The 56,077-nt window shown below is 71.2% G+C and carries 54 protein-coding genes and 1 pseudogene (1 of these 55 cut by a window edge); 41 read left to right on the top strand and 14 right to left on the bottom strand.

From position 1 onward, the window contains the following. The 5 genes from O1W71_RS13320 to O1W71_RS13300 form a co-directional block, all read right to left on the bottom strand. A protein-coding gene (locus O1W71_RS13320) for a flagellar basal body rod protein FlgB (protein ID WP_023953676.1) crosses the window boundary here: on the bottom strand, nt 1–123 show its 5' portion. Its footprint begins 219 nt before the window's first position; only the first 123 of its 342 coding nucleotides appear in the window; its start codon is at nt 121–123; the stop codon falls past the left edge of the window. Between the two features lie 126 nt (nt 124–249). Beyond that, nucleotides 250–510: a hypothetical protein gene (locus O1W71_RS13315; RefSeq protein WP_269268322.1), complete on the bottom strand. Its 261-nt coding sequence runs from the start codon at nt 508–510 to the stop codon at nt 250–252. Continuing rightward, complete coding sequence (fliS, locus tag O1W71_RS13310) at nt 507–884, bottom strand: flagellar export chaperone FliS (protein WP_112615207.1); 378 nt, start codon at nt 882–884, stop codon at nt 507–509. The genes O1W71_RS13315 and fliS overlap by 4 nt, the downstream gene beginning before the upstream one ends. After that, complete coding sequence (fliD, locus tag O1W71_RS13305; RefSeq protein ID WP_269268321.1) at nt 881–2,260, bottom strand: flagellar filament capping protein FliD; 1,380 nt, start codon at nt 2,258–2,260, stop codon at nt 881–883. Before fliD ends, fliS begins: the two co-directional genes overlap by 4 nt. A gap of 93 nt (nt 2,261–2,353) precedes the next feature. After that, nucleotides 2,354–3,154: a sigma-70 family RNA polymerase sigma factor gene (locus O1W71_RS13300; RefSeq protein WP_442924498.1), complete on the bottom strand. Its 801-nt coding sequence runs from the start codon at nt 3,152–3,154 to the stop codon at nt 2,354–2,356. Nucleotides 3,155–3,395: 241 nt separating this feature from the next. On the opposite strand from O1W71_RS13300, the gene flgN reads away from it, so the two are divergent. From flgN to O1W71_RS13280, 4 genes are read left to right on the top strand one after another with little or no spacing between them, the layout of a single operon-like run. Continuing rightward, nucleotides 3,396–3,878, top strand: a complete 483-nt coding sequence (gene flgN, locus O1W71_RS13295) for a flagellar export chaperone FlgN (protein ID WP_036304750.1) — start codon at nt 3,396–3,398, stop codon at nt 3,876–3,878. An 8-nt stretch (nt 3,879–3,886) separates the two neighbouring features. After that, nucleotides 3,887–5,290: a flagellar hook-associated protein FlgK gene (gene flgK, locus O1W71_RS13290; RefSeq protein ID WP_269268319.1), complete on the top strand. Its 1,404-nt coding sequence runs from the start codon at nt 3,887–3,889 to the stop codon at nt 5,288–5,290. A gap of 13 nt (nt 5,291–5,303) precedes the next feature. Continuing rightward, a complete protein-coding gene (locus tag O1W71_RS13285; protein WP_269268318.1) occupies nt 5,304–6,185 on the top strand; it encodes a flagellin N-terminal helical domain-containing protein in 882 nt (293 codons plus the stop codon). Continuing rightward, nucleotides 6,182–6,550 carry a flagellar assembly protein FliW gene (locus tag O1W71_RS13280; RefSeq protein ID WP_112615199.1) on the top strand — a complete coding sequence of 123 codons (369 nt, stop codon included), beginning with the start codon at nt 6,182–6,184 and terminating at the stop codon, nt 6,548–6,550. The genes O1W71_RS13285 and O1W71_RS13280 overlap by 4 nt, the downstream gene beginning before the upstream one ends. 17 nt (nt 6,551–6,567) lie before the next feature. Here O1W71_RS13280 and O1W71_RS13275 read toward each other — a convergent pair whose 3' ends face one another. Together O1W71_RS13275 and O1W71_RS13270 are read right to left on the bottom strand one after the other, a co-directional pair. Next, complete coding sequence (locus O1W71_RS13275; protein WP_269268317.1) at nt 6,568–7,644, bottom strand: sugar-transfer associated ATP-grasp domain-containing protein; 1,077 nt, start codon at nt 7,642–7,644, stop codon at nt 6,568–6,570. 96 nt (nt 7,645–7,740) lie between these two features. Further along, nucleotides 7,741–8,616: a flagellin N-terminal helical domain-containing protein gene (locus O1W71_RS13270; RefSeq protein ID WP_269268316.1), complete on the bottom strand. Its 876-nt coding sequence runs from the start codon at nt 8,614–8,616 to the stop codon at nt 7,741–7,743. Nucleotides 8,617–8,688: 72 nt separating this feature from the next. On the opposite strand from O1W71_RS13270, the gene O1W71_RS13265 reads away from it, so the two are divergent. The 7 genes from O1W71_RS13265 to O1W71_RS13235 are packed head-to-tail and all read left to right on the top strand — an operon-like array spanning nt 8,689 to nt 14,867. Next, the gene (locus O1W71_RS13265; RefSeq protein WP_269268315.1) at nt 8,689–9,543 is read left to right on the top strand and encodes a metal ABC transporter ATP-binding protein; all 855 of its coding nucleotides are present in this window, start codon (nt 8,689–8,691) and stop codon (nt 9,541–9,543) included. After that, nucleotides 9,540–10,421, top strand: a complete 882-nt coding sequence (locus tag O1W71_RS13260; RefSeq protein WP_269268314.1) for a metal ABC transporter permease — start codon at nt 9,540–9,542, stop codon at nt 10,419–10,421. The genes O1W71_RS13265 and O1W71_RS13260 overlap by 4 nt, the downstream gene beginning before the upstream one ends. Before the next feature lie 10 nt (nt 10,422–10,431). After that, nucleotides 10,432–10,848, top strand: coding sequence for a Fur family transcriptional regulator (locus tag O1W71_RS13255; protein WP_023953689.1), 417 nt, complete (start codon nt 10,432–10,434; stop codon nt 10,846–10,848). Further along, a complete protein-coding gene (locus O1W71_RS13250) occupies nt 10,826–11,845 on the top strand; it encodes a permease (protein ID WP_269268311.1) in 1,020 nt (339 codons plus the stop codon). The genes O1W71_RS13255 and O1W71_RS13250 overlap by 23 nt, the downstream gene beginning before the upstream one ends. After that, nucleotides 11,838–12,761: a TIGR03943 family putative permease subunit gene (locus O1W71_RS13245; RefSeq protein ID WP_269268310.1), complete on the top strand. Its 924-nt coding sequence runs from the start codon at nt 11,838–11,840 to the stop codon at nt 12,759–12,761. Before O1W71_RS13250 ends, O1W71_RS13245 begins: the two co-directional genes overlap by 8 nt. Next, nucleotides 12,751–14,181, top strand: a complete 1,431-nt coding sequence (locus O1W71_RS13240; protein WP_269268309.1) for a hypothetical protein — start codon at nt 12,751–12,753, stop codon at nt 14,179–14,181. The genes O1W71_RS13245 and O1W71_RS13240 overlap by 11 nt, the downstream gene beginning before the upstream one ends. After that, on the top strand, nt 14,157–14,867 hold the full coding sequence (locus O1W71_RS13235; protein ID WP_269268308.1) for a DNA-3-methyladenine glycosylase: 711 nt from the start codon (nt 14,157–14,159) through the stop codon (nt 14,865–14,867). Before O1W71_RS13240 ends, O1W71_RS13235 begins: the two co-directional genes overlap by 25 nt. Nucleotides 14,868–15,018: 151 nt before the next feature. Here O1W71_RS13235 and O1W71_RS13230 read toward each other — a convergent pair whose 3' ends face one another. Together O1W71_RS13230 and O1W71_RS13225 are read right to left on the bottom strand one after the other, a co-directional pair. Continuing rightward, nucleotides 15,019–16,539 carry an HNH endonuclease signature motif containing protein gene (locus tag O1W71_RS13230; RefSeq protein ID WP_269268307.1) on the bottom strand — a complete coding sequence of 507 codons (1,521 nt, stop codon included), beginning with the start codon at nt 16,537–16,539 and terminating at the stop codon, nt 15,019–15,021. Nucleotides 16,540–16,690: 151 nt separating this feature from the next. After that, nucleotides 16,691–19,708: a DEAD/DEAH box helicase family protein gene (locus O1W71_RS13225; RefSeq protein WP_269268306.1), complete on the bottom strand. Its 3,018-nt coding sequence runs from the start codon at nt 19,706–19,708 to the stop codon at nt 16,691–16,693. A gap of 233 nt (nt 19,709–19,941) precedes the next feature. On the opposite strand from O1W71_RS13225, the gene rpmB reads away from it, so the two are divergent. The 7 genes from rpmB to O1W71_RS13190 all read left to right on the top strand — a co-directional run bounded on the left by rpmB (nt 19,942) and on the right by O1W71_RS13190 (nt 24,649). Continuing rightward, nucleotides 19,942–20,178, top strand: a complete 237-nt coding sequence (gene rpmB / locus O1W71_RS13220; RefSeq protein ID WP_005051771.1) for a 50S ribosomal protein L28 — start codon at nt 19,942–19,944, stop codon at nt 20,176–20,178. Next, nucleotides 20,178–20,348, top strand: coding sequence for a 50S ribosomal protein L33 (rpmG, locus tag O1W71_RS13215; protein ID WP_005051772.1), 171 nt, complete (start codon nt 20,178–20,180; stop codon nt 20,346–20,348). The genes rpmB and rpmG overlap by 1 nt, the downstream gene beginning before the upstream one ends. A 4-nt stretch (nt 20,349–20,352) precedes the next feature. After that, on the top strand, nt 20,353–20,658 hold the full coding sequence (rpsN, locus tag O1W71_RS13210) for a 30S ribosomal protein S14 (RefSeq protein WP_112617610.1): 306 nt from the start codon (nt 20,353–20,355) through the stop codon (nt 20,656–20,658). A gap of 171 nt (nt 20,659–20,829) precedes the next feature. After that, the gene (locus O1W71_RS13205) at nt 20,830–20,955 is read left to right on the top strand and encodes a hypothetical protein (RefSeq protein WP_269268305.1); all 126 of its coding nucleotides are present in this window, start codon (nt 20,830–20,832) and stop codon (nt 20,953–20,955) included. 2 nt (nt 20,956–20,957) lie between these two features. Then, nucleotides 20,958–22,052 carry an alpha/beta hydrolase gene (locus O1W71_RS13200; protein ID WP_269268304.1) on the top strand — a complete coding sequence of 365 codons (1,095 nt, stop codon included), beginning with the start codon at nt 20,958–20,960 and terminating at the stop codon, nt 22,050–22,052. A 211-nt stretch (nt 22,053–22,263) separates the two neighbouring features. Then, the gene (locus O1W71_RS13195) at nt 22,264–22,551 is read left to right on the top strand and encodes an HU family DNA-binding protein (protein ID WP_036304753.1); all 288 of its coding nucleotides are present in this window, start codon (nt 22,264–22,266) and stop codon (nt 22,549–22,551) included. 121 nt (nt 22,552–22,672) lie between these two features. Next, the gene (locus tag O1W71_RS13190) at nt 22,673–24,649 is read left to right on the top strand and encodes a cytochrome c oxidase assembly protein (protein WP_269268303.1); all 1,977 of its coding nucleotides are present in this window, start codon (nt 22,673–22,675) and stop codon (nt 24,647–24,649) included. Between the two features lie 6 nt (nt 24,650–24,655). Here the strand turns inward: O1W71_RS13190 and O1W71_RS13185 are convergent, their stop codons facing one another. Continuing rightward, entirely contained in the window at nt 24,656–25,783 is a 1,128-nt protein-coding gene (locus O1W71_RS13185) for a hypothetical protein (protein WP_269268302.1), read from the bottom strand. 42 nt (nt 25,784–25,825) lie between these two features. Here O1W71_RS13185 and O1W71_RS13180 point away from each other — a divergent pair, with 42 nt between their 5' ends. Next, complete coding sequence (locus O1W71_RS13180) at nt 25,826–27,205, top strand: ATP-dependent DNA helicase (protein ID WP_112617618.1); 1,380 nt, start codon at nt 25,826–25,828, stop codon at nt 27,203–27,205. A 9-nt stretch (nt 27,206–27,214) separates the two neighbouring features. Here the strand turns inward: O1W71_RS13180 and O1W71_RS13175 are convergent, their stop codons facing one another. Beyond that, nucleotides 27,215–27,892, bottom strand: a complete 678-nt coding sequence (locus O1W71_RS13175) for a biliverdin-producing heme oxygenase (protein ID WP_269268300.1) — start codon at nt 27,890–27,892, stop codon at nt 27,215–27,217. A 71-nt stretch (nt 27,893–27,963) separates the two neighbouring features. Then, the gene (locus O1W71_RS13170; protein ID WP_269268299.1) at nt 27,964–28,272 is read right to left on the bottom strand and encodes a DUF2470 domain-containing protein; all 309 of its coding nucleotides are present in this window, start codon (nt 28,270–28,272) and stop codon (nt 27,964–27,966) included. Nucleotides 28,273–28,452: 180 nt separating this feature from the next. Between O1W71_RS13170 and O1W71_RS13165 the strand changes: the two genes are divergently transcribed. The 17 genes from O1W71_RS13165 to O1W71_RS13085 all read left to right on the top strand — a co-directional run bounded on the left by O1W71_RS13165 (nt 28,453) and on the right by O1W71_RS13085 (nt 48,986). Next, nucleotides 28,453–29,598: a serine hydrolase domain-containing protein gene (locus O1W71_RS13165; protein WP_269268298.1), complete on the top strand. Its 1,146-nt coding sequence runs from the start codon at nt 28,453–28,455 to the stop codon at nt 29,596–29,598. A gap of 297 nt (nt 29,599–29,895) precedes the next feature. Further along, complete coding sequence (locus O1W71_RS13160; protein WP_269268297.1) at nt 29,896–31,593, top strand: ABC transporter substrate-binding protein; 1,698 nt, start codon at nt 29,896–29,898, stop codon at nt 31,591–31,593. Between the two features lies 1 nt (nt 31,594). Then, entirely contained in the window at nt 31,595–32,569 is a 975-nt protein-coding gene (locus tag O1W71_RS13155) for an ABC transporter permease (protein WP_269268296.1), read from the top strand. Continuing rightward, complete coding sequence (locus O1W71_RS13150) at nt 32,566–33,564, top strand: ABC transporter permease (protein WP_112617624.1); 999 nt, start codon at nt 32,566–32,568, stop codon at nt 33,562–33,564. Before O1W71_RS13155 ends, O1W71_RS13150 begins: the two co-directional genes overlap by 4 nt. Nucleotides 33,565–33,581: 17 nt before the next feature. After that, nucleotides 33,582–34,445: an ABC transporter ATP-binding protein gene (locus tag O1W71_RS13145; protein ID WP_269268295.1), complete on the top strand. Its 864-nt coding sequence runs from the start codon at nt 33,582–33,584 to the stop codon at nt 34,443–34,445. Then, the gene (locus O1W71_RS13140; RefSeq protein ID WP_269268294.1) at nt 34,442–35,332 is read left to right on the top strand and encodes an ATP-binding cassette domain-containing protein; all 891 of its coding nucleotides are present in this window, start codon (nt 34,442–34,444) and stop codon (nt 35,330–35,332) included. Before O1W71_RS13145 ends, O1W71_RS13140 begins: the two co-directional genes overlap by 4 nt. After that, nucleotides 35,329–36,618 (top strand): alpha/beta fold hydrolase, encoded by a 1,290-nt coding sequence (locus O1W71_RS13135; RefSeq protein ID WP_269268293.1) that lies wholly within the window; start codon nt 35,329–35,331, stop codon nt 36,616–36,618. Before O1W71_RS13140 ends, O1W71_RS13135 begins: the two co-directional genes overlap by 4 nt. Next, nucleotides 36,615–38,057, top strand: a complete 1,443-nt coding sequence (locus O1W71_RS13130) for an aminopeptidase P family protein (protein WP_269268292.1) — start codon at nt 36,615–36,617, stop codon at nt 38,055–38,057. The genes O1W71_RS13135 and O1W71_RS13130 overlap by 4 nt, the downstream gene beginning before the upstream one ends. Further along, entirely contained in the window at nt 38,024–40,807 is a 2,784-nt protein-coding gene (locus O1W71_RS13125; RefSeq protein ID WP_269268290.1) for a beta-L-arabinofuranosidase domain-containing protein, read from the top strand. Before O1W71_RS13130 ends, O1W71_RS13125 begins: the two co-directional genes overlap by 34 nt. After that, nucleotides 40,804–41,706 carry a dihydrodipicolinate synthase family protein gene (locus O1W71_RS13120; protein ID WP_269268289.1) on the top strand — a complete coding sequence of 301 codons (903 nt, stop codon included), beginning with the start codon at nt 40,804–40,806 and terminating at the stop codon, nt 41,704–41,706. Before O1W71_RS13125 ends, O1W71_RS13120 begins: the two co-directional genes overlap by 4 nt. A 53-nt stretch (nt 41,707–41,759) precedes the next feature. After that, complete coding sequence (locus O1W71_RS13115) at nt 41,760–42,761, top strand: proline racemase family protein (protein WP_269268288.1); 1,002 nt, start codon at nt 41,760–41,762, stop codon at nt 42,759–42,761. Further along, entirely contained in the window at nt 42,758–43,735 is a 978-nt protein-coding gene (locus tag O1W71_RS13110; protein ID WP_269268287.1) for an ornithine cyclodeaminase family protein, read from the top strand. The genes O1W71_RS13115 and O1W71_RS13110 overlap by 4 nt, the downstream gene beginning before the upstream one ends. Next, a complete protein-coding gene (locus tag O1W71_RS13105) occupies nt 43,732–44,442 on the top strand; it encodes a GntR family transcriptional regulator (protein WP_269268285.1) in 711 nt (236 codons plus the stop codon). The genes O1W71_RS13110 and O1W71_RS13105 overlap by 4 nt, the downstream gene beginning before the upstream one ends. Further along, complete coding sequence (locus O1W71_RS13100; RefSeq protein WP_269268283.1) at nt 44,439–45,605, top strand: NAD(P)/FAD-dependent oxidoreductase; 1,167 nt, start codon at nt 44,439–44,441, stop codon at nt 45,603–45,605. The genes O1W71_RS13105 and O1W71_RS13100 overlap by 4 nt, the downstream gene beginning before the upstream one ends. Then, on the top strand, nt 45,602–45,910 hold the full coding sequence (locus O1W71_RS13095) for a (2Fe-2S)-binding protein (protein WP_269268282.1): 309 nt from the start codon (nt 45,602–45,604) through the stop codon (nt 45,908–45,910). The genes O1W71_RS13100 and O1W71_RS13095 overlap by 4 nt, the downstream gene beginning before the upstream one ends. Further along, nucleotides 45,907–47,496 (top strand): FAD-dependent oxidoreductase, encoded by a 1,590-nt coding sequence (locus O1W71_RS13090; RefSeq protein WP_269268281.1) that lies wholly within the window; start codon nt 45,907–45,909, stop codon nt 47,494–47,496. Before O1W71_RS13095 ends, O1W71_RS13090 begins: the two co-directional genes overlap by 4 nt. Then, nucleotides 47,493–48,986, top strand: a complete 1,494-nt coding sequence (locus tag O1W71_RS13085; RefSeq protein ID WP_269268280.1) for an aldehyde dehydrogenase (NADP(+)) — start codon at nt 47,493–47,495, stop codon at nt 48,984–48,986. The genes O1W71_RS13090 and O1W71_RS13085 overlap by 4 nt, the downstream gene beginning before the upstream one ends. Nucleotides 48,987–49,082: 96 nt before the next feature. On the opposite strand, the gene O1W71_RS13080 is transcribed toward O1W71_RS13085, so the two are convergent. Beyond that, a complete protein-coding gene (locus O1W71_RS13080; protein ID WP_269268278.1) occupies nt 49,083–49,952 on the bottom strand; it encodes a MurR/RpiR family transcriptional regulator in 870 nt (289 codons plus the stop codon). 126 nt (nt 49,953–50,078) lie between these two features. Between O1W71_RS13080 and murQ the strand changes: the two genes are divergently transcribed. The 3 genes from murQ to O1W71_RS13065 all read left to right on the top strand — a co-directional run bounded on the left by murQ (nt 50,079) and on the right by O1W71_RS13065 (nt 53,647). Further along, the gene (gene murQ / locus O1W71_RS13075; protein ID WP_269268277.1) at nt 50,079–50,984 is read left to right on the top strand and encodes an N-acetylmuramic acid 6-phosphate etherase; all 906 of its coding nucleotides are present in this window, start codon (nt 50,079–50,081) and stop codon (nt 50,982–50,984) included. A gap of 68 nt (nt 50,985–51,052) precedes the next feature. Beyond that, nucleotides 51,053–52,588 (top strand): PTS transporter subunit EIIC, encoded by a 1,536-nt coding sequence (locus O1W71_RS13070; protein WP_114588747.1) that lies wholly within the window; start codon nt 51,053–51,055, stop codon nt 52,586–52,588. Between the two features lie 15 nt (nt 52,589–52,603). Further along, nucleotides 52,604–53,647, top strand: a complete 1,044-nt coding sequence (locus O1W71_RS13065; RefSeq protein ID WP_269268274.1) for a MupG family TIM beta-alpha barrel fold protein — start codon at nt 52,604–52,606, stop codon at nt 53,645–53,647. Between the two features lie 208 nt (nt 53,648–53,855). Here O1W71_RS13065 and O1W71_RS13055 read toward each other — a convergent pair. Then, a pseudogene (locus O1W71_RS13055) lies at nt 53,856–54,329 on the bottom strand (carbohydrate ABC transporter permease); the annotation flags it as partial. Between the two features lie 158 nt (nt 54,330–54,487). On the opposite strand from O1W71_RS13055, the gene O1W71_RS13050 reads away from it, so the two are divergent. Together O1W71_RS13050 and O1W71_RS13045 are read left to right on the top strand one after the other, a co-directional pair. Next, the gene (locus O1W71_RS13050) at nt 54,488–55,486 is read left to right on the top strand and encodes a LacI family DNA-binding transcriptional regulator (protein WP_269268273.1); all 999 of its coding nucleotides are present in this window, start codon (nt 54,488–54,490) and stop codon (nt 55,484–55,486) included. Nucleotides 55,487–55,586: 100 nt separating this feature from the next. Further along, nucleotides 55,587–55,988 (top strand): VOC family protein, encoded by a 402-nt coding sequence (locus O1W71_RS13045; RefSeq protein ID WP_269268272.1) that lies wholly within the window; start codon nt 55,587–55,589, stop codon nt 55,986–55,988. Nucleotides 55,989–56,077 lie beyond the last annotated feature (89 nt).

The raw sequence follows: 56,077 nt of genomic DNA, 5'->3' as shown, positions 1-56,077 counted from the left end.
GACGACCTTGGCCCGGTAGCCGGAGGTGTTGACGTTCGCGATGTTGTCCGCGATGGCGCGCTGGCGCTCGGCGAGGCCCGAGAGGGCGCTCGTGAGCGCGGTGGTGGTCACAGATTCGAGCACGAAGGCGTCTTCCGTCGAACGATGTGGCCGATCCCTGGCCGATGGATGAGCGATCCGTGCTCAGCATCCCCTATCGGCCGCCGCAGCGACGCCGTTAGACGGGCATCCGGCGATCCGCGCGCCCGGTCAGCCGTCGACGTCGAGGTAGACGGCGTCCGGCTGTGACTGCGGGATGCGATCGAGAGCGTCGAGGTGTCCGCGCAGGGCGTCCCGTTCGGCGCGCAACGCCCGCGCGCGATCGGCCTGCGCGCGCAGGATCGCCCGGGCCCGGTCTTCGAGGTGCGCCGGGATCGGGCCGAGATTCGCGGGCGCGTGCCACGGCTGAGCCGGGGAGGTGTCTGCAGCGAGCTCCGCCTCGAGCCCGTCGAGCAGGTCGGACCAGGTCACGCGGGCGCCGCTTCCGCCGCGCCGTGCCACGCCTCGCGCAGGGGGGCGATGAGATCGCGGCATTCACGGGTGCGCTCGGGATCGCGCCCGATGTTCGCCCCGATGAGCGTGCGGGTGATGTAGTCGTAGACGGCCCGGAGCGCCGCCGATCCGCTCCAGCTGTCGTCGAGCGAGCCGGTCAGCTCGACGAGGATCCGCTGCGCGTGCTGCAGCTGCTCGTTGGCCGTCTGCCAGTCTCCCGACCGCTGCGCCGCCTCGCCGCGTTCGACGTCGAGGAGCAGCCGGTCGAACAGGAGCGTGACGAGGCGCGACGGGCTTGCCGAGAGGATCGTCTCTTCGCGGTAGCGCTGCTGGGCGCGGAGGGCGGCGTTCACTTCTTCGCCGTTCCCGACAGGGCCGACAGCTGCGACTCGAGGTACGACGACTGGGTCTGCAGCCGCGAGAGCATCGTCTCCATCGAGGCGTAGGTCCGCTCGAGGGTCGCTCGCCGCTGCTCGAGCCGCAGGTCCCAGCGCGCCAGCTGCTCGCCGAGCATCTTCACCTCGGACTCCTGCCCCGTGATGCGGGCCGTGAGCAGGCCGTCGTACTTGTCGGAGTAACGCTCGGCGACGTCCTGGACCCGCGCCGCGACCCCCGCGAAGACCTGCTGCACGCCGGCGGGGTCGTCGGCGAGTGCTTTCGTGAACGCCTCCTGGTCGAAGGTCAGCGCGCCCCATCGGTCGACGCTCAGGCCCATCGTCGAGGGGGCGACCCCGTCGAGCGGCAGCTGCACGGCGCCGGTGAGCGCCTGGTGGAGCGCGCGCACGGTGCTGTCACCCGTGAACACGCCGAGGGTCGTCTGCTGGCCCGGGGTCGTGGCGGCCGTGGCGGTGGACCCGCGGGCGATGCCCGCCAGCAGCGTGCCGATCTGGGTGACGAACGCCTTCGCGGCGGCCGCGCTGCCATCGGCGTCCGCGGCCACGGTGACCGAGACCGGCGTGGCCGCGGCCCGGGTCACCGTCACGTCGACGCCGGCGAACAGGGACCTGAAGGTGTTGCTCGCCGAGGTCACGGTCTGCTCGGCGGCGGTTCCCGCCCACAGACGCACCTGCGCATCCGCGCCCACCGTCACGATCGCCGATCCGGGTTCCGTGGCGAGGTCGCTCGCCGTGCCTGCCGCGACCGCTGCCGCGTCGCCGCGGAACACCTGGAACGTGTTCTCGGCGCCCGTCTCGGTCGCGGTGATCTGCAGGCGCCACAGGGCCTGGCCGTCAGCATCGACGCCCGCCGACACCGCCGACGCGATGATGCCGGTGCCGGTCGCGCTCAGCGCGTGGGCGATGTCGGCTGCGGCGCCCGACGTCGGGCGGATCTCGACGGGCTCGCCGTCGGCGCCGAGCACCGTGAAGACGAGCGGATCGTCCGTTGCCGAGCCGAAGGCCCCCGTGACGACGCTGTGCGCGGTGGCGACGCGATCGACGACGACATCGGCGCGCAGGACCGGGGCCCCCGCGGATGCCGTCACCGTGAGGCTGTCGTCGGAGCTCGTCGCCGTCCGCTGCAGGAGCGCCGTCGGGCCGGCGGCATCCTTCGCCTTCGTCGCCAGGGACTGCAGCGACGCATTGAGCGACTGCAGCTGGGCGATGACGGCTTTGCGGTCGTCGGACTTGGCGCTGAGGATCGTCCGCGGCAAGCGCTCGACGTTCATGAGCGCGTCGATGATCGCCTTGGTGTCGAGTTTCGAGGCGAGGCCGTCGATCGAGATCGCCATGTGCCCGTCCTGTCGTTCGTCGGTGCGGCCGCGTGCGTGCCGTCCGTTCGCTCTATCGACCGTGCGGGCGGGATCGTTAGCCGGCGCGACGCGTCAGAGCGCGACGGATGCCGCCGGCGCCACGCCGCGGCCGCTGCGGGGCATCATCGCGGTGATGCGGGCGAAGTACGCCTCGCGCGTCTCGACCGAGACCCGTGAGATGGGTTCGGCCTGCTCCTCGGCCGCGAACCGTTCCAGGGCGTCGCGGAGCAGCCGGATGGCTTCGGCACGCTGCTGCGAGACGGCGGAGTGCGAGACGCCCAGCTCGGCCGCGATCTCCTTGACGGGGCGCTCGTCGATGTAGACAGCCTGGACGATGGCCCTCATACGCTCGGGGAGAGCCGCCACGGCGCGCTCGAGCACGTCGCGCCGTTCGCGGAGCACGGCGGCCTCGTCGGGCAGGACCATCGGGCTCGGCACCTCGAGCGCCGTCGCGTCGTCGATGCTCGTGACCGTGCGCGCCGCGTCGTCGAGGGCTTCGACGACCGCGGCACGCGGCAGGCCCATCGTGGCCGCGATCTCGTCGACACCGGCGACACGGCCGAGGCGAGCGGTCAGGGTGTCGCGGACGGCCGTGGTCTCCTTGATGCGTTTGCGGATGCCGCGCGAGGCCCAGTCCATGGATCGCATCTCATCGGCGAACGCGCCGAGGATGCGGCGCCGTGCGTACGCGCCGAAGGGGACACCGAGGGCGGGGTCGAACGCGTCGGCGGCCGTCACGAGGGCGAGGGCGCCGACCGACGCCAGCTCCTCCAGCGGCACGTGCGTGGCCCGCGAGTGCAGATCCCGCGCCAGATAGCCCACGAGGGGCAGGTTCTCTTCGATGAGTCGATTGCGTTCCGCGTGACCGAGGATGTGCAAGGGGGGGCCTCTCTCGTGGCGTGCACCCGCTCCCGCGGCCCGAATTCGCGGAAGCCGTCACGCCGGCTGAGGCCATCATAAGCAAAATGAGAAACATCTCATACGGAATCCTGAGCAGATGTAACGGGATCGACTCAACGGCCGATAGACGAGGATGATCGCTTCAGAACGGTTCGTCGGAAGAGCGAGTCGTTCGATGCGGTCCATGGGGGGCTGCTCAGGTAAGGGGGACACCTTGGGAGCTAATGAACTGTCGATGCAGCTGTGGCGCGAACGCGAGCTGCTCGAGATGCTGATCTTCAAACTCGAGGAGCAGCGCCTGCTGCTCGAGGCCGGGAACACGCGCTGGATCCATCTCGCGTCGCGCGAGATCGAGCGCGTCCTGGAGGAGCTGCGCGAGTCGGGCCTCGGCCGTGACGTCGAGGTGGCCGCCGTCGCGCGCGAGTGGGGTGTGCCCGAAGCCGCCACGCTGTCGGAGCTGCTCGATTCGGCCCCGACCGGCACGTGGCGGGATGTCTTCGCCGAGCACCGCGCCGCGCTCACCGAACGCATGGCCGAGGTCTCGCAGCTGAAAGAGGCGAACGAGACGCACCTGCGCGCAGCCAGTCGCGCAGTGGACGAGACGCTCGCCGGACTCGAGTCCGGGACGGGCGAGTACACCACCGGCGGTGGGCGAGTCCGCGAGGACACCGCGCGCATCGTCGACCGGGAGATGTGAGGACGCAGATGTCGACATTCAGCGGGTTGGGGACGGCGGCGAGTGCGCTCGCCGCGGCGCGGCGCGGGATGGACCTCGCGGGACAGAACGTCGCCAACCAGCTGACGCCCGGATACACGCGGCAGCGGCTGGAGACGTCCGCGGTCGCGCCACCCGCGGGCGCGACGCGCTTCGGACCGGTCGCCGGCCAGGGCGTCTCCGTCGACGGGATCGCGCGGCTGGGCGATGCGGTGCTCGATGCGCGGGTCCGCGACACCCTCGCGGCATCCGGCTACTGGTCCGCGCGTGCGCAGGCCGCGGTGCGCGCCGAGGCCTCGCTCGCCGAGCCGGGCAAGAACGGCCTCGCCGACCAGCTCTCGCAGCTGTGGACCGCATGGCAGGACCTGTCGAACGCTCCCGACTCCACGGCGGCGGCCGCCGCCGTCGTGACCCGGGGTGAGACCCTCGTCGCACGGATCGGCGACGGATACCGCTCCGTCGCCGAACAGTGGTCGTCGGCGCGCGACGCCGCCGAGCTGACGGTCGATCAGATCAACGCCGCCGCGGCCGAGATCGCCGAGCTCAACGCCGGGATCCGCGAGGTCGGCGTCGCGGGCGGCTCCGCGAACGAGCTCATCGACCGGCGGAACCTGCTCGCGCAGACCGTCTCGCGGCTCTCCGGCGCCGTCGGCACGGTGGAGTCCGACGGCACCCTCACCCTGCGGGTCGACGGGAACGCCCTCGTCTCGGGCACGCGAGCCCGCGAGCTCGAGGTCAGCGGTCCCCGCTCCATCGGCGCGGACGAGCCGGTCGTGCTCGCCTGGCGCGAGCCCGGTGCTCCGCCCGTCGGTGTCTCCAGCGGCGAGCTGGCCGGCACCCTGTCGGTGCTCGCGCCTGCCGAGTCCGGCGGAGTGCTGGCGGGGCTCGCGGCGTCGTACAACGACCTCGCGGCATCCCTCGCCACGACGGTGAACGCGCAGCACCGGCTCGGGTCGACCGCGTCGGGCGCGCCGGGCGGTGACTTCTTCGCCGTCGCGGCGGACACGCCCGCTGCGCTCGCGCTCAGCGTCGTACCCCGCGGCCGCGACGACTTGGCGATCGCCGCTCCCGGTGCCGGCGCTCTCGACGGCGGGAACGCCGACGCCCTGTCGGGCATCGGGAAGCGGTCCGACGGACCCGACGCGCTGTGGAGCGATGTCGTGTCGCGCCTCGCCGTCGCCACCGCCGCCGAGTCGGGACGGGCCGCGCGCGCCGAGACGACGGCGGTCGCCGCGGCGGCCGCGCAGCAGTCGGTCGCCGGCGTCGACAACGACGAGGAGACCATGAGCCTGCTGACGTATCAGACCGCCTACCAGGCGGCGGCTCGTGTGCTCACTGCCGTCGACGAAGCCCTCGACGTCCTCATCAACCGCACCGGCCTCGTCGGCCGCTGACACCCGGAGCGCCATGATCAGCCGAGTCACATCGCAGACGCTCGCGCAGTCCGCCCTGCGGAACCTGCAGTCGGGCCTGAACGACCTGTCCCGCCTCCAGAACCAGGCGACCTCGCAGCGGGCGTTCGCCGCCCCGTCCGACGACCCCGCCGCCGCGTCGGCCGCGCTCGACCTCCACGCGGCCCAGCACCGGAACGCCCAGTACGCGCGCAACATCGGCGACGGCCTCACTTGGGTGACGACCGTCGACAACGCCATCTCGGCCTCGACGTCACTGCTCGGGCGTGCGCGCGACCTCACCCTGCGCGGCGCGAACTCGGGGGCGCTCGACGCCAACGCGCGCGAGGCGATCGCGCTCGAGCTCGAGACCATCGCCGATGAGCTCTTCGCCCAGGCGAACACGACGCTGCTCGGACGCTCCGTCTTCGCCGGCACCACCGAGGGCAGCGCCTTCGCAGCCGACTTCGCGTTCGCGGGCGTGCCGGGCAGCGAGGTGCGCCGACGCGTCGCCGACGGCGAGACGGTGCGCGTCGACGCGAGCGGCGCGGAGGTGTTCGGCTCGGGCGAGGACTCGGTCTTCGCCCTGATCGGATCGATCGTCGCCGATCTGCGCGGCGGAGCCGACATGCGCGGCCGCATCGACCAGATCGACGACCGCATGAACGCGATGCTGGGGGTGCAGGGCACGGTGGGGGCGAGGCAGAATCAGATCATGCGAGCCAAAGACGCGGCGGCCGACGCGACGGTGTCCCTCGAGGCGCAGCGCGCGGCGGTCGAGGACATCGACACCGTCGAGGTGCTCGTCGCCCTGAAGTCGCAGGAGCTCGTCTACCAGTCCGCCCTCGCGGTCACCGCGCGGGTGATGCAGCCGACGCTGATGGACTTCCTCCGATGACCGCGCTCCAGTTCGTGACGCCGCCCCCCGGGCTGTCGCCGCACACGTCGTTCTCCCTCGACGAGGTCGACAGCGCCGGAGGCCTCTACGCGCTGACGGCCGCCGACGACCCGGGGGTGCGGCTGTTCGCCGTCGATCCGGGGGCCGTCATCGACGACTACGCGCCGACGCTCTCCGACGCGAACGTCGCCGACCTGGGACTGTCCGAGCCGGCGGATGCCCGGGTGCTCGTGGTGGCGCGGATGACGGACGAGGGCATCGGCGTGAATCTCCTCGCCCCCGTCGTGATCAACCGGCGCACCGGCGTCGCGGCGCAGGTCATCCTCGAGGGGCAGGACCTGCCCGTTCGGGCCCTGCTGGCCTGACCCCGGCCCGGCCCGTCTCAGGCCGCGGCGCGCGCCGCGGCCGTTCGCGGAAGCGATGACGCAGGCCCGGCGGCATCCGCATCGATCGCCGCGAGATAGCGCGGCTTGTGTCCCGTGCGGATCCCGGTCGCGCTCGGCTTGTTCTCGTAAACGCCCGCCGCCCAGTTGCCCTCGACCAGCACGGGGCCGGTCGGGGAGACCGCGATGTCCCAGCCGACGTAGCGCACCTGGGGCACGACGCGCGCGAGCCGGTCGACGAAATCGAGCACCTCGTCGAACATCGGCAGGCGGAAATCGGCGATGCGGATGCCGCTGTCGGGATGTGTCGGGTACACGCGGTCGTTCGAGTCGTAGCCGTCTCCCGTGGCGCGGCCGGTCTCGTCGAGCATCGCGTAGAAGCCGCCGAAGGCGTTCTGGTCGCTCACCGCGCCGCGGCCGAACTTCTGGGCCATGGCGAGCACGTGCGTCCGCTCGCCGTCGAAGTAGGTCGTCACGCGCGTCGTGTTGACGGTGCCGGGGCAGAGGGCCGCGAGTTCGTCGTGCTGGCGGATGACCTCTTCGACGAGTGTCTCGCCCCGCTCCAGCAGTCCGCGGTGGAACAGCGTCCAGTCGGTGACGTCGGGGGCGAGGTAGCGATGCACGCCGAGGCCTGCGCGTCCCATCGGCTCCTTCGTGACGATCGTGCCGTGCCGCAGTGCGAAGGCGCGCACGTCGTCGACATTGTCGGCAGTCACGACCAGCCACTCGCGCTGCAGGTGCGGGGCGAAGGTGTCGTTGAAGGCGATCTTGTCGTGGAAGAGGTGCCGGTAGGCCGGATCGTCGAACCGCACTGCGAGGCGGTGCGAGACGGGGCTCGTCATGTAGGTCGCGCGCTCAGCGCGCGTGAGCATGGCGAAGTCGTAGTCGATGTAGTCCTGGAACCCGACGCCCCGCGCCCCGGCCTGCCAGAGCATGTCGACGACGACGCCGAGCGTGCTGCGGCCGTGCCGCTGTCCGGCCCGCCGCGCGCGGGCGACGAGGCTGCTCGGGTTGACGCGTCGAGCCCGCTCCCACAGGAAGGGGAGACCGGGCGTCAGGGTTCGGGGGGATGTCATCGGGTTCCTCGTGTGGTTCTCAGGCGCGTTCCCGCGGTGCGCCCGCGACGGCGATGGGTCCTGCGTCGGGCGGCGCAGGACCCACCGTCGCGAGGCTTACCGGAGCAGCTGGAGCACGCCCTGGTTGGCCTGGTTCGCCTGCGCGAGCATGGCGGTGCCCGCCTGCGACAGGATGTTCGCCGCGGTGTACTTGACCATCTCGGCCGCCATGTCGGTGTCGCGGATGCGGCTGTTGGCCGCCGACAGGTTCTCCGCCGACACGTTCAGGCTGTTGATGGCCGACTCGAAGCGGTTCTGCGAGGCACCGAGGCTCGACCGGGCGGTCGAGATTCCGTTGATCGCAGCGTCGATCTTGTCGATCGTCGCGCGCGCCGCTGCATTGTCCGTGGTCGGCGGCGTCGCCGTGGCGTCGCCCTTGACAACGAAACCAGCGCCGACGGCGGTGCCGTCAGCCGAGGCGAGGTCGCCCAGGATGTCGGACACGTCCGCGAGATCGATCGTGATCGCGTCGTTCTCCGTGCCGCCCGCGCCGACCTGGAACGTCAGCGAGCCCTCCTTGAGCAGGTCGATGCCGTTGAAGTTGGTCGACTCGGCGATACGGCGCAGCTCGAGGCTGAGCTCACCGGCCTCCTTCGAGATGGCGGCGCGGGAATTCTCGTTGTTCGAGCCGTTGCCGCCCTGGACAGCCAAGTCGCGCATGCGCTGGAGGATCGAGTGGACCTCCGTCAGGGCGCCTTCCGCGGTCTGGATGACCGAGATGCCGTCCTGAGCGTTGCGCGCGGCGACGTTGAGCCCGTTGACCTGAGACTTCAGGCCCTCCGAGATCGCGAGGCCGGCGGCGTCGTCCGCGGCGCGGTTGATGCGCAGACCGCTCGAGAGCTTCTCGAGCGACTTCGACACATCGTTCTGCGTGCTGGACAGGTTGCGGTAGGCGTTGAGCGCGCCCACGTTGGTGGCGATCTGCATTCCCATGGTTCATTCCTCCGTGATTGGGATGAGCGGGAGCCCGTCCTGGGCTCCCGGAGCCCGTCCGTGGACTCCTGGATGCCTCTATCGGCCGCCGCGGCGCATCGGTTAGGCGAGTACGCTGACCCGGTGAGCCTGCTCGAGATCCGTGGTGCCGCGCTGCGGCGTTCCGGGCGTGAGCTGTGGAGCGGACTCGACCTCACCGTCGAACCGGGCGAGCTCATCGCGGTCCTCGGTCCGAGCGGTTCGGGCAAGACGACGCTGCTGCGGGCGATCCTCGGGCTGGAGCGGTTGAGTGAGGGATCCATCACCGCGCTCGGCCGACCGGTTAAGCACAAGGGCAATCGGTCGGTCGGCTACCTGCCGCAGGCGCGGCCGCTGCCGCGCGACACCGCGCTGCGCGCCCGCGACCTCGTCGCCCTCGGCGTCGACGGTCACCGCTTCGGTCTGCCGCTCCCGCGGAAGCGCGACCGCGAGCGCGTCGATCGCCTGCTCGACGGCGTCGGAGCGGCGTCCTTCGCCGATCGCCCCGTGGGGGTGCTGTCGGGAGGCGAGCAGCAACGCCTGCGCGTCGGCCAGGCTCTCGCCGACGACCCGCAGCTCCTGCTGTGCGACGAGCCGCTGACGAGCCTCGACCTGGCGAACCAGCAGGCCGTCGTCGGGCTCATCGATCAGCATCGGCGCTCGGGCGCCGGGGTGCTGCTCGTGACCCACGACATCAACCCGGTGCTCGGCAAGGTCGACCGCATCCTCTACATCGCGAACGGCCGCTTCACGCTCGGCACCCCGAAGGAGGTGCTGACCTCGCCCGTGCTCACCGACCTGTACGGCGCGCCGGTCTTCGTGCTGCGGGCGGGCGACCGGCTGGTCGTCGTCGGGGCCCCTGACGCCGACGCGTCGCACCACCACCACGACCACGGAGACCACGCATGAACTGGGCCGACGTCTGGGACGCGATGTTCGGCGGCCTCCCCGTCTACGGCGACATCCTCGCGCTCGTGCAGAACTCGGTCTGGGCCGGAGCCGTCCTCGGGCTCGTCGGCGGGCTCATCGGGGTCTTCGTGCTGCAGCGCGACATGGCCTTCGCCGTCCACGGCATCAGCGAGCTCTCTTTCGCGGGAGCCGCCGCCGCGCTCCTCATCGGCGTCGATGTGGTGACGGGATCGATCGTCGGGTCGATGATCGCCGCCGCCCTCATCGGGTGGCTCGGGTCGCGCGCCCGCGATCGCAACTCGATCATCGGCGTGCTCATGCCGTTCGGTCTGGGGCTCGGCATCCTGTTCCTCTCGCTCTACGACGGCCGCAGCGCCAACCGGTTCAGCCTGCTGACCGGACAGATCGTGTCGGTGCAGTCCGGTCAGCTGGGGTGGCTCATCGGCATCGGCGCGTTCGTGCTCATCGCCCTGCTGCTGATCTGGCGTCCGCTGCGCTTCGACTCGCTCGACCCGCAATCGGCCGCGGCGCGCGGGGTTCCGACGGTCGCCGTCTCGCTCGGGTTCATGCTGCTGCTCGGCCTCATCGTCGCCGTCGCGGTGCACATCATCGGCGCACTCCTCGTGATGGCGCTGCTCGTCACGCCCGCCGCCGCCGCTGTGCGGGTCGCGACGGGGGCCTTCACCGTTCCGCTGCTCGCCGCGCTGTTCGGGGTCGTCTCCGCTGTCGGCGGCATCCTGCTGGCGGTCGCGGGAACTCTGCCGGTCAGCCCCTACATCACGACCATCTCGTTCACGATCTACGTCGTGTGCCGCATCGTCGGCGCGCGCCGCGGACGGGTGCTTCGCACCCAGCCGACCCCGAGGCGCGCCGAGTAGACTCGCCGCCATGGCTCAGCGGAACACCTGGCAGCGCGAGCGCGTGCGCACGGCGCTGTCCGACGCCCGCGGGTTCGTCTCGGCCCAGGACCTTCACGCGTCGCTGCGCGACGACAACACCGGCATCGGATTGGCGACGGTCTACCGCGCCCTCGCGACCCTGGCCGCCTCGGGCGAGGCCGATCAGCTCCAGAGCCCCGACGGCGAGGCCATCTACCGGGCATGCTCGAGCGACGGTCACCACCACCACCTCATCTGCCGGTCCTGCGGTCTGACGGTCGAGATCCAGGCGTCGGATGTCGAGGAATGGGCGCACCGCACCGCTGCCGCCAACGGCTTCACGCAGGCCGAGCACATCGTCGACATCTTCGGCGTCTGCGCCGCGTGCTCCGCGGCCCGAGCCGATGAGAAGCGTGGCGGGGCCTAAGACCGCACGGCTCGCGCCCTCTCCCGCGACGCGTTCCGCCGTCGCGCTCGGGATCGGTGCGGCCGTCGTCGTCGCCCTCGTCGCGCTCGCGGCGCTCACTCCGGGGCCCGCGCTGCCGACGCGCGCGCAGGACGGGGTCACCCTCGGACTCAGCGTGCTCATCGAGTCGTTGCCGTTCGTCCTTCTCGGCGTCGTGCTGTCGATCATCGTGCAGGTGTGGGTGCCCCCGGGAGTCATCGAGCGCTGGATGCCGCGCCGGGCGTGGGCTCGCCGGGCCGTGCTCTCGCTGCTGGGAATGCTCATCCCCGTCTGCGAGTGCGGCAACCTGCCGTTCGCGCGCGGCCTCATGATCCGCGGTTTCTCGGTGCCCGAGACGATGACCTTCCTCATCGCGGCGCCGATCGTGAACCCCATCGTCATCATCACGACCCACCAGGCGTTCGGATTCGACGACGGCATCCTCATCGCCCGGCTTCTCGGCGGGTACGCCGTCGCGAACCTCATCGGGTGGCTGTACTCGCGGCATCCCGATCCCGACGGCCTGCTGACCGATCGGTTCCTCGCGGCCTGCGAGCTCGCGGCCGAGGACCCGGGCGGGAAGGGCCGCCGGAGCCTCGCCCAGTTCGTGGTCGAACTGCGGGCCGTGATGCCGGCGCTGATCCTCGGCTCGGCGATCGCGGGCGCCGTCCAGGTGCTGGTGCCGCGCGACACGCTGCTCGCGATCGGGTCGAACCCGGCCCTGTCGATCCTCGCGATGATCCTGCTCGCGATGATCGTGTCGATCTGCTCGAACGTCGACTCGTTCTTCGCCCTGTCGTTCGCCTCGACCTTCACGCCCGGCTCGATCGTGGCGTTCCTCCTCGTCGGCCCGCTCGTCGACGTGAAGATGCTCGCGCTCATGCGCACGACGTTCCGCTCGCGGGTGCTCGTCGCGCTCGTCGTGATCGTCGTCCTCTTCGCGATCGCCGTCGGAGGGATGGTGAACCTCCTTGCCTAAGTCATCGGCCCTGCTGACCCGGCTCTTCGGCGTCGGGCTCGCCGCCGCGCTCGCCGCGATCACGGTCACCCTCGCCGTCACGGGCCGTATCGGGCTCTACATCAATCCCGAGTCGGCCTGGTTCGCCGTCGGCATGTCGGTGCTCGGCCTCATCGGAGCCGTCGTGAGCTTCGCGCTGCCGCTCGGCGCCGAGGCCGATCACGGGCACGACCACGGCGAGCTGCACGGGCACGGACGCGAGCACTCGCACGAACACGAGCACTCGCACGAGCACGAACACATGCCGTCGGATGCGGTGCCGACCTCCCGTCGCGCCGCCCGCGCCGCGTCTCTCGCTGATGCCGCTGCTCTCGCCGGTGACACCAGTGCGCCCGGCGCCGCGGTCGCACCCGTGCGTCCGCGGCCCGACTGGCGGCTCGTACTGGGGTCCGCGGCTGCGGGAACCGGTGGGCTGCTCGCGACCGGCATCGTCGCGGTCGTCCTCGTGACGCCGCCGGCGACCCTGTCGGCCGAGCTCGCGATATCGCGCGACACGGGGACGCCGCCGCTGTTCCAGGGCGCCGACACGGTCGCGCTCGCGACGACCGGTGACACCTCGTCTTTCGGCGTCGGCGAGTGGGCGAGCGTCTTCGCGACGGCGACGAATCCGGAGGCCTTCGAAGGCGACGAGATCAGCCTGACCGGGTTCGTGACTCCGTCGAGCGCGGGAGGCTTCGGGCTGACGCGGCTCGTGATCACCCACTGCGTCATCGACGCGCAGCCCGCCAGCATCCCCATCGGCGAGACAGCCGACATCCCCGCGACGGGGGAGTGGGTCACCGTCACCGGCGTGATCCGCGACCGTGACGGCGCGCTCGTCGTCGAGGCCACGGGCGTGCAGTCCGTCGGCGAGCCCGAGGACCCCTATGAGTACTGATCGACGGGCCGGGGTCTCGCGCCGCGCGCGCACGCAGGAGCGCCGATCGCGGCGCTTCGTCGTCGCGATGGCGGCGGTGATCGGCGCGCTCGCGCTCGTCGGCGGAGCGAGCGGCGTGCTGACGACCGTTCAGGGGCCGCGGGCGACGGCGACGAGCGTCGACCCCCGGGCTGGGATCGAATCGGCGGGGTCGCGGCTGATCGTCACGACGACTCAGTCGCTCGAGGAGATCGATCCGGCGCAGGTGCACATCGAGCCGGCCGCGGAGTTCACCGTCGACACATCGGGGCGGCAGATCGGCATCCGATTCACCCTGCCGCTGCGGGACGAGACCGACTACACCGTGCGGATCGACGGCGTGCAGGGCCTCGGCGGAGGGCCGGCGGCGACGATCGAGGAGTCGTTCTCGACGCCGGCGCTCGAGACCTACATCCTGCAGCGCGGCGGCGACGAAGACACCATCTTCCGCACCGGGATCGACGGTGAGAATGCGGTGCCGGTGTTCGCGGATCCGCACATCGAGGACTTCCGCGCCACGTCGACGCATCTCGCGATCGTGACCGCCGATGACGAGGGCGTCTCGACGCTGATCGTCACGGACCGCGACGGCGAGGGCGCGCGCGAGCTCGGCCTGCCGGGTCGCGGGTTCGTGACCAACCTGCAGACCGCCGACCGCGGCGACCTCATCGGTTACACCTACACCGACGCGGGCATCGGGTCGGCGGGCGGTCTCGAGAGCGCCCTGTTCACCGCGTCTCTCGCCGACGCCAGCGCCGACGATGAGCCCACGCAGCTGCAGTTCGCCGGCGGTGACGCGCGCGTCGACGACTGGCGCTTCGTGCCGGGGACGGATGCCGTGCTCCTGCTCGGCTTCGACGGAGCCCTGACGCTCGTTTCAGCTGCCGGAGGCGAGCCGGTCTCGCTCGGCAATGCGATCACGATCGACGGAATCGCCCGCGGCTCGACGGAAGCCATCGTGCAGCGCGCGACCGGCCTCGTCGCGATCGATCTCGCGACGGCGGAGGAGCGGCCGTTGAGCGCCGCGGATGCCGCAGCCGGCGAGACCCAGTCGGTCACGGCGTTGCCCGGCAACGCGGATGAGACGCTGCGCGTGCTCTCGCGGCTCGACGGGTTCACGGTGCTGTCGACGACGGCTGCCGTCGTCGGAGCCGACGGTGCGACCCGCGACGTGTTCACGGTCGCGCCGGATGACCTGCTGCTGCACACGTGCGTGTCGCCGAGCAGCCGGTACGCCGCGTTCCTCATCGCGCCCGATGCGGTCTCGAACTCGTATGACGCGTATGCGCTACCGCTGCCTGAACGCGTGCAGACCCACATCGTCGACCTCGGCACCGGCGAGGAGGTGTCGGCGCTCACCGGTTTCGACATCTCGTGGTGCCAGAGCGCGCCGCGGCCGTGAGCGCCGGGTTCCATCCCGCGACCCGTGAGGAGCTCGCAGCGCTGCCCGTGCAGGTCGCGCCGCGCCTGCTCGGCGGGCTGCTCGTCGTCACAGTCGACGGTGCGCGCGTCGTCGCGCGGCTGACGGAGGTCGAGGCGTATCACGGTCGCGATACGGGAGACCTGCCCGACCCCGGGTCGCACGCGCGCATGGGTCAGACCGCGCGCAACGCCACGATGTGGGGCGAACCCGGCCACCTGTACGTCTATCTCAGTCACGGCATCCATTCGTGCGTCAACGTCGTCTGCGGGCCGGCCGGGGTTGCCGGCGGTGTGCTGCTGCGCGCCGCGGAGATCGTGGAGGGCGCGGATGTCGCCCAGCTGCGACGGGCTGCGGCTCGGACCCACCGGGATCTGGCTCGGGGGCCCGGGAGGCTCGGCGAGGCGGTCGGTCTGCGGCATCCTGCGCACGACGGCATCGACGCTGTTTCCGGGCACGAGCGCGCCGGCGCCGTCGCCCGCCTGCTGCTTCGGGACGAGCCGGAGCGCGACGTTCTCACGGGCCCGCGCGTCGGGGTGGCCGGTGTCGCGGGAACGGAGGCGTTCCCGTGGCGATTCTGGATCGCGGGTGACCCGACGGTCTCGCCGTTCCGCTGGGGGCGCGGTGCCGCCGAAGCAGCCGCAGAGGCCGGATCGTCCGCCCGCTGATCGCCGTGCTCTCGTGGCTCTCGTGGCGCGCGCGATTGATCGCGGAGCACTGACGACCCCGGACGTGAGGGCACCGCGGCAAGGCGGCTCGCCGCCGAGGCGTGACCTCGAGGGGTGCGTCGCCGCAGCACGGGGTGAGGGGCGGACCCCGTCAGAACGGCGGCGCGGATCCCGGAGGCGTATCGAGGCGACCCGGTGATCGCGGTGGTGGGGAGAGCGCGCCGGGCGGTGGTTGATCGTCCCGTCCATCGGGTGGACTCGCGGCGCTCACGGCGACCGTGAAGGCGACGAGGGGTGGTGGTGCGTCTTCGCGGTAGATCCGTCCGGTGGGGGATGTCCACACGAGCCGCCCGCCCGCGAGTTGTCGGACGTGCCATCGGGTGTGGTGTTTGACGTCGTGGTGTCTCTTGCAGAGGTTGGCGAGGTTGCACACGTGCGTCGCGCCGCCGTCGGATGCGGCGATGGTGTGGTCGAGTTCGCAGCGGATGGCTGGTTGTCGGCATCCGGGGAACCGGCAGTGCCGATCGCGGGCTCGCAGCAGCCTGACCATCCCTGCGGTGGGCCGGTAGGTGTCGCATTCGAGGACGGTTCCGGTGACCGGGTGGGTCAGCAGCCGGTCCCACGAGGTCGCGTTGCCGGCGAGCTCGCGGGCGGTCGCGGCATCGATGGGGGAGCGCCCCGCCAGATCGGCAGGCCCCTCGTCTTGCCCCATGAGTGTGAGCGCGGAGACGGCGACCTGCACGTGTGCCCGGATCGCGCCCAGTGTTCCGTTCCCGTCACCGGTGCCAGTCGGGTCGAGCGCCGGCGATCCAGTCAGGAGGAGGTCACTGAACACGTCGGCGCGGACCTGGTCGATGGTGCGGGCATCGTCGACGAACGACGACCCGTCGCGAATCGTCGTGTCGGCGCCGGGGGCGCCGCCGTTCGCGTCGGCTCGAACGCCAGGCGCCTCGGCTTGCGCGTCAGGGGCGTCGGCGTCAGCGCCGCCACCCGCCGCATCAGCCTGTGTCCGTGCGTTGATGATCTCCCGCGCCTGCCGCGTGAGCCGGTCCACGATCCCGTCCGCGATCACCGTCGGCAAGGTCGCGATCAGGTCCGACATCCCATCCACCCCGGCCTGCACCCACACGCCCCGCCCCGCGGCGGCTTCCTCGTGCCGTTCGGTGAACGTCCGTGGGTGCATCCGCTCCGCGATCATCCGCAGCGCGTCTCGCACCCGGTTCGGTGTCTCCCCCTCGCACTTCTCGATCGCGACGCGTTCGAACTCCGCCCGATCCGCCACGGGCACGAGGCACCCGACTTCCTGGATCACCCGCACGTGCCCGCGGACGATCCGCCCGTCCTCCCAGGCCGCCATCGTCACCGGGTAGTTCTCAACCAGGTCCCGCGCTTCGTCGATCCGCCGCTGCAAAGTGCGGTCGGTCGCGACGAACACTCCGGCCAGCTCCGCGGCGATGCCCCGCAACGCCATCTCGCGCGCCTTGACCTTCTCCGACGCCCCAGCGGCCTGCTTCTCGGCCAGCAGCCCAGCCGCCGCAAGCACCCGAACCTCACGAATCTGCACGGCTCGCGCGGCATCCGAAACGCCCTCGGCATCGGCGACGAGCTGAGCGAGCGCGTCGACATCGCTGTCGCTGCCCATCCCGCTGCCGAGCCCGCCATTCGAATGCATGTTCTAATGTTGCCACGAACCCCCGACATCGCGCCCCGACTTTCCACAGACGCGCGGGGCACCGAACCCGCCCGGTCAGCCCGACAATGCACCGTGCCCGAGAGCCCGCCACCGCGCCAAAACGTGCACCGCGCCAGAGTGCTCCACCGCGTCAGTCCCAGCGTTCGATGACGGCGAGATCGCCCGCCACCGCGCCCCCGCGACGCGCCTCTGCCAGGAGGGCGAGTGCTTCCGGGCTGTCGACGAAGTGGAGCGTGCACGGACCGACGGTCCGCTGCCAATCCTCCGCGAAGGAGCGCAGACGCCCGCCGGCCATGCCGAACGACGCGGGCACGGCCAAGAACTGCGACCGGCCCTGCGCGCCACCCCCGCCGCGCGCACCGCTCCCAACACGGGCGCGCTTCAGCAGCCACCGTACGAGCGGCGATCGGCCGCCGGCATCCACCTGCAGCAGGAATCGCGGCGTGCGTATCGGTCCGAGCAGCTCCGACATCGCTCCGGCGAAGACGTGCTGCTCGGCGAGGGTGGCATGGGTCAGGCGCAGTCCGAGGTGCTGGAAGCCGCCGGCATCCGTCGGCCGCTCGACGATCACCTCCGGCGTCGCCCCGTCGCCGATGCGTCCCGCGCGCTGCAATGCGGCCACGACGGTGCGCGCGATGCGGCGATACAGCTCCGGCGCCTCAGCGTGGGCTCGACGGGAGCGCCACCAGGCGCGAGCGACCGGCGCACCGGCGGCCATGGCGCCGATCAGCGCCACAGCCCCGGCCGCGACCCCGGCCACGCCGACCGCGCCGACCCCGCCGACCGCGCCGGCGACCATGAGCGCGAGCGCCGCCGCGGCGACGATGCCCGCCGTTGCCGTGCCGGCCCCGAGCACGGCATCCGCTCGGCGCCGCGTTCGGAAGGTGGGGTCGGCGGCGCGCCGGACGATCACGGTCTCCGTCGACTCCCGGTCCAGGTAGTCCGTTCCGATCTGCCATGACGCCCGCGAGAGCCCTCGCGGCTCGACGACCGTCAGGGAATCGAGCTCGTCCGCCGACGGGAGAGAACCCGGCGCGAGCAGGCGTCGCTGCTCGGCCGTCAGTGCGCCGGCGAGCCCGCGGACGATGCGGCGGGGATCGTCGCGGTGCACGCCCCACAGGCGCGCCTGCTTGCGCCGCAGTCGCGAGAGATCGGGGGCCGCGTCGATCGGCGACGACGGCGGAAGCAACGCGGTGACCGTCCAGATATGCGCGACCTTCTCGGGCCAGTCCGGGTCGAGGCGCAACGCGCGTCCGCGCAGCTGCTGCGTCGCGGGGGCTGTCGCCACTGATGACAGATCGATGAGCGTGTTCACCGCGGGACAGTCCCACCCCTCGCCGAAAAGGCCGCGGGTGCCGACGACGACGTCGAGCTGGCCGCGGCTCAGCAGGGTCGCGGCGGCACGGACGAAGCCCGCGGCACCGACGCCGGGAGCGGAGATCTCGGTCACCGCCGGATTCTCGGCGACGGCCGCGGTCGCCACCTCGACCCCCAGGGCCGCCGTCCACGCTTCAGCCAACGAACCGGCGTGACGCGTCGCGATGCGCGTCGTCGATCCGGTGACCAGGGCACCGCGCAGGTCGGCGGTCGCGGCATCCGTCGCCAGGACGTCGAAGGTCCGCAACGCGCCCGCGCGGCTGACGAGTCCACCGTGGCGGTTGCCGTGCTCGCGGAAATCGGACACGACCAGTGCGCGCAAGCGCGTGCCCATCCGGTCGCGTTCGAGGCGGAGGATGTCGCACACCGCGCGGTCCTTCGACAGCGATGACGCCAGCATCGTGTCGATGGGGTCGCGCGTGCGGCGCAGGCCACGGTCGGTCAGCGAGAAGCCGAAGTCGGCGAGTGCCGACCGGATCCGATCCCACCGGTCTCGGGCGGCCGGGTCGGGCAGCACGCGGTCGAGCGCGAAACGGCCCAGCAGTCGCAGCGACTCCTCCGTCGTCGGCTTTCGTCGCGCTGCGGTCGGCAGGCGTGCGACGAGTGGATGGTCGGGATGGACGGTCGCGAGCATCGCCGACGCAGCCTCGGCGCCCGCGAAATCGTCGGCGAAGGCTCGTGCGAGGCGGATGTCGGCGTCGTTCGGCGCCGCGCGTGCCGATGAGGCCGGCGGCGGGGGAGCGAGCGCCGGCCCCGGCGTCTCGGCGTCGCCGTCCGCACCCGCGCCGGCCTTGCCCTCGACCGGAGGCTGGAGCATCCCGATGAGATGTGCGGCCCCGTCGCCGTGGGCGAAGGTCGAGCGGATGAGTACCGCGAGGCCGGTGGCGGCGCCCGACAGGAACGCGAGCTCGTCCGTCGTCGGCTCGACGAACCGCACGTACTCGCGGTACGGGGCGAGGTTGCCCTCGCGGACGACCGCAGGGATCGGCACCTCGTAGTCGACCTCGCCGAGGAGCGAGGTGTAGTTGTCGTAGGCGTTGCCGTCGTCGGGCGAGGGGAGCGTCGCGGTCAGGCCGACCACGAGCGGAGACCTGCCCGCGTCGCGCAGCCCTGCCACCAGAGCCGCGACGACGAGCGCCCAGTGGTCGAGCAGGTGATGGCACTCGTCGAGGACGACGGTGTCGACGCCGTGGTCGACGAGGCGCTCGATCAGCGCGCGAGCATTGGGGTGCAGTGCCCGCGACAGGGCGTCCGGGTCCTCCTGGGCGATGCGGCGTCGCAGCGTGCGCGAGCGCCGGGCTATCCCGGCGGCGTACGTGCGGTGGTTGCCCGAGCGCAGAGCGTCGAGCCAGGCGGATGCCGCATCCGTCGACCGCCCGTCCGCCTCGAGTTCGCGCAGCCAGCGCTCGTGGGCGAGCGCTGCGAGGGGATTCTCGCCGTCGAGCACGCTCAGCGACTGGTATGTCAGCGCCGTCAGTTCGCCCGGGGCTTCGCTCGTGGTCGAGACGGCGCCGGCCTCGGGGGTCAGCCGCCGCGCCTCCGCGGCCCACTGGTCGCGAATGGTGATCGTCGGGGCGAGGACGAGGGTCCGCGTCCCGCGCCGCATCGCGAGCAGGAGCCCGAGCAGCGTCTTGCCCGAACCGGGCGGAGCGACGATGTGCAGCGGACCGGAGCCGGAGGCGTCGACCCGTTCGAGCGCGTCGGCCTGATAGTGCCGCAACCGTCCGTCGAAGAGCCAGCGCCGAAGGGGAGCCTCGACCTCCGGCGACATAGCGGCAGTATGGCAGACCCCGCCGACGCGGCATCCGCGGGTCCCCTCCGGCCGGTCGCCCGGTCAAGGCGACACGCCGTCGCGTGCTAGACTGACTGTTTGTCTGCGCGCACTCCAGCACGCAGTACGTACCCACTCCCCATCACAGGCCCGAAACGGCCGGATGAGGCGCGGGTGCAGACAAGGGATCTTGGGTGGCACCGTCCGGTGTCACGGTACTAAGGAGAATCACTATGGCAGCAGTGTGCCAGGTGACCGGAGCAGTTCCCGGCTTCGGTCACAACATCTCGCACTCGCACCGCCGGACGAAGCGTCGCTTCGACCCGAACGTGCAGAAGAAGACCTACTACGTTCCTTCGCTCGGTCGCAAGATCACGCTGAACGTGTCGGCTAAGGGCATCAAGGTCATCGACGCCCGCGGCATCGAGTCGGTCGTCAAGGACCTCATCGCGAAGGGTGTGAAGCTCTAATGGCGAAGAAGGCTCAGGACGTACGTCCGATCATCAAGCTCCGTTCGACCGCCGGTACGGGGTACACCTACGTGACGCGTAAGAACCGTCGCAACAACCCCGACCGCATCGTGCTCAAGAAGTACGACCCGGTGATCCGCAAGCACGTCGAATTCCGAGAGGAGCGCTGATCTCATGGCTAAGAAGAGCAAGATCGCGCGCAACAACCAGCGTGAAGAGGTCGTCGCCCGCTACGCCGAGAAGCGTGCCGAGCTGAAGAAGACCCTCGTCGACCCGAACGCGACCGACGAGGCCCGCGAGGCCGCCCGCGTCGGCCTGCAGAAGCTCCCGCGCAACGCGTCGCCGGTCCGCATCCGCAAGCGTGACGCCATCGACGGTCGCCCCCGTGGCCACCTCTCGAAGTTCGGCATTTCGCGCGTTCGCTTCCGCGACATGGCGCACAAGGGCGAGCTGCCCGGTGTGACCAAGTCGAGCTGGTAAGCCAGCCCGCGTCGAGCGCCGCGAGCTGGTAATCCAGCCCGCGTAGAGCACCGAAGCCCCCGTCCCGATTCGTCGGGCCGGGGGCTTCGTCGTTCCCGCGCGACGCCTCCTCGGCGAAGAGCCGTGCCGTCCACGGGAACGGGCGTCCGTGACAGCGGCTACGGTCGGAGGATGGACGTCAGCTCGATGATCATGGGTGGCGCGATCGCGTCGGTGATGTGGATCGTCTTCGTGCCGTGGTCGAAGCTCCGGCGGCTGCGCGAGCTCGAGCGCACCGGGCGAACGGACGGAGACTGACCGTGCCGCTCGATCCGTTCTTCGCCGAGCGGCTGCGCACGCACCGGCGGTACCTCCTGCGTCAGGCCTGGCGGTCGGTCACGTCGGCGGTGGCCGAGCGGATGCCGCGGATGCCGCGGTCTCCCGCCGCCGAGGGCGTGCCGGGCACCGCACCCGCGGCCACGCCGAGCCCGGCCCCCGTCAAGCCCGGCGGCAAGCGCCCGCTCACCCCGCGCGAGCGTCACCGCAAGGCGGCGCTCGCCTGGGACCGCCAGGAGCTCCGCACGGTCGGTACACCGGGACCCGGGATCGCCACGTCCGAGCACGTCGTCCCCGTGGCCGGATACCCCGACGTGCGCGTCCGGGTCTACCGTCCGAGCACCCTGGTCGAGGGAGAGCTTGCGCCGGCATGCCTGGTCTTCGGCGGCGGGGCGTTCCGTATCGGCGGCATCGACTACCCGACGGCGGATGCCGCGTTCCGACGCCGTGCCGACGCATCCGGGGTCGTGCTGATCGCGGTCGACTACTCGCTCGCGCCCGAGCATCGCTATCCGACCCAGATCGAGCAGGCGTACGCCGCGTGGGAGTGGCTGCACGACGAGGCGGCGACGCTCGGCATCGACCCGGACCGCGTCGGCATCTCGGGGTCGTCGGCGGGCGGGAACATCGCCGCCGTGCTGACGCTCATGAACCGCGACCGTGCGCGGCTGCCGGTCGCCGTGCAGATCCTCGAGGTGCCGGTGACCGACCTCACCGGGCGGTTCATCGATCTGCGCGCGACCTACGCGCTCGGCATCCCGGCCTTCATCGCGCTGCGCGAGCTCGTCTCGGTCGCCCGCACGTACCTCGGCGACCGCTCGCGCGCGCACGAGTCGTACGCGTCGCCGATGCGCGCCGATTCGCTCGCCGACCTGCCGCCGGCGGTCATCCTCACGGCTGAGTACGACCCGTTGCGCGGCGACGGTGCGGCCTATGCCGCGAAGCTTCGCCGCGCCGGCGTGGCGGCGAGTGCGACCCGGTACCTCGGCGTCACGCACGACACCCCGATCTTCGTCGGAGCGCTTCCCGCCGCGCGTCGCTGGGAGGCGGAGGTCGTCGCCGCCCTCCGGCGGATCTGACCCCCGCGAACGTCACATCCGTCCCACGCGCCCCGAAAACGGGCGACACGCCGGGTGAAAGCGGCCCCCGAAGCCGGTAAATCCGCGAGATTCCGCGGAATCCGCGTATATTCGGGACCGGTCGAACGACCAACCGTGGGACGCGAGTCCCCCGGGAACCACTCACGCTGTCGGCGGCGCGTCCGTCGTCCGCCGTCTGGAGGACAACCCTATGGCTGACAAGTCCATCACCAAGACCGAGCTCGTCGCGAGCATCGCCAGCGCCACCGGTCAGAGCCAGGCCGCCGTCTCGGGCGTGCTCGACTCGCTCTTCACGACCGTCTCCGAGGCCGTCGCCAAGGGCAGCAAGGTCTCGATCCCGGGCTGGATCGCCTTCGAGCAGGTCGACACCGCCGCTCGCACCGGCCGCAACCCGCAGACCGGCGAGGAGATCAAGATCGCCGCGGGCAAGCGCGTCAAGGTGACCGCCGGCTCGAAGCTGAAGGCCGCCGTCAAGTAATCGACGACGATTCACCGGAGGGGGATGCCGATAAGGCGTCTCCCTCCGTCGTTCCCGCCCCGCCCGCCGGGGACCTCGCGGCTGAGAGGCTCAGACCTCCCGGCCGCCGTAGGCTGGTGGGGTGGAATCCCGAGCGCAGCGTCTCGCCGGACCGGCGATCCTCGCTGTGTCGGCTCTCATCGTCGTCCTCATCGGCCTCGCGGCCGGAGGTGGCGCCGCACCGCTGCAGCTGCTCGACCCGGGACCGGTCGTGCGCTGGGGCCTGCCGATCATCAAGCTCGTCGTCAATCTGGCGGCAGCCGGCATGGTCGGTTCCCTCGTCGTGGCGCTGTTCGCCCTGCGCGCAGGCGAGCGCCCGTTCGACACGGCCCTCGACACCGCGTCGATCTCGGCGGCGGTCTTCACCGTCGCGAGCGCCGGCACCGCGTTCTTCACCTTCCTGAACCTCCTGGGCGCAGCTCCGAGCGCGAGCGCGGAGTTCGGCCAGCAGCTCGGCCGGTTCCTCGTCGACACCGAGGCCGGGCGCGCCTGGCTGCTGACCACGATCGCGGGCGCGGTGCTGACGGTGCTGACGTTCGCCGTCCGCGGCTGGACCTCGACGCTGATCGTCGGCATCCTCGCCGCCGCATCCCTCATCCCGATGGCGACGCAGGGGCACTCGGGCGAAGAGGCGAACCACAACATCGCGGTGACCGCGCTGGCCCTGCACATCGTCGCCGCCGCCGTCTGGCTCGGCGGTCTGCTGCTTCTCGTGATCATCCGGCCCGTCGTCGACCGTGCCGACATGGTCGCCGTCGTGTCCCGGTACTCCAGCATCGCCCTCGCGGCCTTCATCGTGGTCGCGGTCTCGGGAACGGTCCGCGCCGCCGTCGCGATCCTCTCGCCCGCCAACCTGTTCTCTCCCTACGGGGCGCTACTGCTGATCAAGGTCGTCGCGCTCGTCGCCATGGGCGTGCTGGGCGCCTCGTACCGCGGGCGGCTCATCACCAAGCTCGCCTCGTCGGGCGCCGCCCGGGTGTTCTGGCTGCTCGTGACCGTCGAGATCGTCTTCATGGGCATCGCGAGCGGCGCGGCCGCGGCCCTCGCCCGCACCCCTCCGCCCGTCGACACGACCCTCCCCGAGCAGCAGACGCCCGCCCAGATCCTGACCGGCACCGTCCTGCCTCCCGAGCTGACGATCGACCGCTGGTTCACGATGTGGGATGTCGACCTGCTCTGGGTCTTCGCCGTCGGGTTCGGTCTCTTCTTCTACCTGGCCGGAGTGTGGCGCCTGCGCAGACGAGGCGACCGCTGGCCGCTGTACCGCACCGTGCTGTGGGTGTTCGGATTGCTCCTGCTGGCATGGGTCACGAGCGGCCCCATCAACGCCTACCAGGACTACCTGTTCAGCCTGCACATGATCGGGCACATGCTGCTCTCGATGGCCATCCCGCTGTGCCTCGTCGCGGGCGCTCCCGTGACCTTGGCCGCACGCGCGATCCGCAAGCGGGACGACGGCTCGCGCGGCGGTCGCGAGTGGATCCTCTGGGCCGTTCACACCCCGTTCTCGCGCGTCGTCACCCACCCCGCGTTCGCCGCGGTCATGTTCGTCGGCTCGCTCTGGGTCTTCTACTACACCGACCTGTTCCGCTGGACGCTGTACGACCACATCGGGCACGAGTGGATGGTCGCCCACTTCCTGATCTCGGGCTACCTGTTCGTGCTGTCGCTCATCGGCATCGACCCCGTGCCCTACCGTCTGCCCTACCCCTTCCGGCTCCTCACGCTCATCGCGGTCATGGCGACCCACGCCTTCTTCGGCATGGCGATCATGATGTCGTCCGGCCTGTTCGCCGCGGAGTGGTTCGGCTCGATGGGCCGCATGTGGGGGCCGACGCCGCTCGAGGACCAGTACATCGGCGGCGGTGTGGCCTGGTCGGTCGGTGAGATCCCGACGCTGATCCTCGCGATCACGGTCGCGATCCAGTGGAGCCGCTCCGACACTCGGATGCAGCGCCGCCGTGACCGGCAGGTCGATCGGGCCGGCGACACCGAGCTCGACGAGTACAACGAGCGTCTCGCCGAGCTGGCCCGCCGAGACGCCGCGCGCAGCCGCTGACGCCGATCAGCCCTGGTCGGCCGACACCTGGATGGATGCCGTGCCGTCGGGGAGGATCGTGATCTTGCCGGTCAGGAAGAACTCGACGTCCTCCGAAACCTCGTTGAGTCGTCCGTCGTAGATGGAGCGGATGTCGACGTCGATGTGGGCGACGGCGCGGGTGCTCGGGATCGCCCACTGCGCGCCGTCGGGCACGACCTCGATCTCGGGGTTCTGTGCGATCGACCACTGCGGGGCGCCCTCGACACGGTTGCGGACGAAGTAGCCGAACGGGCATCCCGTCGGCTGCAGCACCTGCTGGGTCGCGCAGGAGGCGAGGAACTCGTCGACGCGGTCTTGCACGACCTCGATGAACTCCGGCGTGGGCTCGGTCTGCAGATCGACCGGCACGGATTTCTGCGGGGCATCCGAGAGCACGGCCACTCCGGGCGTCTGCGCCGTCGGGGTGTCGACCGAGATGGAGTAGGCGCCGGGAGAGAACACGAGCATCGACACGGGCACGAGCGGGTCGGCATCCACGCCCTCGGGCGCGACCTGCCGGGTATCGAGCTCGAAGCCGTTGACGGAGAACCGCGTGGCTCCTCGCACCGTGAGGTCGATCGCCGAGAGGGGACTGTGCGCGAAGCGCCAGGCCGGGGCGACGCCGATCCAGCCGTCCTGCTCGACGTCGAACTGCGTGCGGCCGCGGTGACCGTTCGCGAGGTAGGTGACGGTGATCTCGGTCACGTCGCCGCGGACGCGCTCACCGATGACCGAGACCTCGGACAGCGGTGCGAGGGCAGCGCGGCGCAGCAGCACCTCGGATGTCGTCGACGGCAGCTCCGCCGCGGCGAGCTCGGCGGAGTCCATGGCGACGCCGGGCAGTCGCAGCGCATCGGCGGCGCTGCCGCTGCTCAGCAGTGACAGGTAGCGCTCGACGAAGGCCGCAGGGCTGTAGAGCGTGCGGTACACCGCGACACCGCCGACGCCGAGCGCGCCGAGGGCGAGCACCGAGAGGAGCCCGATCGCGGTGAGGTCGAAAGCAAGGCGTCGCCGGCCCCGTCGCCGGCCCTGTCCGGTTCGTCGCACGCTTTCGGGCGCGCTCGACTCATCGTCGCCGATCGCGGCGTCCGGAGTCGTCTGCGCCTCGTGCACAGCACAAGTCTAGGAAGGCTCACCTGTGGCTACCATGAATCGGTGACCTTGCCGCCTCTCTCCGCTGAGCAGGAGGCGCTGTTCCGACGCATCGAGACGACCCGAGACCACGTCTTCGTCACCGGACGCGCGGGCACCGGCAAGTCGACGCTGCTGCAGCACCTGGCGTGGAACACCGACAAGCAGATCGCGATCTGCGCGCCGACGGGGGTCGCCGCACTCAACGTCGAGGGGCAGACGATCCACTCCCTCTTCCGGCTGCCGATCGGTCTCGTCGCCGACAGCGAGCTGGAGCAGTCCGAGCCGACCCGCCGCATCCTGAACGCGATCGACACGCTCGTCATCGACGAGATCTCGATGGTCAACGCCGACGTGATGGATGCGATCGACCGGTCGCTCCGGCAGGCGCGCCGACGGCGCTCCGAGGCGTTCGGCGGTGTGCAGATCGTCATGTTCGGTGATCCGTATCAGCTGTCGCCGGTGCCGCCCCGCGGCGACGAGCTGAAATACATCCGCGACCACTACCGGTCGTTCTGGTTCTTCGACGCGCAGGTGTGGGCGGGGCCCAAGGCGGAGGCCGGCGCCATCCGCTCGGACGGACTGCTCGATCTCGGACGGGTCGGCGCCCCGCTGCACATCGCGGAGCTGGGGGAGATCCACCGTCAGGCCGACCCGGGCTTCAAGGAGATGCTGAACGCCGTGCGGTACGGCGTCGTCACGGCCGACATCGCCGCGGCGCTCAATGCGGCGGGAGCCCGCACGCCGCCGCCGCCCACCGGCGACGAGCCTCCCGTGATCACGCTCGCCACGCGCAACGACGCCGTCAACCGCATCAACCAGCGTCACCTCGACGCGCTCACCGGCCCGGTGCAGACGGCGAAGGCCGACGTGAGCGGCGACTTCGGCCGCGGCGAGACGTCGTACCCGGCCGACCCCGAGCTGCAGCTGAAGGTCGGTGCGCAGGTGATGTTCCTCCGCAACGACGTCGCGGGGTACGCCGGCGACGGCCCCCGCTGGGTGAACGGCTCGATCGGCACCGTCACCCGCATCGCGGGGTCGTCGGTGCGCGTCGAGCTCGACGGCGAGGAGCACGACGTCGAGCCCGCGGTGTGGGAGAGGTTCCGCTACGCCTACGATCCCGGCTCGCGCAAGCTGACGCGCGAGATCGTCGCGGAGTTCACGCAGTTCCCGCTGCGGCTGGCGTGGGCTGTGACGATCCACAAGTCTCAGGGCAAGACCTACGACCGCGCGATCGTCGACCTCGGATCGGGTGCCTTCGCGCCGGGGCAGACCTACGTGGCGCTCTCACGCCTGACCTCGCTCGACGGGCTCTACCTGTCGCGGCCGCTCCGGCCGAGCGACATCCTGGTCGATCACGACGTACGGCGGTTCATGGCCGCCGTCCGCGCGGCCGGCATGTGACCGGCAGGGTCACGCCACGACGGAGGCCCCGGATGCCGCTGCGGCCGCGTCCTTCGCCCGCGCGAGGTCGGTGAACAGGTCGGTGTTGAACTGGTAGGCGACGAGCACCTCGTCGATCACCCGCTGCTGCTCGGCCTCGTCCCACGGCGCGGCATCGAGCTGCTCGCGATAGCGCTCTTTGAAGGCGGCCGGATCGGCGATGTCGCCGAAGATGTAGAACCCGATGCCGTTGGTCTCGAACCCGAACTGGCGGGCCATGAGCTTGCCGATGAACAGCCCGCCCGACAGGTCGCCCAGGTACCGGGTGTAGTGATGCGCGACGAAGCCGCCGGCCCAGGTGGCCCCGACCTCGTCGATGCGGGAGACATACCGCTCGGTGGTCGGCAGCGGAGTGATCCGCTCGCGCCAGTCCGGGCCGATGAGGAACTCGAGGTCGGCCTCGAGGGCGGGAAGCCGGGTGAGCTTCTCGCTGATGAACGGAGCGGCGACCGGGTCGGCCGCCATGCGGGATGCCGCGCACTCGAGCGCTGCGTAGATGAACCAGTGCTGCGCGACCAGGGCGACGTAGTCGTCGCGCGTGCCCTTGCCGCGCATGAGGTCGGACATGAAGCCGGCGCCTTCGCTGCCGGAGTGCGCAGAGCTGGACCGCTCGCGCAGAGCGGTCGAGAACGGGATCGGTTCGAGCATGGCCCGACGATAGCACTTAGGTACAGCTAACCTGAAGGTTCTTCGTCGAGCTCTTAACGACTTCGTAACGCTCAGTCATGCGGGCGCGGCTCCACACCGAGGCGCTCGCAGGCGGCGTCGTAGAGCGCGACGATCTCCCGGCGCACCTCGCGACGCTCCGTGATCGGGCCGCCGGGCCAGGCCACTCGGAGCTCCCGGGTGCCGCCGTCGGCCCGAATCGCCTGCCAATCCCCGCCATCGCCGTCGAAGAACGTCATCGTCGCCGCCGCGGCATCCGGTTCGCCGAACGCGCGCACGATGAGGAGATTGTCGGCGCGGTGAGCGTCGTTCATGTGACCGAGCACACCCGAGATGGCGTCGGCGTCGAAAGCGTGTGTCATGCGTCCACCCTAGGTTCGCAGGTTCCACAGGAGCGGTGTGCTTCACTGGAGGCATACATCTCGGGGGGTGGCTCAGGAATGCGTGCGACTCGACGCCGTCGAAGCGCAGGGATCGCCGTTGCGGTCGCGCTCGCGCTCGGTCTTTCGGCGTGCGCTCCGGCGAGCGTCAGCAGTGTCGAGATGCCCCCGCAGGTCGACGGCGAGATCGGTGGCGACACGCAGGCGCAGCTCACCGCCGCGGTCGAGCGCGCGATGGCGATGACCGGCTCGGCCGGCGCGATCGCCGGCGTCTGGGTGCCGTGGTCGGGCGAGTGGGTGGCCGGCTTCGGCACCAACCCCGACGGAACCGAGGTCACCGCAGACGACTCCTTCAAAGCCGGCCCGGTCACGCGCGCGATGACGTGCGACGTGCTCTACGGCATGGCCGCAGACGGCACCGTCGAGCTCGATGACCCCGTGACGGAATGGATCGTCGGATTCCCCGCCACCCCGGTCGTGACCCTCGAGCAGCTCTGCGACAGCACATCGGGACTCGGGTCGTACCAGCCGCGTCTGCAGGCCCGGTGGGAAGCGAATCCCGCGCGTCCGTGGGCTCCGCACGAACTCCTCGCCTACGGGCTGGCTGCCTCGGGCCCGACGGGCGGCACGTCGTTCGCCAACTCGGACGCCGGATATGTCCTCCTCGGCATGGCTCTCGAGCGGGCCGCGAACAGCACCGCCGCGGAGCTGTTCCAGCGCTACGTCTTCGAGCCCCTCGGCATGGGCGGGTCGTCGCTGCCGGATCGGCAGGCCGACGTCGGCCTGCACGGCACGCAGTCGGTGCTGACCCCCGAGGGTGCGCCCGATTGCGCGACGGCTGCCGACCTCACCGCGTGGTCTCCCTCGGCTGGATTCACATCGTCGGGCGTCGTCACGACGGCCGCGGACCTGGGGCGGTACGCGCGCGCACTCGCAACCGGCCTGCGCTCGTTCGACGACGACCAGCGGTTCGGCTCGCCCATCCCCGTCGGAGAGGGCGTTCCGACCTGGTACACCGTCGACGGCGGCGCGTACCAGGCGGGCACCCTCGTCGGCCAGTACGGCTCGATCCCCGGTTATCAGACCGCGGCTTTCGCCGACCGTGAGACGGGCCTGACCGTCGTCGCCGTGCTGAACAACTCTCGCGCCTCGGCCGAGGCGATCCGCGTGCTCGGATGGGAGCTCGCCGCGATCGCGTCGAAGGCGCCCGCCGCCTCGGGCGAGACCGCCCCGCCGGCGGGTCTGCCCTGGACGCCCGAGCAGATGGACGGCGACCTCGCCTCGGTCGCGATCTGCCCGCTTCCCTGACCGCGGCCGCGCTGCCTCGCGAACGTCGGAGGATGTCGCCGGCGTCGGAGTGAAGCCGCGAAGGCATCCGATATCGCCGTGATTCTCCGAGTCTCGCGCGCCGCGACCGACGCCCGTCGTGTTTCGGGCGTGTGAAAAGACGGCCGGATCTCGTGACGATCGTGTCACACCGCCCTCCCCGACCCGCTCGACTCGGTAGAACGGATGCAGCGTGATCGTGCAATTGCACATTGCACCGTGATGTTGTTTTATGGACAGCACTCGACGCAATGGAGCAGAGAAAGGGAAGGTCCACCGATGACCACCACCAGGAGATTCGCCGGCATCCTCGCCGCGGGAACGGCCATGGCACTCGCCCTCACGGCGTGCGGCGCCGGCGGCGGCGGTTCGCCGCAGCAGACCGGCACCGACGGCACGCCGCAGGCCGGCGGAACCGTTCACATGCTCCAGAACGCCGACTTCTCGTACCTCGACCCGGCCCGCGGCTGGGACGGCGGCGTCAACGCGTTCTACCGTCTGCTCTACCGCGGCCTCACGATGCAGGCCGCCGGCGACTCGGATGACCCGAACGCCATCGTGCCCGACCTCGCGACGGGGCTCGGCGAGGTCTCCGACGACGGGCTCACCTGGACCTACACGCTGAAAGACGACCTCTTCTTCGACAACGGCGACCCGATCACCTCCGCCGAGATGGAGTTCGGCATCTCTCGCGCGTGGGACCCGCAGATCGGCATCGGCTCGCCCTACCTGAAGTCCGTCATCGACGCGCCCGCGGACTACCAGGGCCCGTACGTCTCGGGCGACCTCCCGACGATCGAGACCCCGGATGAGAAGACGATCGTCTTCCACCTCAAGGCCCCGTTCCCCGAGTTCGACAACGTGCTCGCCCAGCCCAATGCCGTGCCCTTCCCGATCGGTTCCGGCGGCGGCGACGAGTTCATCAACGACGTCATCGCCTCGGGCCCCTACACGCTCGACGCTTACACCCCCGGCAGCACCATCAAGCTGGTGCGCAACGAGCACTGGGAGCCCGAGACCGACGACGTCCGCAAGGCGTACCCCGACCAGTGGCAGTTCGACATCGGCATCGACGGCGCGACGATCGACGAGCGCATGATCGCCGGTCAGGGCGCCGACCAGAACGCGATCGCGGGCAAGATCGCGGGCGCCACGCTGCCCCGCATCCAGACGCCGCAGCTGCAGGAGCGTGCCATCACCGCCCCCGCGTACTGCACGACCTACATGTCGCTCAACACGTCGAAGCCGCCGTTCGACGACGTCCGCGTGCGCCAGGCCGTGAACTGGGCGCTCGACCGTGCCAGCATCCAGAACGCCTCGGGCGGGAATCAGCTGGCGGATGTCGCGACGACGATCATTCCGCCCGCCGTCAGCGGTCACCTGGACTACGACCTGTACCCCTCCGACGACAACACCGGCGACGTCGACGAGGCCATGGCGCTGTTGGAGGAAGCCGGGCTCGGCGACGGGTTCGAGTTCACGCTCGACATCCGCTCGAACCCCGTCGCGCAGGCGCAGGCCGAGGCGGTGCAGCAGGGCCTCGAGCGCATCGGGGCTAACGTGAAGCTCAACGTCATCGACACCTCGATCTACTACGAGACGATCGCGACGCCGTCGCAGCAGAACAACGCTGCGATCACCGGGTGGTGCCCGGACTGGGCCTCGAGCGCCAGCACCTTCATCCCGCCGCTGTTCGACGGCGCGGGCATCACCGAGAAGGGCAACCAGAACCTCGCCCAGCTCAACGATGCGGCCGTCAACGACCGGATCGCCGAGATCCGGGCGATGACCGACGTCGATGCGGCCAACGAGGCGTGGGGCGAGCTCGACAAGCAGATCATGGAGCTCGCGCCGATCGCCCCGATGGTGTTCGAGAACGGCATCTTCCTGCCGGGGTCGAACATCGCCGGCTACATCCCCAACACCAACATGACCGACCTCACGATCGTCGGTCTGAAGGACCCCTCGAAGGGCTGACATGACCTTCAGTTCGGCCCCCCTCGAGGTCGAGGCCACGCCGGGCGGTGATTCCACTCTCGATGAGTCGGTGGAATCCCGTCCGGCGTCCGGCCGGAAACTCCTCCGAGGCTTCCTCACCGATCTGCCCGCGATGCTGTCGCTGGCCTACATCGTGCTCGTGCTGCTCATGGCGGTGTTCGCTCCCCTCATCGTGCAGATCAGCGGCTGGTCGCCCTACCAGTTCGATCAGAGCGCGATCGATCCCAACATGGGCGCGATCCCGATCGGGCCGCTCGGCGGCATCAGCGCCGAGCACTGGTTCGGCGTCGAGCCCGGCAACGGCCGCGACATCTTCGCCCGCATCGTCTACGGCGCCCAGGTCTCGATGACGGTCGCCCTCTCGGCGACGCTGCTGACGACGGTGCTCGGAGTCGTGCTCGGGATGCTGGCGGGTTACCTCGGCGGCTGGGTCGACACGGTCATCTCGCGGGTCATGGAGTTCCTCATGGCCTTCCCGGCGCTCATCTTCATGATCGCGATCCTCTCGGCGCTCCCCGCCGACAACCGCGTGCTGCTGCTCGTCGTCGTGATCTCGCTGTTCGGCTGGCCCTACCTCGCCCGCATCGTGCGCTCGCAGACGCTCTCGCTCAAGGAGCGCGAGTTCGTCGAGTCGGCTCGTGCGTCGGGTGCGTCGAGCGTGCAGATCATCTTCCGCGAGATCCTGCCGAACCTCTCGTCGACGATCATCGTCATGGCGACCCTCGCGGTGCCGGGCTACGTCGGCACCGAGGCGGGGCTCTCGTTCCTCGGCGTGGGCGTCGTGCCGCCGACCCCCAGCTGGGGCCAGATGATCGCTTCGGCGGCGCCCTGGTACGCCGTCGATCCCATGTACTTCCTCATCCCGGGCGCCTTCCTCTTCCTCCTGGTGCTCTCGTTCACGACCCTGGGCGACCGCATCCGCGCGCTCGTCGGCAGCGCGGAGGTGCGCGCGTGACCCGCTTCGTCCTCTCGCGCGCGACCGGCATGGTCGTGGTGCTGTTCCTCGTGACGCTGTTCACGTTCGTGATCTTCTTCGTGCTCTCGCCCGACCCGGCGGTGCAGATCTGCGGCAAGAACTGCACGCCCGAGCGCATTGACCAGATCCGGGCGAACCTCGGGCTCGACCAGCCCTTCCTCACGCAGTTCTTCACGTACGTCTCGGGCCTGTTCGTCGGCCGCGAGTACGAGATCGCGGGCGCGACGGTCGCGTGCGGCGCCCCGTGCCTCGGGTACTCGTTCCAGACCGGGCAGCTCGTGGGCGACATGATCGTGCAGCGCCTTCCGATCTCGGCGACGATCGCGATCGGGGCGGCGGTGCTCTGGCTCGTCGGCGGCGTCGTCGGGGGCGTCCTCAGCGCCGTGCGCGAGGGGAAGTTCACCGATCGGTTCATCGCCGGGCTGACGCTCGGGTCGATGTCGATCCCGAACTACGTGCTCGCTCTCGCGCTGCAGTTCGTCCTCGTCGTCTCGCTCGCCTGGCTGCCGTTTCCGCAGGCCGTTCCCTTCGCTGACGATCCGGTGCAGTGGTTCCTGAACTTCCTCATGCCGTGGATCGTGCTCGCGGTCGGATATGCCGCCGTCTACACGCGGCTCACGCGAGCGAACGTGATCGACACCCTGCAGGAGAACTTCGTGCGCACGGCGCACGCGAAGGGGCTGCGGCCGAGCCTGGTGTGGCGCCGCCACGCGCTGCGCCCGGCGCTGACCCCCATCGTGACGATCTTCGGGATGGACGTCGCGGGCCTTCTCGGCGGTGCGGTGATCACCGAGACCGTGTTCGGCATCAACGGCGTGGGAAAGCTCACCGCCGACTCGATCTCGTCGAACGACCAGCCGGTCATCATGGCGGTGACGCTGCTCTCGGCGTTCTTCGTCATCGTCGGCAACCTCGTCGTCGACCTGCTCTACGCGGCGATCGATCCTCGCGTGCGAACGGCGGCGAAGGCATGAGCGACGAAAGGATGCCGATGACGGATGACCTCCTGCGCGTCGATGACCTGACGGTGCAGTTCCGCACCGCAGGCGGCACCGCCCGCGTCGTCGACGGCCTGAGCTTCGCGATTCCGCGCGGCGGGGCCGTCGGCATCGTCGGCGAGTCGGGCTCGGGCAAGTCGATGACGAGCCTCGCGATCATGGGGCTGCTCCCGAAGGGAGGCAACGCCACGGGCTCGGTCACCTTCGACGGACGCGATCTGCTCACCCTTCCCGGCCGGGAGATGCGTCAGGTCCGCGGTGACCGGATCGCGATGATCTTCCAGGACCCCCTGTCGTCGCTGAACCCCTATTACACCGTCGGCACGCAGATCGCCGAGGCGTACCGCTCTCACCGGTCGGGCGTCTCGCGTCGCGAGGCCCGGCGGGTCGCGATCGAGGCGATGGAGCGGGTGCACATCCGGGATGCCGCGAAGCGTGTCGACCACTACCCGCACCAGTTCTCGGGCGGGATGCGGCAGCGCATCATGATCGCGATGGCTCTCAGCATGGAGCCCGAGCTGATCATCGCCGACGAGCCGACCACGGCCCTCGACGTGACGGTGCAGGCGCAGATCCTCGACCTGCTCGCGGAGATCCGTCGCGACACGGGCGCCGGTCTCATCCTCATCACCCACGACCTCGCGGTCGTCAGCGAGGTGACGGAGCAGATCGTCGTCATGCGAGCCGGTCGCATGGTCGAGAGGGGCAGCGTCGAAGAGGTCTTCAGCGACCCGCAGGAGGAGTACACGCGGCGACTGCTCGACGCCGTGCCGCGCATCGACGACGCGATCGGCGAGCTGCGTACGACCGACATCGCGATCGTGCCGGACAGCGAGATCGAGGAGGAGACGGCATGACCGACCAGACCGCGCCGCTGTGCCGCGCGACGGGCCTCGTGAAGGAGTTCGCGAGCCCTGGCGCAACGATGTTCTCGCGCAGCAGTCGCTTCCGCGCTGTGGACAACGTCGATCTCGACATCCGGCGGGGCGAGACCCTCGCGCTCGTCGGCGAGTCGGGCTCGGGCAAGTCGACCGCCGCGCGACTGATCGCCCGTCTCATGGACACCACGGCGGGGACGATCGAGTTCGAGGGACGGGATGTCACGCACCTGCAGGGGCGCGATCTCCTGGCGTTCCGCAGCGACGTGCAGGTGATCTTCCAGGACCCGTATTCGTCGCTCAACCCCAAGCACACCGTCGAGCGACTCGTGACGGCGCCGCTGCGGTATCAGAACCGGAAGATCCCGGGTGGGGCCCGCGCCTTCACGCGGTCGCTCATGGACCGGGTGGGGCTCAATCCCGACCATTCCGACCGCTATCCGGCGCAGTTCTCGGGAGGTCAGGCGCAGCGCATCGGAATCGCCCGTGCGCTCGCGGTCGGCCCGAAGATGGTGATCTGCGATGAGGCCGTGTCGGCGCTCGACGTCTCGGTGCAGGCGCAGGTCATCAACCTGCTGACCGCATTGCAGCGCGACGAGGGCTTCGCGTACCTCTTCATCGCGCACGACCTCGCCGTCGTGCGCCAGATCGCTACGCGCATCGCCGTGATGAGCCGCGGTTCCATCGTGGAGACGGGGGAGCGCGACCGCGTCTTCGAGAGCCCTCAGCACGAGTACACCCGTACGCTGCTCGCGGCGGTGCCCCGCATCAATCCCGAGTGGGACCGCCGCCGGCGCGCCGCCGAGAAGGCCCGCCGGGCCCGCGCGGCATCCGCGGCATCCGATACCCAGACGGAGGCGTCATGACGAACGAGTACCACCTGCCCGGCATCCGCGTCGCGGAGCGTCGCGTCGACGTCCCGCTCGACTGGAGCGGCGGCACAGCAGCGGCCGGCACGATCGAGCTGCTCGTCCGCGAGCTCGTCGATCCCGATCGCGCGCGCGACGACCTCCCGCTGCTCGCGTTCTTGCAGGGCGGCCCCGGCGGGGCGAACCCGCGGCCGCTGCGCCGAGACGGATGGATCGACGAGGCGCTGCGGGACTATCGCGTGGTGCTCGTCGACCAGCGCGGCACCGGGGGCAGCACGCCCCTCGAAGCCGTCGACGTGGCGGGGCTCGACGCCGCGGCCGGCGCTGACCTCCTCGCCCTCCACCGGGCCGACTCGATCGTCCGCGACCTCGAGCATGTGCGCGAGACGCTCTACGGCGGTCGGCGATGGGCCACCCTCGGACAGAGCTACGGCGGCTTCCTGACCCTCACCTACCTGTCGCTCGCGCCCCAGGCGCTGACGGCCTGTTACGTCTGCGGCGGCATCCCCGGCACCCCGCCGCGCGCGGCCGAGGTCTACGCCCGCACTTTCGACCGCGTCGCGGCGAAGACGGCTGAGCTGTACCGGCGATTCCCCGAGGACACCGAGGCGATCGCACGCATCGCCGACCGGCTCGCCGAGGGCGACGTGAGGCTCCCGGACGGCGATGTGCTGACCGTGCGCCGCTTCCAGTCGCTCGGGATCGACCTCGGGATGAAGCCCGGCCACGAGCGCCTGCACTGGCTCGTCGAGAAGGCGTTCGCCCGGCCGGGGCGGCTGTCGGAGGCGTTCCTCGCCGACGTGCAGTCGCTCAGCTCCAGCGCGGGCAACCCGCTGTTCTGGACCCTGCAGGAATCGATCTACGGCGACCCGGCCAGCGGCCCGACCGCGTGGGCGGCGCAGGCCGAGCGCGACCGTCGTCCCGAGTTCGACGAGGACCGGCGGCCGCTGCTGTTCACGGGCGAGATGGCCTTCCCCTGGATGTTCGACGAGGTGCGGCTGCTGCGCGGATTCCGGGATGCTGTCCACGCGCTGGCCGGCCGTGCCTCCTGGACGCCGCTGTACGACCTCGACCGGCTCGCCGCGAACGACGTGCCGCTCGCGGCGGCGGTGTACTTCGACGACATGTACGTCGATGCCGGGCTGCAGCTCGACACGCTGTCGCGCATCGGCAACGCCCAGTCGTGGGTGACGAATGAGTTCGAGCACGACGGCATCGGCTCCGGTCGCACGTTCACGCGACTGCGCGAGCTGGTCCGAGACCGCGGAGGAGAGAAGCGATGACCGCTGCCGACACCACCCGTCCCCCCTACGCCGGCACACGATACCCGCGCCTCGCGCAGGTACCGGCGTTCACCGAGTTCGTCTCGCGCGACTGGGCCGACGTGCCGACCAGACCGCACCTGCCCGCGGGCGCCGCGGCCGCGGCATCCGCTCATCGCGATCGCCTCAGCGCCGTCCTTCCCGGGCACGTGATCGTCGCCGCGGCGGGGCACGCGCCTGTCCGCAACGACGACGCGCACTACGGCTTCCGCGCCGACAGCGGCTTCGTCTGGCTGACGGCGTGCCAGGTCGAGGGCGCCGTGGTCGTGCTGTGGCCCGCCGCCGGCGGACACGACGCCGTTCTGTACCTGCCGCCGCCGTTCCGCCCCGGCGATGCCGGGTTCTTCTCGGATGCGAACCACGGCGAGCTCTGGGTCGGCCCGTCGGCCGGTCTGCCGGAGTGGGCCGACGCGCTGGGGATGACCGTCGAGCCTCTCGCTGCGCTGGAGCGCCGCCACTCCGAGCTGCGGGGCGCCTCGGCCGCGCGTTCGGCCGCCGCGCTCGCCGCCGAGGTCGGCGCGGAGGTGTCGGCCGAGCTCGAACGTGCGCTCGCCCGCCTGCGCATGGTGAAGGACGAGTGGGAGATCGGGCAGCTCCGCGCGGCCGTCGACGCCACGGTCGCCGGGTTCGGTGCGGTCGTGGCCGAGGTGCCGCGAGCCATCGCCGACGGCCTCGGCGAGCGGTGGCTGCAGGGGACGTTCGACCGGCACGCCCGCACGTTCGGGAACGGGCCCGGCTACTCCACGATCGTCGGGTCGGGAGCGCACGCGCCGATCCTGCACTGGGTGCGATGCGACGGCGACGTCGTGCCGGATGCCGCGCTGCTGCTCGACATGGGCGTCGAGGCCCGGTCGCTCTACACCGCCGACGTGACCCGCACGGTTCCCGCGAGCGGTACGTTCTCGGAGACCCAGCGTGCGGTGCACGACCTCGTCGAGAAGGCGCACCGCGCGGGACTCGACCGCATCCGCCCGGGCGTGGCGTATCTCGATTTCCACTTCGCCGCGATGGAGGTCGTCGCGCAGGGCCTGCACGATTGGGGGCTGCTGCCGGTCTCGGTCGACGAGGCCCTGTCGCCCGAGGGCCAGCAGCACCGGCGATACCTCGCCTGCGGGATCGGCCATCACCTCGGTCTCGACGTGCACGACTGCAGTCAGGCGCACTACGAGGACTACATGGGCGCGGCGCTCGAGCCGGGCGTCGTCATGACCGTCGAGCCGGGCCTGTACTTCCACGCGCATGACCTCACGCTGCCGCCCGAGCTGCGCGGCATCGGCGTGCGCCTCGAAGACGACGTGCTCGTGACCGACTCGGGCTCGGAGGTGCTGTCGGCGGCGCTCCCGATCTCCGCCGCCGAGGTCGAGGCGTGGACGCGCGCGCAGTGGGCGGGCGAGCGATGACGGATGCCGCACCCCGCGCGCTGCCGTTCCCCTACGGGGCGGTGCGATTGAAGCCGACGAGCGCGTTCGCGCCGGCCCGTGACCGCATGCTGCACCTCGCCCGGGTCTACCCGATCGACCGGCTCCTCGCGGTGTTCCGGGCGGGTGCCGGGCTCGACACCCGCGGCGCGGAGCCTCCGGGCGCGTGGGAGGGCTTCGGCCATCCGGCGGAGGAGCCGTGGGGCGAGGACGACTATCCCGGTCGTGAGGCCGCGCAGACGGCGAACCTGCTGCGCGGCCATTACGCGGGCCATTTCCTCTCGATGCTCGCGCTGGCCGCCGCGGGCGAGGACGACGACGAGCTGCGTTCGCGGGTCGACGAGCTCGTGGGCGGTCTCGCCGAGGTGCAGCAGGCGCTCGCCGCCACCGGGCGATATTCGCACCCGGGGCTGCTCTTCGCCTCGGGGGAGTGGCAGTTCGCGCGGCTGGAGCACTTCGCCCCCTACGGCGAGATCTGGGCGCCGTACTACACGTGTCACAAGCTCATGGCGGGGCTGCTCGACGCGTACGAGCTCGCGGGCAACAAGCAGGCGCTCGAGGTCGTCACGGGCATGGCGCACTGGATCTCGGGGCGACTCGAGAAGCTCGATCACGACCACCGCCAGCGCATGTGGTCGCTCTACATCGCGGGCGAGTTCGGCGGCATGAACGAGACGCTCGCGCGGCTCAGCGCCATCGTCGACGAGCCGCGCTTCCTCGCGGCGGCGCGAGCGTTCGATCAGGGAGACCTGCTCGAGGCGGGGTCGTCGGGCCACGACATCCTCGACGGCATGCATGCCAACCAGCACCTGCCTCAGCTCGTCGGCTACGTGCGCGAGTACGAACTGACCGGCGAACGCCGATATCTCGCCGCCGCGATCGGCGTCTTCGACCAGGTCGTGCCGGGGCGGATGTACGCGCACGGCGGCACCGGGGAGAACGAGCTCTGGGGCCCGCCGCGCACGGTCGCCGGCGACATCGGCCGGCGCAACGCGGAGACGTGCGCGACCTACAACCTCGTCAAGCTCGCCGAGGCGCTGTTCACTCATACGCTCGCGCCGCGCTTCCTCGACTACGCCGAGCGGGCGCGGCAGAACCACATCCTCGGCTCGCGGCGCGCGGTCGACTCCGACGACAGCCCCGAGGTGACGTACATGTTCCCGGTGCACGCCGGGGCGCTGCCCGAGTACGACAACGTCGGCACGTGCTGCGGCGGAACCGGGCTCGAGAACCACGTGGGTCACCAGGCCGGGATCTTCTTCCGCGACACCGGCGCGGAGCCTGCGCTGTGGGTCGCCCGTTACACGCCCGCCGAGCTTCGCTGGGACGAGCGCGGCGTGAGCGTCGAGGTCGACCAGGAGCATCCCTTCGCTGATCGCGTCACCCTCCGGGTGCAGACGACGGCCGGCCGTCCGGTGCGGCTCGCGGTGCATCTTCGTGTCCCGGACTGGGTGGCCGGCGGGGCCGAGGTCGCCGTCGACGGACATCGGGTCGACGTCGATGGCGCGCCGGGCGGCTTCGTCACCATCGACCGGACCTGGCGGGGCGATGAGCGCATCGAGCTGACCCTGCCCGCCGTGCTTCGGTCCGAGCCGGCGATCGACGACCCGGGGCTGCGCAGCCTGAGGTACGGGCTGCATGCGCTCGTCGCCCGCGACGAGTCGACGACCCCGATCGAGCGAGCGTGGGATGCGCGTCGGATGCCGGGAGGCGCGACCCGAGCCGACCTCGACGATGTCTCCGCGGCGCTCGCCGCGACCGGCGCGGTATCGATCGCCGGGCTTCGCCACGAACCGGTCTGGAACGGCTCCGACGAGCGGTACCACCTGTACTCGCGAGCCGACGACCGCACGATCGGATTCGCCGGCGTCGAGACGGGGGTCCCTGCTCGGCGGCGCGCCGACGGGACCACACTGATCGACGCCCTGTGGGCCGAGCCCGCGCCGCAGGACGACGCCGAGCTGCTCGACCGCCTCGTCGCGGTGTGCCGCATCGGGATGGCGCACTCGCTCGTGAGTGCTTCCGAGGCGCGGGCCGTCATCGGCGCGGGGCTCGACGCCGGCCTCGGGATCGGCGGCGCGTCGGCCGCGACCGCGGATGCCGCGCGCCGCGCCCGGGACTTCGTCGGGGCGCTCACCACGACGGCGGATGCCGTCATGCCGCCGACCGTCGACATCGTGGTCTCACCCGCGCCGGCCGCCTCGGGTTGGTACACCGCCCCGCCGACCGTCCGGGTCGGCGCCACCGGCGCGACCGGCGACCCGCTGCGCCTCGAGCTGCGCATCGACGACGGCGCCTGGCGCGTGGCAGACGGCCCCGTCGTCATCGATCGCGAGGGCGTGGTCCGCATCGAGGCGCGCGCCGTCGATGCCGAGGGGCGCTCGAGTGTCGTGCGGCGTGAACTCGCGGTCGACACCGAGCCGCCGCGGAGCGAGGCCCGGGTGAAGCCGCTCGGCGCCGCGGTCGAGATCACTCTCGTCGCGAGCGACGACGTCTCGGGGGTCGACGCCATCCGATGGGAGGGCGAGGGTACCTTCTGGGCGACGTTCCAGGAGGCCTTCGTGCGTGCCCTGACCGATCGCGAGCAGGTGATCGAGTTCGCTGCGACCGACCGCGCCGGCAATGAGGAGACCCGTCGTCGAATCACCCTTCCCCCGGCCTCAAAAATCGATACCATTGCAATTGCACTGACACCGGCGCCTGACATCGCCAGATCGGAGAACGAATCATGACCGACCGCAAGCCCTGGCACGGCGTCAACCTCGCGACCACGCTGCCGTTCCACGACGACCTGTCCGTCGATTACGACGCCTACGCCGAGCTCGTGCGCTTCACGACGCAGAACGGCGTGACCGGCATCATCCCGAACGGCTCGCTCGGCGAGTATCAGACGCTCACCGAGGAGGAGCGCAAGCGCGTCTTCCTCACCGCCGTCGAGGCCGCGCCCGACGCCGCCGTCATCCCGGGCGTCGGAGCCTACGGCGCTCTCGAGAGCGTGCGCTTCGCCGAGCACGCCGCCGAGAACGGCGCGCCGGCCGTCATGCTGCTGCCGCCCAACGCCTACCGGGCGAGCGACGACGAGGTCGTCGACCACTATCGCCGGGTCGCCGCGGTCGGCCTGCCGATCCTCGCGTACAACAACCCGATCGACACGAAGGTCGATCTGCGTCCCGACCTGCTCGCGCGGCTGTTCGCCGAGGGGCTCATCGTCTCGGTCAAGGAGTTCTCGGGCGACGTCCGTCACGCCTACGAGATCCGCGAGCTCGCGCCCGGCCTCGACATCTCGATCGGGTCGGATGACGTCGTGTTCGAGCTCGGCCTCAACGGCGCCGTGGGCTGGGTCGCCGGTTACCCCAACGCGATCCCCGCGTCGACGGTCGAGCTCTACACGCTCTCGACCTCCGACGACCCGCAGGACTGGGTGCGGGCGCGCGAGATCTACCGCGACCTGCATCCGCTGCTGCGCTGGGACTCGAAGACCTGGTTCGTCCAGGCGATCAAGCTCTCGCAGCAGGTCGCCGGCGTGCTGACCAACACGACGACGCGTCCGCCGCGGCTGGCGCTGCCCGACGAGGTGGCCGCGCGTATCATCGCCGACACCGAGGCCGTGCTGAGCAAGGGCTACCGCTGACCCGCGGCATCCGCCCCCGCTGAACCCGCCGCCGACGATCGAAAGGCTCCTTCATGCGCACGAAGCGCGTCTTCCACGCCGTCGACTCCCACACCGAGGGGATGCCGACACGGGTGATCGTCGGCGGCGTCGGCACCCTGCCCGGCGCCACGATGGAGGAGCGGCGGCAGCGGTTCATGGCCGAGAACGACGGGCTGCGACGCCTGCTCATGAACGAGCCGCGGGGCCACAGCGCGATGAGCGGTGCGATCCTGCAGCCGCCCACCCGCCCGGATGCCGACTTCGGCGTGCTCTACATCGAGGTGTCGGGATGCCTGCCGATGTGCGGCCACGGCACGATCGGGGTCGCCACCGTGCTGGTGGAGACCGGCATGGTGCCCGTCGTCGAGCCGATCACGACGATCCGGCTCGACACCCCCGCGGGGCTCGTCGTCGCCGAGGTCGCGGTGTCGGACGGCCATGCCGATCGCGTGACGATCCGCAACGTGCCCTCGTTCTCCGTCGGGCTCGGTCGCGCGGTCGAGGTTCCGGGTTTCGGGCCGGTGACCTACGACCTGGCGTTCGGCGGCAACTTCTACGCGATCGTGCGCCTCGACGACCTCGGGCTGCCGTTCGACCGGTCGCGCAAGGACGACCTGCTGCGCGCGGGGCTGGCGATCATGGCGGCGGTCGACGAGGCCGACAATCCCGTGCATCCGGTCGACGGCACCATCCGCGGCTGCCATCACGTCTATCTCGAAGCGCCCGGGTCGACCGCGCGGCACTCGCGGCACGCGATGGCCATCCACCCGGGCTGGTTCGACCGGTCGCCCTGCGGCACCGGAACCAGCGCGCGCATGGCGCAGCTGCACGCCCGCGGCGAGCTTCCGCTGCACACCGACTTCGTCAACGAGTCGTACATCGGCACCGCCTTCACGGGTCGACTCGTCGAGCAGACCGAGGTCGCCGGCATCCCGGCGGTGATCCCGACGATCACGGGCCGCGCGTGGGTCTCCGGCACGGCGCAGTACATGCTCGACCCGAGCGATCCGTTCCCCGAGGGGTTCGTCCTGTGAGCGCGGGATCGGTCGGCGTGCCCGTCGTCTCGGCGGCCGACATCGAGCGCGCGATGACGCCGGCCGCGGCGGTCGAGGCGATCGACGCCGCGCTGCGATCCGGGCTCGACGTCGAGACTGACCACGAGCGCGTCTTCGCGCCGCTGTCGGCGGGCGACTTCCTGCTGATGCCGTCGGAGTCACCGGATGCCGTCGGCATCAAGGTGGCGACGATCGCGCCCGGCAACACCCGGCTCGGGCTGCCGAAGATCAGTGCCTGGTACCTGGTGTTCGATCGCGAGACCCTGCAGCCCACGGCGATCGTCGACGGCACGCGGCTGACGACGCTGCGGACGCCCGCGGTCACCGCCGTCGCCGTCCGCGACCTGCTCGTCGCGGACCCGCGCGGTGCCCGGCGGCGGATCGACCGTCTCGCGGTGCTGGGCTCGGGCCCCCAGGCGATCGAGCATGCGACGACGCTCGCGGCGATCCTGCCGGTCGGCGACGTGACGATCATCGGGCGGACGCCCGAGCGGGTCGAGGACGCCGTCGCGACGCTTCGCGAACGCGGCATCGACGCGCGAATCGGGGCCCTCGCCGATGCGCGGGACGCGGATGTCGTCGTCACCGCGACCTCCTCGAGCACGCCGGTCATCGATCTGGGCGACATCGCGCCAAGCGCCGTCGTCGCCGCCGTCGGGGCGCACGGGCTCGATCACCGTGAGCTCGGAGCCGACCTCGTCCGGGCGGCCGACGTCGTCGTCGAGGCTCGCGCCTCGGCCCGGCGCGAGAGCGGCAACCTCGCGGGCGCGGCCGGCGGCGCGCCGCTCACCGAGCCCGCCAACCTCGTCGAGCTGGTCTCGGGCCGCGTCTCACGCCGCCCCGGTGCGCCCGCCGTCTACACGGGCGTCGGCATGGCCTGGGAAGACCTCGCCGTCGTGCGGGGGATCATGGAGGTCATGCGGCGGGGGTCCGCACCGGAGGAGACGACATGAGCACGCCCGAGTTCCGAAACGTGGTGCGACTGGACAAGCAGCCCAGCATCCGGTCGACCGTCACGCGTGCGCTCCGCGCGGCTGTCATCAGCGGCGAGCTGCAGCCCGGACGGGTGTACTCGGCGCCGAGCCTCGGCGAGCAGTTCGGGGTCTCGGCCACGCCCATCCGCGAGGCGATGCTCGACCTCGCCCGCGAGGGTCTCGTCGTCACCATCCCCAACCGCGGCTTCCAGATCACCGAGGTGTCCGAGCGCGACCTCCGCGAGGTGACCGAACTGCGGCTGATGCTCGAGCCGCCCGCCATGGAGCGCGCGACCCCGCTCATCCCGGCCTCGGCGCTGCCGGACCTCCGGCGCAAGGCCGCCGACATCGTCGCGGGCGCCCAGTCGGGCGACCTGGTGGAATACCTCGCCGCCGACAGCGACTTCCACCTCGCGCTGCTGCAGTACGCCGGCAACGCTCGGCTCGTCGACCTCGTCGCGGGGCTCCGCTCGCAGACGCGCCTGTTCGGCCTGGCGGGCCTGCACGAGCAGGGACGGCTCGTCGCTTCGGCCCACGAGCACGACCTCATGCTCGACGCGATCGAGGCGGGCGATGCCGCGGGCGCACGCGACCTCGTCCACCGCCACATCGAGCACGTGCTGACCGACTGGTCGGGCGAAGCCCCCGCACGCTCGGATGTCGTGGACGGCGGTGTCGGCACGTGACGGAACGCCCCGGGAATCCCGACGTCCTCATCATCGGTGCGGGCATCGTCGGCGCCGCGGTCGCCCGTGCGGCTGCGGGGGCCGGGTTCTCGGTGACCGTCGTCGAGCGAGGAACGATCGCGGCCGGCACGACGAGCCGGTGCGAGGGCAACCTTCTCGTCTCGGACAAGGAGGTCGGACCCGAGCTCGAACTCGCTCTCCACTCGCAGCGCATCTGGCGCGGTGAACTCGCCGAACACGCGTCGCGGTGGGAGTTCGAGGCCAAAGGCGGACTCGTCGTCGCGGCGAGCGAGGGCGGCAAGACGGCCCTCGACGCGCTCGCCGAGCATCAGCGCTCGCTCGGCATCCGAGCCGACGACGTGCCCGACATTGCGGCGCTCCACGACATCGAGCCCTACCTGAACCCCGCGATGGCGGGTGGCGTCTACTACCCCGACGACGCCCAAGTGCAGCCCGTCCTCGCCGCGCACCATCTGCTGCGGCTCGCCCGCGACCGCGGAGCCCGATTGCTGACCGGCGTCACGGTCACCGGCATCCGCACCCGCGCCGGACGTGCGATCGGCATCGATTCCTCCGCGGGCGCGATGGACGCGGGCGTCGTCGTCAACTGCGCCGGGCCGTGGGCGGGCGAGATCGCCGCGCTCGCCGGGCTCGAGCTGCCCGTCCTGCCGCGGCGCGGCTTCGTGCTGGTGACCGAGCCCGTGCCGGTGACGGTGCGGCACAAGGTGTACGCGGCGGAGTACGTGCAGAACGTCGCGTCGTCGGATGCCGGGCTGCAAGTCTCGTCGGTCGTCGAAGGCACGCCGAGCGGCACCATCCTCATGGGCGCGAGCCGCGAACGCGTCGGCTTCGACACGTCGTTCTCGGCCGAAGCCGTCGGACGCGTCGCGCGCGCGGGCGCCGAGCTGTTCCCGGTGCTCGCCGACGTGCAGATCCTTCGCACGTACTCGGGTTTCCGGCCGTACTGCCCCGACCACCTGCCTGTCATCGGGCCGGATGCCCGGCTTCCGGGACTCTGGCACGCCGCCGGACACGAGGGCGCGGGCATCGGACTCTCCGTCGGCACGGCCGCCCTCATCGTGCAGGCGCTCCGCGGCGAGCCGACCGACCTGCCGCTCGACGCCTTCCGGCCCGAGCGCTTCGCAGAGCGGGTCGCGGCATGAGCGCGGAGATCACGAGCGACGAGACCTTCCGCTTCGACGGGACGCCGGTGCCGTTCCGCCCCGGCCAGACCGTGGGCGGCGCGCTCGCGGCATCCGGCGTCGTCTCGTGGCGGGCCACCCGGGGGAGCGGCGAGCCCCGCGGGCTCTTCTGCGGCATCGGCGTCTGTTACGACTGCCTGCTGAGCGTCGATGGACAGCGCTCGCAGCGCGCCTGCGTCACGCCCGCACGGGCCGGGCAGGACGTCCGCAGCGACGATCCGGACGCGCCCCTGCCGCTGCCCGCGCCGGAGGGGGCTGAGCCGTGAGCGTCGAGAACTGCGCCGACCTCGCCGTCGTCGGGGCCGGACCGGCGGGCCTGTCGGCGGCCGTCACTGCGGCCGAGGCCGGGCTGCGGGTCGTCCTCGTCGACGCGGGCACGCAGACGGGCGGCCAGTACTGGCGGCATCCCGACGAACGGCACCTCGCTGCTTTCGCCGATCCCGAGCACACGGGGCACCACCACTGGGAGCACTATCGCGGACTACGCGATCGGCTGCGGCGTCAGATCGAGGCCGGAGGCGTCGTCCACCGCGCCGGGCGGCAGGTGTGGCGGATCGACCGCGAGGCGGCCGAGGGGTTCCTGCTGCGGACGACCGCCGTGACCGGGATGGATGCCGCGGCGGCGGTCGATCGCGCGATCCGCGCCGAGCGCGTGGTGCTCGCGCCCGGAGCCTACGACCGTCAGCTGCCCGTGCCGGGCTGGACGCTCCCGGGCGTCATGGCCGCCGGCGGCGTGCAGGCGATGCTGAAGGCGAACCAGGTCGCGGCCGGCCGTCGCGCCGTCGTCGCGGGAACTGGGCCGTTCCTCCTGTCGGTGGCGGCGGGACTCGCGCGAGCGGGCGTCGAGGTCGTGGCCGTCTGCGAGGCGAACGCGCTGTCGCGCTGGGCCACGACGCCGCTGCGGGCGCTGCAGGAGCCGGGCAAGCTCATCGAGGGGGTCGGCTATGCGACGACCTTCGTCCGCGAACGCATCCCGCTGCGCACACGCACGATCGTGACGTCCGTCGCGGGGGAGGGGCGAGTGACCGGCGCGACGGTCGCCCGGGTGGATGCCGCCGGGCGCGTGCGTCCGGGGACAGAGCGCGCCCTCGACGTCGATCTCGTCGCCTTCGGCTGGGGCTTCACCCCGCAGATCGAGCTCGTGGTCGGTGCCGGGGCGGAGACCCGGATCGCCGTCGACGGGTCGCTCGTCGCGGTCGTCGACGGCGACCAGCGCACGAGTGTTCCCGGTCTTTACGCAGCCGGCGAGGCGACCGGCATCGGCGGCGCCGTGCAGTCGTGCGCCGAGGGTGAGCTGGCAGCCCTCGCGGCGGCCGTCGACGCGGGTCTCGCGGTGCCGATGGCATCGGCCCGGCGTCTGCGGCGGCGGATCGCGCGCGGTCGGAGCTTCGCGGTCGGGATGCATCGGGCGAGCCCCGTGCCCGAGCAGTGGGCGACCTGGCTCCGCGACGACACCCTCGTCTGCCGGTGCGAGGAGGTGCCGGTCTCGGCCGTCCGCGACACGGTGACCGACCTCGCAGCCGACGACGCGCGGGATGTGCGCGTGACCGCGCGCCCCGGAATGGGGATGTGCCAGGGGCGGGTGTGCGGCTTCGCGCTCTCGTGTCTCGTCGGCCAGGAGACCGGGCGTCCTCGGCGGCCGGCCGATGTCGAGCCCCTCGTGCGCCGGCCGATCGGTACGCCCCTCCGCGTCGCAGATCTCGCCGACCTGGCCGAGCCCGCGGCGCAGGCCGAGCCCCCGGGTTCCGCCGACCTCGCGGGCTTCGCCGGTCCCGCCGGGTTCACCGCCGCCGCCGATCCCGCCGATCTCCCCGACTCCGCAGACCTCTCTCCCCGGAAGGAACGCTCATGACCACCGCAGCATCCCCCGCCACGGCGACGCCCGTCGCCGACACCCCGATCGCCGAGGTCGACGCGTTCGTCGGGCTCGCCGCCGAGGCGTCATCGGCCTGGCGAGCGGCGTCGATCGCCGTCCGGGGCGAGGCGCTGCGCGCGGTGGCCGACGGTCTCGACGCGCGTGCCGACGACCTCGTGCTCCTCGCCGGCCGTGAGACGCATCTCGCCGAGGCGCGGCTGCGCGGCGAGCTGAAGCGCACGACGTTCCAGCTGCGCCTGTTCGCCGAGGTGCTCGCCGAGGGCTCCTGGCTCGATGCGCGCATCGACCACGCGGTCGCCGACTATCCGATGGGGGCACCGCGCCCCGACATCCGGCGTCAGCTCGAGGGCATCGGCACGGTGCTGGTGTTCGCGGCGAGCAACTTCCCCTTCGCGTTCTCCGTCGCCGGCGGCGACACCGCCAGCGCGCTCGCGGCGGGGAACGCCGTCGTGCTCAAGGCTCACCCGGGCCACCCGCACCTGTCGCAGCTGACCGGCGAGATCGTCACGGCGGCCCTCTCGGCGGCGGGCGCGCCCGCGGGTATCTTCACGGTCATCCACGGGACGGATGCCGGGGTGCACGCGCTGCGGCATCCCGAGGTCCGTGCCGCCGCCTTCACCGGGTCGATCGCCGGCGGCCGCGCGCTGTTCGACATCGCGATGTCGCGGCCCGAGCCGATCCCGTTCTACGGCGAGCTCGGCAGCGTGAACCCCGCGTTCGTCACGCGCGGTGCCGCCGAGTCGCGGCCGGCGGAGATCGCCGAGCAGTTCGTCGCCTCGGTCGTCGGCAGCGCGGGGCAGCTGTGTACGAAGCCCGGCCTGCTGCTCGTGCCCGCGGGGTCGGGAGTCGTCGACGCGCTCGCCTCGATCGTGCTGCCGGGGCCTGCGCCGCTGCTCAACGATTCGATCGCGTCGGGCTTCCGCCGCGCGCTGGACGCCGCCGCCGGTCATGACGGGGTCGACGTGCTTGCCGGAACGTCCTCGTCGGGCGACGACGCGCCGCCCGCCCCCGCGCTGCTGCGGACGACCGCCGCCGCGGTGATCGCCGACCCCGACGCCCTCGTGTCGGAGATGTTCGGCCCGGCGGCGCTCGTCGCCGAGTACGACGACGAGGCCCAGCTCGTGGCCGTCGCGAAGCTGCTCGAAGGTCAGCTGACCGCGACGATCGTCGCGGAGGAGGGCGACGCGGTGGCGGCCGAGTTGCTGCCGGTGCTCGCGACGAAGGCCGGCCGCGTGCTGTGGAACCAGTGGCCGACCGGTGTCTCCGTGACCTGGGCGCAGCAGCACGGCGGCCCGTACCCCGCCACGACAGCGGTCGGGACGACGTCGGTCGGAACCGCCGCGATCACCCGCTTCCTGCGGCCGGTCGCGTACCAGAACGTGCCCGACGCGCTGCTGCCCGCCGCCTTGCAGGAGGCCAACCCGCTCGGCATCCCCCGCCGCGTCGACGGCATCCTGCAGCCCTGAACCGCCCCTGCTCTTTCACGTCGAGTCGCCAGGGAATGCGGATGCTGGCATCCTCGCATCCGCACTCTTTGGCGACTCGACGGGGATGGGCCCGGGTCACCGGGTCAGATGCTGGGTGCCGACCGCGGCGCGGGTGGCGCTGAGGGCGGCGTCGAGGTCGGGGTAGCGCAGCTGGGCGACCCGGATGAAGACGAAGTCCGCGACGGCGAGCTGCGCCATCCGGCTCGCGAGCGCTGCAGCGCGCAGGGTCGCCTCGCGGGCGGGGGTGCGCAGGGTGGCGGATGCCGCAGCGGCGAGGGGCGACTCGGTGTCGTTCGTGATCGCGACCGTGAAAGCTCCGGCGTTCGAGGCGATCTCGACGGCGCGAAGCACGTCGATCGTGCCGCCGCTGAACGAGAACGCGATCGCGGTGGTGCTTTCGTCGGCGAGCGCGGCGTGCACGAGCTGAACGTGCGTGTCGTGGGAGCTCAGGCACATGATGCCGATGCGCTGCAGCTTCTGCGCGAGGTCGGCCGCGGCGAGACCCGACGCACCGACGCCGAAGGTGACGACCCGCTCGCTGTCGGCGATCGCCCGGGCGATGCGCTCGAGGGCGTCGAGGTCGAGCATCCGGCCGGTCTGCTCGATCGTCCGAGCCTCGTGGAACGCGACTTTCGCGACCATCTCGGCGGGGGAGTCGGAGGGGTTGAGCTCGCCCTCGGCGATGTTCGAGCGCTCGAGCTCCATCGCTCGCCGTGAGACCTCCTGGGCGAGCTCGACGCGGAACGAGGGGTACCCCGCGAAGCCGAGGCTCTTCGCGAAGCGGACGACCGACGCCTGCGAGACCGACGCGCGCTCGGCGAGTGTCGTGACGGTCGCGGTCACGGCGAAAGCGGGGTCGTCGAGCACCGCACGAGCCACCTGCACCTCGGCCGGGCGCAGACGGGGGATGATCGCGCGGGTCGCTTCGAGGACGTCGCCGTCCATGTGCCTCCTCGGGAAGTCGGTTCAGTCTTCCACAGATCTTGACAAAAGTTGCCGCCAAGAGCACTCTGTGTGAAACAAAGTGCCACGCGCCCATCGGCGTGCGCCGCAGCCCGACGAGGAGCATCCGTGACCACCCCGCACCCGACCCCCGCCACCGAGACGCGCAACCCGCTGACGGGCGAGCTCGACGCGATGTCCGTCGATGACATCCTTCGCGTCATGAACGACGAGGATGCCGGGGTGGCCGGGGCCGTCGCGGCCGCGATCCCCGCGATCGCCCGAGCCGTCGATCTCGCCGTCACCGCGCTCTCGTCCGGCGGGCGTCTCGTCTACCAGGGGGCGGGCACGAGCGGCCGTCTCGGAGTCCTCGATGCGGCGGAGTGTCCGCCGACGTTCGGCACCGACCCCGCCCAGGTCGTCGGCCTGCTCGCCGGCGGTAACGAGGCGATGTTCCGCGCGATCGAAGGTGCGGAGGACTCCCGCGAGCTCGGCGCCGACGACCTGACCGGCATCGGACTCACCGAGCGCGACGTCGTCGTCGGCATCGCGGCATCCGGTCGCACGCCCTACGTCATCGGCGGACTCGACGAAGCCCGTCGAGTCGGCGCCGCGACGGTGGCGATCTCGTGCAGCCCGAACGCCGAGATCAGCGCCCACGCCGACGTCGCGGTCGAGGTCGACAACGGTCCCGAGGTGCTCACTGGCTCGACCCGGCTCAAGGCGGGCACGAGTCAGAAGCTCGTCCTCAACATGATCTCGACGGCGACGATGGTGCGTCTCGGCAAGGTCTACGGCAACCTCATGGTCGACGTGCGCCCGAGCAACGAGAAGCTCGTCGCCCGCGCCGTCCGCATCGTCCAGGCCGCGACCGATTGCGATACCGCCACCGCCCGCCGCTCGCTCGACGAGGCCGATGGTCACGCCAAGACGGCGATCGTCGCGATCCTCTGCGACGTCGACGCGGCGACCGCCCGTGAGCGGCTCAGCGCGGGCGCGGGCTTCGTCCGTGAAGCCGTGCGCGACCGCGCCTGACGCGCCGACCGCCCGCACCCCGAACCCAGCACCCGACACCCGACACCCGTCCGCCGGAAGGAATCACCGTGGATTACCCCGAACTCAGCGAGGAGATCCTGCCGCTCGTCGGCGGCTCGCAGAACATCGCCTCGTACACGAACTGCATGACGCGCCTGCGGCTTAATCTTCATGACCCGTCGAAGGCGGATGTCGCGGCGCTCCGGCGCCTCGACGGCGTCATGGGCGTCGTCGACGGCCCGCAGCTGCAGGTCGTCGTCGGTCCCGGTCACGCGCAGCGCCTGCGCGACGCCTTCGCCGAGGTCGTCGACGCTCCCGCCGAGGCTCCTGTCGACGATCCCGCGGACGAGGTCGCCGACATCGCGGCGGCCGCGGCGGGGAGCCGGGCCGCGGGCGCGCGAGCAGCCGGCGGCGGCGAGCCCGTCGATGCGGCGACCGACCTGCGCACGCTGCAGCAGCAGAACACGCAGAAGGTGAAGTCGCGGCACACCTCGCGGGTGCACGGGCTGTTCCGCCACATCGCGAACATCTTCGTGCCGATCATCCCCGGGTTCATCGCCTGCGGACTCGTCGTGGCGATCGGCAACATCTGGAAGCTCATCGACCCGAGCGTCACCGCCAACCCGTGGTTCCTGGTGTTCGCGGCCCTCGGCACGATCGTCGTCACCTCGCTCAACCTCATCGTGGGGCTCAACACGGCGAAGGAGTTCGGCGGCACCCCCGTGCTCGGCCTCATCGCCGGCGCCATCTCATACCTCCCCGCGCTCGCCGGCATCGCCGCGACGACGGCCGCCGACGGCACGGTCACTCCGGCTCAGCCGCTCGTGCTCCCGCTGTTCGGCGAACTCAAGCCCGCGCTCGGCGGCATCATCGGCGTCATGGTCACGGCGTGGCTGTTCACGGTCATCGAGAAGTGGATCCGCAAGCGCGTTCCCGCCTGGGCCGACCTCTTCGTCGTGCCGGTCGTGACGCTTCTCATCGGCGCCGTCATCTGCATCTTCGTGATCATGCCGATCTCGGGTCTGCTCATGCAGGGCATCAACTGGCTGCTCATCGACTTCGCCCTCGAGCGGGGCGGCGTCATCGGCGGATACCTGCTGTCGTCGCTGTTCCTCCCGCTCGTCATGCTCGGCATCCACCAGGGCCTGACGCCGATCCACGCGCAGCTCATCACCGACCACGGCTTCACGGAGTTGCTGCCGGTTCTGGCGATGGCGGGGGCGGGCGAGGTCGGCATGGCGATCGCGATCTTCCTGAAGACCAAGAGCACCCGGCTCAAGAACATCATCCGTGCGGCGCTGCCCATCGGCGTGCTCGGTGTCGGGGAACCGCTCATCTACGGCGTCTCGCTGCCCCTCTTCTACCCCCTCATCACGGCCTGCCTCGGCGGTGGCTTCGGCGGCGCGTTCGTGGCCTTCGGCATTCAGGCCAGCGGCGGGTTCGGCGCCGGTGCCCTCGGGCTCTCGGGCGTGCTCATGACCGCCGTCATCACCAACGGCGCGTGGCTCTGGTACGTCGGCGGCCTCGTGATCTCGTACATCATGGGCTTCGTGCTGACCTGGTTCTTCGGGTTCAAGGAGCACATGGTCGAGCGGCTCGGCTGAGACAGGAGCGTCCCGATGCTGTTCTCGATCTACCCCACGGATGCCGCCGAGACGCGGCGGACCGTCATCGATCAGGTGCTCGGCACGTCCGGCGATGAGCGGATGCTGTTCACCTCGCTGCACATGGTCGACACCGGCGAGCTCGCCGCGTTCGGCGAGGTGCTGCGCGCGGCGCACGACGATGACGGCGTGACCTTCTGCGCCGACGTCTCGCCCGTCGCGCTCGAGCACGTCGTGGCCGGCGACGAGGGATGGGGCTGGCTCGCGCGCCGCGGCATCACGATGCTGCGACTCGACTACGGCTTCGACGCCGATGAGATCGGCCGGATCGCCGAGACGTCGGGATGCCGCATCGCCGTCAACGCCAGCACGGTCGACGTGGCGTTCCTCGACGAGCTGGCGGGGCTGCCCGTCGCCGGGTGGCACAACTTCTACCCGCGGCCCGAGACCGGACTGACGGCGCCGTTCCTCGTGGCGCAGTCGCGGCTGTTCCTCGACCGGGGGATGCCGGTGCTCGCGTTCATCCCCGGCGAGCGCGAGCTGCGTGCGCCGCTGCACCTCGGCCTGCCGACCCTCGAGGAGCAGCGGCACCGCAACGCCTGGCGCTCGTACCTCCAGCTGCGGCGGCTCGTTCCCGAGGCGGTCGTCGTCTGCGCCGAGGGCGCTGTGGCCGATGACCACGCCGCCTGGATCGCGGAGTTCGAGGCGACCGGCACGGTCACGCTGCCGGTCGTGGGACTGGATGCCGCGGCATCCGTGCTGCTGGAGCGGCCCTGGCGGCTGCGGGTCGAGGAGGCGGCGGCATCCTTCCGGCTGGACGAGACGCGCGGCGGCATCCGCCCCTCCCGCATCCGCAACGCCGATGCGCGTGAGCGCGGCAGCCTGCAGGTCGACCTCGACGCCTACGGGCGGTATCGGGGCGAGGTGCACCTCATGCGGGCCGATCGCCCGCTCGATGCGGGCCAGGCGCGCATCGGCGAGGTCGCCGCGCCGTACCGCGGCATCGTCGACGACCTCCGCCCCGGGCAGACCGTCCGCCTGATCCCGCTGCCTGCCTGACCCCTGCCTCGACCCGTCGACTCGCCACAGACTGCGGGTCTGGGGTCGCCCGCATCCGCACATCCTGGCTACTCGACGACATCGTCAATTCACTCCTGGTCGTCGCGGGCTCGATCATCGGCAACCTGTTCAGCTGCTCGCTCGCCGCGTACGCCTTCGCACGACTCCGGTTCCGATTTCAGCGGACCGCCTTCGTCTACATGCTGGCGACGCTGAGCAGGGAGTTGAAGAGTCCGTCTGCGCCGAAGATCAGCCGCCAGAGCATGGCGATCGCGACAGACGTGCCCAGCAGGCTCGGGAGGCAGAACGCGGAGCGGTAGAACGGCAGCGCCCGCATCCCCTTGTCGAGCACCACCGCGAGCAGGAGCGCGACCGCCAGTTGCAGCGGCACGCCCACGATGACGTAGGTGAAGGTGACGGCGAGGGAGGTATGCAGCCGCGTGTCGGTCAGCATCCGCTCGTAGTTGGCCAGCCCGACCCAGCCGGGATCTTGAAGCAGGTTGTAGTCGGTGAACGACAGATAGAGCGACATGATGATGGGCCCGAGTGTCAGTGCCACGGCGCCGATCGCGAACGGCGCGAGAAACACCACCGCCGCTCTGTTGTCGGGCAGCCGGATCCGCCGCCCCGCTCTCGGGCCGGCTTCGCGGGCGGTTCGGGTCACGCGTCGCAGTTCGTCGATGCTCATCGGCCACGCATCCTCTCTGATGGCGGTGTGCAGGACCGCCGCCGCGCGGGCCGCGCGCTATTCGTCCTGCCATACGAACTAATACGTAGTAGTTGTCGGTAGTAGGATGATGCCGACGAACGTCGATAGAGTCCATGCCAAGAAAGGCAGTCATGGGGAAACGGCCCACGAGCCGCGACGTCGCCGCCCGCGCGGGGGTCTCGCAATCGACGGTCTCGCAGGTGTTCACGGGGCGCGCGGGTATCTCCGCGGCCACCCGGGAACGGGTCTTGGAGGCCGCGCGCGAGATCGATTACCGGCCGAACCTGGCCGCCCGCTCGATGCGCACGACGCGGACGGGCCGTCTCGCCGCAGTGCTGCCGATCACCGCGTTCCACTCGGCTCCGCTGATCGCCGGCACGATGGAACGGGCCCGTGCCGCCGGGTACGAGGTCGAGGTCCAGAGCATTCCCAACGCGCCGGACCAGCGTCGACCGCGACTGCTCGAGATGATCGATTCTCGTCAGTTCGAGGGCATCCTCTGTTACGCACCTGTCCCCGGTGACGACCTCGCGCGCGTCGACCCGAACGTGCCGGTGCTGACGCTCGAGGAGTTCGACGACGACATGCGCGTCTCGGGCGAGATGCTCGACGTCCATCCGCTCGAGAGCATGGTGGAGCGGCTCGCTGAGCTCGGGCACCGGCGGTTCCTGCACATCACCGGTGCGCGCAGCTACCCATCGGCGGATGCACGCCGTCGTGCCTATGAAGCGACGGTCGCCCGCTTGGGCGTGCAGTCCGTCGGCGTCGTCGAGGGCGATTGGAGCGCGCAGTCGGGCCTCGACGCCATTCGTTCGCTCGATGGTGACTCACTGCCGCTCGCCGTCATCGCGGCGAACGACTTCATCGCGACGGGCGTCGTCCGGGGCGCGCTCGAGCGAGGCTGGACCGTGCCGGGGGATGTCAGCGTGACCGGGTGGGACGATTCGCCGACGAGTGCGTTCCAGGTGCCGTCGCTCACGAGCGTGTCGATGGACTACGTCGAGCTCGGCCGCCGCACCGCCGACCGGCTCATCGCCCTCATGCGGGGCGAGCAGACGCCGTCTCCCACCGAGCCGCTGCAGCACGTGGTCTGGCGGGAGTCGACCGCCGCTCCCGCCTCCGCCTCCTGACGTCGAGTCGCCACGATCTGCGGGTCCCGGGCCCCGGCATCCGCGTTTCCTGGCGAGTCGACGGTGGTGCGGAAGGGGGCGAGGGGCGTAGCGTTCGGGCATGCCCGCACCGGTGCCCTACCTCCACTTCGCAGGCGATGCCGACGGCGCGCTCCGCTTCTACCGGTCGGTGTTCGGCGGCGAGCTCCACCTGCACACCTTTGCCGACTTCGGCCGCGAGGACGGGCCGCCCCACCTCGTCGCGCACGGCGAGCTGCGCGGCCCCGTCGACCTCTTCGGCGCCGACGACCCGGGGGATGCCGCCGGGCCGTCGACGAGCGGGATCATGCTGGCCCTCCTCGGGGCCGGCGACGCGGAGACCTCGCAACGCTGGTTCGACGCCCTCGCCGCCGGGGGAACGGTCGTCGACCCCCTGCAACGCCGGGCGTGGGGAGACGTCGACGGCCAGGTCACCGACCGCTACGGACTCACCTGGCTGATCGGCTTCTCTCCCGCATCCTGACCGCCCGCCCCCCGCCCGCCCCCCCCCGCCCCCGTCGAGTCGCCAGAAAGCGCGGATGCGGCACCCCCGCCTCCGCCTTTCTCGGCGAG

The organism is Microbacterium sp. H37-C3 (assembly GCF_027157935.1).
GTDB classification, from domain to species: domain Bacteria; phylum Actinomycetota; class Actinomycetes; order Actinomycetales; family Microbacteriaceae; genus Microbacterium; species Microbacterium plantarum.
This window is presented reverse-complemented; position numbering and strand designations above follow the sequence as displayed.

What these genes read in the sequence shown, in the direction of transcription:
- fliD (WP_269268321.1), bottom strand. Translation starts at nt 2,260, where the DNA reads ATGGCGATCTCGATCGACGGCCTCGCCTCGAAACTCGACACCAAGGCG.
- flgK (WP_269268319.1), top strand. Translation starts at nt 3,887, where the DNA reads ATGTCGACATTCAGCGGGTTGGGGACGGCGGCGAGTGCGCTCGCCGCG.
- O1W71_RS13285 (WP_269268318.1), top strand. Translation starts at nt 5,304, where the DNA reads ATGATCAGCCGAGTCACATCGCAGACGCTCGCGCAGTCCGCCCTGCGG.
- O1W71_RS13280 (WP_112615199.1), top strand. Translation starts at nt 6,182, where the DNA reads ATGACCGCGCTCCAGTTCGTGACGCCGCCCCCCGGGCTGTCGCCGCAC.
- O1W71_RS13275 (WP_269268317.1), bottom strand. Translation starts at nt 7,644, where the DNA reads ATGACATCCCCCCGAACCCTGACGCCCGGTCTCCCCTTCCTGTGGGAG.
- O1W71_RS13270 (WP_269268316.1), bottom strand. Translation starts at nt 8,616, where the DNA reads ATGGGAATGCAGATCGCCACCAACGTGGGCGCGCTCAACGCCTACCGC.
- O1W71_RS13265 (WP_269268315.1), top strand. Translation starts at nt 8,689, where the DNA reads ATGCCTCTATCGGCCGCCGCGGCGCATCGGTTAGGCGAGTACGCTGAC.
- O1W71_RS13260 (WP_269268314.1), top strand. Translation starts at nt 9,540, where the DNA reads ATGAACTGGGCCGACGTCTGGGACGCGATGTTCGGCGGCCTCCCCGTC.
- O1W71_RS13255 (WP_023953689.1), top strand. Translation starts at nt 10,432, where the DNA reads ATGGCTCAGCGGAACACCTGGCAGCGCGAGCGCGTGCGCACGGCGCTG.
- O1W71_RS13250 (WP_269268311.1), top strand. Translation starts at nt 10,826, where the DNA reads ATGAGAAGCGTGGCGGGGCCTAAGACCGCACGGCTCGCGCCCTCTCCC.
- O1W71_RS13240 (WP_269268309.1), top strand. Translation starts at nt 12,751, where the DNA reads ATGAGTACTGATCGACGGGCCGGGGTCTCGCGCCGCGCGCGCACGCAG.
- O1W71_RS13230 (WP_269268307.1), bottom strand. Translation starts at nt 16,539, where the DNA reads ATGCATTCGAATGGCGGGCTCGGCAGCGGGATGGGCAGCGACAGCGAT.
- O1W71_RS13225 (WP_269268306.1), bottom strand. Translation starts at nt 19,708, where the DNA reads ATGTCGCCGGAGGTCGAGGCTCCCCTTCGGCGCTGGCTCTTCGACGGA.
- rpmB (WP_005051771.1), top strand. Translation starts at nt 19,942, where the DNA reads ATGGCAGCAGTGTGCCAGGTGACCGGAGCAGTTCCCGGCTTCGGTCAC.
- rpmG (WP_005051772.1), top strand. Translation starts at nt 20,178, where the DNA reads ATGGCGAAGAAGGCTCAGGACGTACGTCCGATCATCAAGCTCCGTTCG.
- rpsN (WP_112617610.1), top strand. Translation starts at nt 20,353, where the DNA reads ATGGCTAAGAAGAGCAAGATCGCGCGCAACAACCAGCGTGAAGAGGTC.
- O1W71_RS13205 (WP_269268305.1), top strand. Translation starts at nt 20,830, where the DNA reads ATGGACGTCAGCTCGATGATCATGGGTGGCGCGATCGCGTCGGTGATG.
- O1W71_RS13195 (WP_036304753.1), top strand. Translation starts at nt 22,264, where the DNA reads ATGGCTGACAAGTCCATCACCAAGACCGAGCTCGTCGCGAGCATCGCC.
- O1W71_RS13175 (WP_269268300.1), bottom strand. Translation starts at nt 27,892, where the DNA reads ATGCTCGAACCGATCCCGTTCTCGACCGCTCTGCGCGAGCGGTCCAGC.
- O1W71_RS13170 (WP_269268299.1), bottom strand. Translation starts at nt 28,272, where the DNA reads ATGACACACGCTTTCGACGCCGACGCCATCTCGGGTGTGCTCGGTCAC.
- O1W71_RS13165 (WP_269268298.1), top strand. Translation starts at nt 28,453, where the DNA reads ATGCCCCCGCAGGTCGACGGCGAGATCGGTGGCGACACGCAGGCGCAG.
- O1W71_RS13160 (WP_269268297.1), top strand. Translation starts at nt 29,896, where the DNA reads ATGACCACCACCAGGAGATTCGCCGGCATCCTCGCCGCGGGAACGGCC.
- O1W71_RS13155 (WP_269268296.1), top strand. Translation starts at nt 31,595, where the DNA reads ATGACCTTCAGTTCGGCCCCCCTCGAGGTCGAGGCCACGCCGGGCGGT.
- O1W71_RS13145 (WP_269268295.1), top strand. Translation starts at nt 33,582, where the DNA reads ATGACGGATGACCTCCTGCGCGTCGATGACCTGACGGTGCAGTTCCGC.
- O1W71_RS13140 (WP_269268294.1), top strand. Translation starts at nt 34,442, where the DNA reads ATGACCGACCAGACCGCGCCGCTGTGCCGCGCGACGGGCCTCGTGAAG.
- O1W71_RS13135 (WP_269268293.1), top strand. Translation starts at nt 35,329, where the DNA reads ATGACGAACGAGTACCACCTGCCCGGCATCCGCGTCGCGGAGCGTCGC.
- O1W71_RS13130 (WP_269268292.1), top strand. Translation starts at nt 36,615, where the DNA reads ATGACCGCTGCCGACACCACCCGTCCCCCCTACGCCGGCACACGATAC.
- O1W71_RS13120 (WP_269268289.1), top strand. Translation starts at nt 40,804, where the DNA reads ATGACCGACCGCAAGCCCTGGCACGGCGTCAACCTCGCGACCACGCTG.
- O1W71_RS13115 (WP_269268288.1), top strand. Translation starts at nt 41,760, where the DNA reads ATGCGCACGAAGCGCGTCTTCCACGCCGTCGACTCCCACACCGAGGGG.
- O1W71_RS13105 (WP_269268285.1), top strand. Translation starts at nt 43,732, where the DNA reads ATGAGCACGCCCGAGTTCCGAAACGTGGTGCGACTGGACAAGCAGCCC.
- O1W71_RS13095 (WP_269268282.1), top strand. Translation starts at nt 45,602, where the DNA reads ATGAGCGCGGAGATCACGAGCGACGAGACCTTCCGCTTCGACGGGACG.
- O1W71_RS13085 (WP_269268280.1), top strand. Translation starts at nt 47,493, where the DNA reads ATGACCACCGCAGCATCCCCCGCCACGGCGACGCCCGTCGCCGACACC.
- O1W71_RS13080 (WP_269268278.1), bottom strand. Translation starts at nt 49,952, where the DNA reads ATGGACGGCGACGTCCTCGAAGCGACCCGCGCGATCATCCCCCGTCTG.
- O1W71_RS13065 (WP_269268274.1), top strand. Translation starts at nt 52,604, where the DNA reads ATGCTGTTCTCGATCTACCCCACGGATGCCGCCGAGACGCGGCGGACC.
- O1W71_RS13050 (WP_269268273.1), top strand. Translation starts at nt 54,488, where the DNA reads ATGGGGAAACGGCCCACGAGCCGCGACGTCGCCGCCCGCGCGGGGGTC.
- O1W71_RS13045 (WP_269268272.1), top strand. Translation starts at nt 55,587, where the DNA reads ATGCCCGCACCGGTGCCCTACCTCCACTTCGCAGGCGATGCCGACGGC.